This is a genomic window from Spirillospora sp. NPDC052242 (assembly GCF_040679555.1).
Lineage (GTDB): Bacteria > Actinomycetota > Actinomycetes > Streptosporangiales > Streptosporangiaceae > Spirillospora.
The window spans coordinates 168333-219533 of the sequence record NZ_JBFAUZ010000004.1 but is presented as its reverse complement, the minus strand read 5'-3'; the positions used below and the strand labels follow the sequence as shown (position 1 = coordinate 219533).

Genomic DNA, 51201 nt, shown 5'->3' with positions numbered 1-51201 from the left:
GGGGGCGCACGTACGAGAGCTTCGGCGAGGACCCCGAACTCGTCACCCGCATGACCACCGCCGTCGAGGGCTACCAGGGCCGCCGCCCGTCCCGCCTCCCGAGCCCGGCCCGGCCGGGAACGACCTCCTGCCCGCGGCGCCGCCCGCCCGCTCCCCCCAGAGCCCTGGCCGGACGGCGCCCGCGGTCAGACCGACGCCGCCGCGATGATCTTCGAGGCGGTCTGCTTCGCGCTGTCGATCGGGATCGCGAACCCGAGGCCGATGCTGCCCGAGCCGCTGCCCGAGGTGAGGATCGCGGTGTTGATCCCGATGACCTGCCCGGACATGTTCACGAGCGCGCCGCCCGAGTTGCCCGGGTTGATCGGCGCGTCCGTCTGGATCGCGTTCTCGATCACCGTCCGCTCCTCCTGGCTGAGCTCCTGCTGCAGGCCCGGCGGCAGCCAGGGCGCCCGCTGCTCGGGCTGGTCGCTCCCCTCGCTGACCTGCCGGCCGAGCGCGCTCACGATCCCCGAGGTCACCGAGCCGTCCAGGCCGAGCGGGCTGCCGATGGCGAGCACCTGGTCGCCGACGGCGAGCCCCTCGGTGGTGCCGAACGAGGCCGGCTTCAGCCCCGAGACGCCCTGCGCCTTCAGGACGGCGATGTCGTTCGTCCGGTCGCCGCCGACGACCCGCGCCTGCGCCGTCCTGCCGTCGCTGAACTTCACCGCGACCTGCTGCGCCCCGTCGACCACGTGCGCGTTCGTGACGATCGTCCCGTCCGCGCTGAGGATCACGCCCGAGCCGCCGCTGCCGCCCGCCCCCGACTGCGCGGTGATCGACACGACGCTCGGCAGGACGGCCGCCGCGACCGCCGACACCGAACCGCTCGCGTTCGACGCGCCCGTGACGGCGGTCGGCGCGGACCGCGCGGGCTCGTCGGTCAGCGCGAGGGCCGCCGCGGCGCCCCCTGCGCCCGCCCCCACGGCGAGCGCCAGCGCGGCCGCGCCCAGCGCGACCGCCCGCCGGATCCCGCCCGGCCGCCGCGCCCCCCGCCCGGGCCCACCCGGCCCCCCGAACACCCCGGACACACCCCGCGCACCGGCCGCGCCGGTCGTCCCGTACGCCCCGGGCACGCCGAACGCCCCGTAAGCACCGGACGCCCCATACGCGCCGTGGGCACTCGCGCCCTGCGTCCCCGCACTTCCGCGGGCCTCGCCGGGCGCCCCGTACGGGCGCGGAGCGGTCGTGCCGGGGGCCGCCCCCGTCCCGTAGCCGGTGGGCGGGTGCGGGGTGCCGTGGGGCGGGGTCTCGTCGGACGGGCCGGTGGACGGCTCGCGGTGCGGGTCCGCGGGCTCGGCGGGCGTTCCGGGCACGCCTCCGTGCGGGTGGAAGTCGGGTCGTTCTGGCTCCGACGGGTGCGTGCGTTCGCCGCTCATGTCATCCCCCTCGTGGTGTCTCGTCCATGAGCCTGCGTCGCGGATCTGCATCCGGGCTGCATCCGACCTGAAAGGTTCCTGAACGCCCGCCGCACGAAAAAACCGCGGCCGAGGGGGACGTGCGGCGGTTCGTCCCCCGTCGGCCGCGGTGGCGCGAGGCTGGCCAGGGCGCGGGACCCCCGCTCCCCGCCGGGACCGGGCGCGCCCTGTGCCCTCACTCAACCGCACCTACCTGAGCGTTCGCTGAACGCCGGCTCCCGATGTCCCGTGCGTGCCCGCCGCGCCGCGACACCGCGGCCGCGGCGAGGAGGCCGCCCACCGCGACGCCCGCGAACACCGCGAAGGCGAGCGGGTAGCCGTCGTCGGGCGGGGCCGCGTCGAGCAGCGCGGTCGCGGCCTGCGCGCCGATCGCGCCGCCGACCGTGCGGACGATCGTGTTGACGCCGGTCGCCGTGCCGATCCGGGCGGGATCGGCGGCCTGGACGACGAGGTTGCCGATCGCGGCGAACGCGAGCCCGTAGCCGAGGCCGATGAGCGCGCCCGCGGCGTAGAACTGCCAGAGCGCCGCGTGCGCGAGGGCGAGCAGGACGAGCGCGCCGATGGCGCACGCCGTCCCGGCGAGCAGCGCGGCGCGGTGGCCGAGCCGGGCGGCGGCCGGTCCGCCGCCGAGCATCAGCGCGGCGACCGGCAGCATGACGAGCCCGGACGCCGAGCCGGACAGGCCGAAACCCGGGTCGGGCGCCTGGACGAACCGGGGCACGAGGGTGATCGCGCCGAACATCGCCGCGGCGATCAGCAGGGTCGCGGCGTTCGCGGCGAGCGGGGTGCGGGCCCGCAGGCCGCGCAGGTCGACGAGGGGTTCGCGGATCCGCAGTTCGGCGACGGTGAACGCGGCGAGGAGGGCGGCCGCGCCGCCGAACAGCGCGATGATCTGCGGGGGCTCCCAGGCGCGGCTCTGGCCGATGCCGAGCAGCAGGCACACGAGGGTTCCGGAGAGCAGGACGGCCCCGATCGGGTCGATCCGTCCCGGGGTGCCCGCCGGGCCCGCCGGGAGCCGCAGCGCGAGGGCGAGCGCCGCGCCGGCGAGGACGAGCGTCAGCCAGAACGGCCACGCGGTGCCGAGCACGTCCACGACCGGCCCGGCGACGACCATGCCGGCCGAGCCGCCGATGCCGAACATGGTGCTGATCAGCGCGATCGCGCCGGGCGCCCGGTGGCCGGGCACCGCGGACCGGACGATCCCGAACGCGAGCGGGAACACGCCCGCGCTCGTCCCCTGCAGGGCGCGCCCCGCCACCAGCCAGCCGAGCGAGTGCGCCGCCGCGGCCAGCGCCGCGACGAGGGACCCGGCGGCGAACAGCAGCAGGCAGCCGAGGAGGACGCGGCGGTGCCCGTGCAGGTCGCCGAGCCGTCCGGCGATCGGGGTGACGACCGCCCCGGCCAGCATGAACGCCGTCAGCGTCCAGGTGACGCCGCCGGGCGTCGCGTGCAGTTCGGCCCGCAGGGCGGGCAGTGCCGCGATGACGATCGTCTGCGCGAGCGCGGCCGCGAACGCGGCGACCGTCAGCGCGGGGACGGCGTTCCTTGCGGGCCTTCCGGGCATGGCGCCCTCCTCTCGAATTAGGTAAGGCGAACCTAAATCTTGCGGACAGGTGTCCGCAAGATGTTCGGCTACGGTGCTGCGCATGTCGTCGACCACCGGCCGCCGCGCCTGGGGGAGCATCAGCCGGGACGAGATCGTCGCCGCGGCGGTCGGCATCGTCCGCCGCGACGGCGTCGGCGCCCTCACCGTCCGCGGCCTCGCCGCCGACCTCGGCGTCTCCCGCATGGCGATCTACCGGCACGTCGCCGACAAGGACGAACTCGTCGCGGCCGTCCTCGACGCGATCGCCGCGCACGACGTCGTCCCGTCCGACATCGGCACCGGCCCCTGGCCGGACCGGCTCCGCCGCGTCGCCGACGGGATGCGCCGCGAACTCGGCGCCTACCCCGGGATGATCGACGCGCTCGTCGCGCACGGCGGCCACGGACCCGGCGCGCTGCGGCTCGTCGAGACGATCCTGGAGATCCTCGCCGACGCCGGCCTCGACGAGCGCGCCGCCGTCCGCTACTACCTGGTGTTCGTCGACCTCGTCATGGGGCGGCTGCACCGCGAGGTGCACGGCGACCCCGTCGCCCGGCACCGCGACGCCAGCCTCGACCTCCCCGCGGAGGCCCGCGCCGGGCTGCCCCGGCTCCGCGCCGCCGAGCCGCACCTGCGGGCCGTCACGGGCGAGGACGTCCGCCGCGCCGAACTCGACATGTTCGTCCTCGCCGTCGAGACGGAGGCGGCGCGGGGCTGACGCTCACCGCATTCCCCGGGAACGTTCAGGGAGCATTCAGCTTCGGATGGGAACCTCTACCGTGATGGTGGAGGGAGCTGTGTCAGTGGTTGAACGGACGGGCGCGAACGGCGGCCGGACGCCCGAGGCGACCCTGCTCGTCGTCGAGGACGAGCCGAACATCCTCGAGCTGCTCGCCGGGAGCCTGCGGTTCACCGGGTTCGAGGTGGTGACGGCGACGAACGGGGCGGACGCGGTGCAGTCGGCGCGGCGGCACCGGCCCGACCTGATCGTCCTCGACGTGATGCTGCCCGACATCGACGGGTTCGACGTCGCGCGCCGGCTGCGGTCCGGGGGCGACCACACGCCCGTCCTGTTCCTCACGGCCCGCGACGCCGTGCAGGACCGCATCAAGGGACTCACGATCGGCGGCGACGACTACGTCACCAAGCCGTTCAGCCTGGAGGAGGTCATCGCCCGCATCCGGGCGGTGCTGCGGCGGTTCCGCGGCGGGACCGCCGAACCCCCGCCGCGCCTGGTGTTCGCCGACATCGAGCTCGACGAGGACAGCCACGAGGTGTGGCGGAACGGCCGCGCCATCCAGCTCTCGCCGACCGAGTTCAAGCTGCTGCGCTACTTCATGGCGAACGCCGGGCGGGTCGTGTCCAAGGCGCAGATCCTCGACCACGTGTGGAACTACGACTTCCAGGGCGACGCGGGGATCGTCGAGTCGTACGTGTCCGCACTCCGCCGCAAGGTCGACAACGTCGAGCCGCGACTGATCCACACCCTGCGGGGCGTGGGCTACGTGCTGCGCGAGCCCCCGAAGACGGGATGACCGCCGCGCCGCCCGGCGGGCCCGCGCCGCCGGGCCCGTACGGCGCGTACCCGGCGTACCCGCCCGGACGGCGGTCGTTCACCGGGCTCGGGCGCCTCTGGGGACGGACGTCGCTGCGCGTCAAGCTGATCGCGGGGATGATGGTGCTCGTCACCCTCGGGATGACCGTGATGGCCGTCGCGGGCGCGTCCGTCCTGCGGCAGTACCTGGTGAACCGCGCCGACGAGCAGCTGTACAGCTCGGTGGACCGTACCATCGAGCAGATCCGGCCGTACCTGGAGCAGGGCGTGCGGCCCATCGAGCTGCGGATCCCCAGCGAGACGTACGGGGAGATCCGCACGACCGGCAACCGGGTCGTGGACCGCAGCACCGCGCTCGACGAGCGCGGCTACCCGCGGCTGCCCGCCGACCTGTCCGGGCGGCTGGACGAGCCGTTCACCGTGCCGGGCGCGGGCGGTTCGGGCTCGCCGTGGCGGGTGCTCGCGGCCCCGATCCCGGGCGGCGGCACGCTCGTCCTCGGCACCAGCATGGCGCAGATCGAGCAGACCGTCCGGCGGCTCGTCGCGATCGACCTGATCGTCGGGCTGTCCGTGCTCGCGGTGCTCGTGGGCCTCGGGGCGTGGGTCGTCCGGGCGGCGCTGCGGCCGCTGTCGGCGATCGAGGCGACGGCGGGGGCGATCGCCGCCGGGAACCTGTCGCGGCGGGTCCCCGAGGCCGACCGGCGCACCGAGATGGGACGGCTCGGACGGTCGCTGAACAGCATGCTCGCGCAGATCGAGGCGGCGTTCCGGGCCCGCGCCGAGTCGGAGGCGGCGGCCCGCCGGTCCGAGGAGTCGGCGCGCCGGTCGGAGGAGTCCGCGCGCCGCTCGGAGGAGCGGATGCGGCGGTTCATCGCCGACGCCAGCCACGAGCTGCGCACCCCGCTCACCGCCATCCGCGGGTTCGCCGAGTTCTACCGGCAGGGCGCCGCCCGCAGCCCCGAGGAGCTGGGCCGGCTGATCGGCCGCATCGAGGACACCGCCGCCCGCATGGGCCTGCTCGTCGAGGACCTCCTCCTGCTCGCCCGGCTCGACCGGCAGCGCCCCATCGAGCGCCGCCCCGTCGACCTGCTCGCCGTCGCCGCCGACACCGTCCAGGAGACCCGCGTGCTCGCCCCGGACCGGCCCGTCCAGCTGCGGGTCGCCGGCGGCATGGCCTACCAGGTCCGGGGGGACGAGCCGCGGCTGCGGCAGGTGCTCGGGAACCTGCTGACGAACGCGCTCTCGCACACGCCCGAGGGGACGCCCGTCGAGGTGCGGCTGACGTCCGGGACCCTGCACGGCGCGCCCGCGGCCGTCGTCGAGGTCGCCGACGAGGGGCCGGGCCTCTCGCCGGAGGCGCGGGAACGCGTTTTCGAGCGCTTCTACCGGGCGGACGCGTCCCGCTCCCGGGAGGACGGCGGCACCGGCCTCGGCCTCGCGATCGTCGCGGCCCTCGTCGCCGCGCACGACGGCGTCGTCGAGGTCGACTCGACGCCGGGCGAGGGCGCCGTCTTCCGCGTCGTCATCCCGCTGGACACCGACTAGCGCGGCGGGCGGCTCCGCAATCCGTGCGGGTCGAGCAGCGACGCCGTCACGCCCGCGACGACCAGCCCCAGCGACATCAGCACCGCCTCGTGCAGCACCATGCCGGTGACGAGCATCGCGAGCGCCGCCGCCAGCAGCACCCAGAGCAGCGGCCGCCCGCGCCACCACGGGCCGCGCCGCTCCGCCGTCCCGGCCGCCTCGCCGTACTCCGCCATGGCCGCCCTCCGAGGTTCCGCGTGTCCTTTCATTGGACGCGCGGAACCGGGCGGGCGCCATCGGTGCGAGGACCCATTTCCGTGTCCGGCGACCCCCACTTTCGGAGGATGTCGCCGCGCAGGGGCCTGGGGGGTCAGCCGCGCAGGGCGCGGATGGCGCGCATCGCCTCGCGGCGGGCGTCGCCCGACAGGACGTCGATGTAGACGCCCCCGTTCAGGTGCCCGCACTCGTGCTGCAGGCAGCGGGCGAAGTACCCCGTCCCCTCGACGCGGACCGGGGCGCCCTTCACGTCGACGCCCTCGACGACCGCGTGCGAGAACCGGGGGGTGTCGAACCGCAGGTCGGGCACGCTCAGGCAGCCCTCCGACTCGACGAGCGTGTCACCGTCGGCGACCGTCAGGACCGGGTTGACGACGTGCCCGACGTGGCGGCGGCCCCGGTCGTCGTCGCAGTCGTAGACGAACACGCGAAGGCCGACCCCCACCTGGTTGGCCGCCACCCCGGCGCCGTTCTCGGCGTACATGGTGGCGAACATGTCGTCGACGAGGCGTTCGAGGGAGGCGTCGAAGGTCCGCACCGGGTCGCACTCGGTCCGCAGCACCGGATCCCCGAGGAGCCGGATCGGGCGCGGAGTCCCCTTGCGCGTGGTGGTTCGCTTGCTCACCGGAAGATCCTATAAAACGCGCGGCGGTGCGCCCGGCCGCCGCCGGACGCACCGCACGCTCGTCGCCGAGGGGTCTCAGGCGGGGTCGATCGGGCCGCGCGGCGGCACCGGGCCGGGTCCCGCGGCGGACGGGCCGGGCTCCGCGGCCGGACGCGCGTGCTTCGCGACCGGCGGCACCGGGACGTCGGCCGCCTCGGGCCCGAGCTTGTGCACCGCGGGCTGCGGCTTCGCCGGGGAAGGCTGGGCGGACGCCGACGCGGACGGCACGTCGGGCGCGGACGGGCCCCCCGGCGCGGACGGGCTCGCGGGCGTGGACGGGCTCGCGGGTGCGGGCGGCACCGGCTTGGCGGCGGCCGGCGGCGCCTCGGGCGCCGCCGGGGCGGCGGGCGCGGGACGCGGCTTCGGCTCGGCGGCCGGCGCGTCGGCGGGCTTGGCCGCCTTGCCCGCGACGGCGGTCGGGGCCTGCTTGCGCGGCGCGGACGACTGCTTGACGGCGTCCTCGACCATCTTCTCCAGCGGCCCCGCCTCGTTCTCGGCGGTCAGCAGCCGGTGCAGGGTCTCGCTGATCTCGGTGAGCCGCTGCAGCGCCTGCGTGTGGTTCTTGGTCAGCGCGTTGAGCCGCTGCGTGGCGCCCTCGTTGATGACCCCGGCGCGCCGCTCGGCGGTGGTGAGGGTGCGCTCCGCCTCGACCCGCGCGGTCGTCACCGTCTGCTCGGCCTCCTGCTGGGCCGACGACAGCACCCGGTCGGCCTCCTTCTCGGCCGACCCAAGCACCTGCTCGGCCTTCTGCTGCGCGTTCGCGAGGTTCTTCTCGGCGTTCCCGCGAGCGTCGTCGATGATCCGCTTGGACTCGTGCTCGGCGTCCCTGCGGATCTCCTCCCCCTTGGCCTCCGCCTGGGCGATCTTGTCCTGCGCCTCGTCCTCGGCGAGATTGATGATCTGCCGGAGCCGGTCGGACAGGTCGTCCCCGGTCGGCTTGCGCGCCTCGCGCAGCTCGGCCATCTCGCGGCGGATGCGCTCGGCGTCGTCCTGCGCCCGGGCCAGCCGCGCCTCGAGCTCGCGGTGCTTCTGATGGGCGCGGGCGATGTAGTCGTCGACCTGGCGGCGGTTGTAGCCGCGCATGACGATCTCGAATTGCTCGTCTTTGAGGAGATTCGGCAGGATTTCGGCTTCGTTGCTCATGGTGCCTTGGGGGGTCGTTGGCGGGGGTATCACCCCGTCAGGGTCGGATGCATCCTCACCCGCCGGTAGAGCGGGCCCGCGGTGGAAACGTCAGGTTCGACTCTCGTCCGGTACCACGGGTGCGCGCAACCGGAACGCCGCTCTTGCTGCCGTTTCTTCACCCGAGTAGGCCCGACAAACTATCCGATCTCGGGAGAATTCTCGCCTACCGTGAGCCCGTGTCGCGAGGCCCGTCCACAGCCCTGTGGACGGCGCCGCCTAGCATCGGGCCCCATGAACTACGTGGGATCGCTGGGGACGGACCGTCCGGACATCCACCCGGACGCGTGGGTGGCGCCCGGGGCCGTCGTCGTCGGACGGGTGAAGCTGGGGCGCGCGGCGAACGTCTGGTACGGGTCCGTGCTGCGCGGCGACGACGAGGAGATCATCGTCGGCGACGAATGCAACATCCAGGACCTCTGCTGCCTGCACGCCGATCCCGGCATGCCGGCCGTCCTCGAGGACCGGGTCAGCCTCGGCCACAAGGCGATGGTGCACGGCGCCCACGTCGAGACCGGCTCGCTGATCGGCATCGGCGCGATCGTCCTGAACGGCGCCCGCATCGGCGCGGGCACCCTCGTCGCCGCCGGGGCCCTCGTGCCGCCCGGCAAGACGATCCCGTCCGGGGTGCTCGTCGCGGGGACGCCCGGCAAGGTCGTCCGCGAACTCCGCGACGACGACCGGCTCGTCCTCGAACACACGCCCGACATCTACGTCCGCAAGGCGGAGCAGCACCGCACCACCGCCACCTGGACCGAGTGACCCGCCCCCGCCCGGCTGACTACGATGACGGGCGTGGTGTGGGGACCGGGCTATGGCAGTGCTCCGCCGCCCAGCCCCCGGCGGGGGCCTGATCCGTTCGCGGAGGCCGAGCGCGACACGCGGGCGATGGTGGCCGCGGCATGGTGGCCGTCGGCGCCGCCGCAGCAGCGGCAGCACTCGATCGGCGGGCGCATGCTCGTGCTGCCCGACGGGACGTGGTGGCTGTTCGGCGCCTGGGCGCGCTGGTACCGGCTGCACCCGTCCGACGGGCAGTGGTACCTGTGCCCGCCGCCGCGCACCCCCGCCGTCCGGATGGCCGCGCGGCCCGCGCAGCAGGGCGGCGGGCGCGTCCCCGACCTGCCCCCGCACGTCGTCCCCGCCGGGCCCGACTTCTCCTACGACCCGCCCGCCGGGCTCCCGTTCGTCGGCCACGGCTTCGCGACCGACCTGACGTCCCGCGTCGCCGCGACCGTCCAGTCCGCCGCCGCGCTGACCGCGGCCGAGTACCCGCACTGGTGGTCGCAGTTCACGCCCGAGACGCCGTCCACGGTCGTCGCCGCGTGGGGCGTCATGCTGTGGTGCGCGCCCGCGCCCGCCTTCGACTCCCGGCTCGACGCGCAGATGCTCGACCTGTGGAAGCCCTACCGGGCCGTCCCGCTGCCCGACGTCGACGGCCCCCGCTGGCTCACCCCGCCCACCCTCGAAGCCCTCGTCGGCCTGTACGCCGAACGGCTCCGCGCGAGCCGCGTGGACGCCGCCGTCGTCGTCCTGCGCACCATGTGGGCCGTCGCGAACGCCCTGCGCGAGGACGTCCGGTTCCAGACCCGGGCCGACGCGCTGCTCGCGATCCTCGGCACCACCCTCGCGAACCCGACCGTCGACTACGACGCGCTCCCGTACGGCGACCAGGCGATCGCCCAGCAGTGGCTCACCCGCTGCCCGCCGAACCTCGTGCCCGCGCTGCGCAACGAGAGCTCGCCCGGCGACGACCTGCGGCACGCGTTCTACACGCTGTCCGAGGTCATCGCCGACCTCTCCGGCGACCCCGCCGACCCCGCGTACATCGAGCCCCGCCTCGTCGCCGCCGCGCTGCTCGCCGCCGACCTCGCCGTCGTCCGGCGCGACGTCGCGGGCTCGATCGTCCCCTGGCTGGACCCGGAGATCCGCTACACGGTGCAGGCCGTCACCGACCAGCAGGGTCACCCGCTGCGCCGGCTGTGGCCGGACGACATGCGCCTCCCCGAACCCCTCCGGTCCGCCGCCGGATCCGGGCCCGGCGCCGAGACCCTCCTCGCCGCCATGTACGAGGTCGACCTCGCCTGGTGCCGCCTCGGCGGCATGCCCGCCCGTCCCCGCGGCTTCCCCGTCCCCACGGCCGTCGTCGCAGGGATCATCGGCCGCAACCGGGCCCGCGCCACCGCGCAGTCGCCCACCCACACCTCCACCCCGCGCCCCGCGATGCCGCCCCCCGCGTCCGCGATGCAGAGCCAGCCCGGCCTCGCCCCCGGCGCCGCCCCCGTCCCCCCGGCCCCCGCCCAGCCCGACCGCCCGTTCGTCCAGCCCCCGGCCGGACGCGCCTGGGAGGGCCCCGCGGAGGACCGCGACGACGCCGCACCCCCGTACACCGAACTCGGCTTCGGGCCGTCCGCCGTCCCCCCGCCCGGCGCCGGCCCCGCCGCCCCCGGCGGCTGGTCGACCCCGAACGAGAACCCGAACGTCCCACCCCCGCGCGGCGCCCGAACCCCACCCCCCGCCGCCGCTTGGAGCCCGTCCGACGCACCCGCGATGCCGTCCCCCGGCCCGGACGGCCCCGGCGCCGCTTGGGGCCCGGGTGATGCGGCCGCGGCCGCGTCCGGGATGCCGGGTGTTCCGCCGGGCGCCGGGCCGGACGGCCGCGGCACCGGGCGCGGCGCGAGTGGTGGCGGCGCGGCGGCGGCCGTGGCGCCGGGCGTCGGCTCGGACGGGCCTGGGGCCGGTTGGGGCCCGGGTGATGCGGCTGCGGCTTCCGGGATGCCGGGTGTTCCGCCGGGTGCCGGGCCGGACGGGCGCGGTGCGGGTGGTATGGGTGCGGCGGCGGGGGTGTCCGCCGGGGACGTCGAGACCGTGGGGGACGGGCCGGGGGAGTCGGTCGCGCCGCCGTACACCGAGTTGGGCTTCCAGCCGTCCGGTGCGGCGATGCCGGGGGCGCAGCCTCCGCCGCCGGGGCCGGGACGGCCGGGCGGGGCCGCCGGGGGGCCGCAGGGGCCCGGGTGGCCCGGGGAGGACGCGGCCGCGGTGCAGAGTGCTCAGCCCGGATGGGGCTCGGGCGGTGCGGGTGCGGCGCGGGGGCCCGCGTGGCCCGGGGAGGACGCGGGCGGGGACGAGGCGGGCGGGTCGGCCGCGCCGCCGTACACCGAGCTGGGGTTCCGGCCGTCCGGTGCGGCCTCGGGACCGGCGGGGCGGCACCCGTGGCCCGGCGAGGAGCCGGGGGGCGCGCAGCCTCCGCCGCCCGGGACCGGGTGGCCCGGGGAGGACGCGGACGCCCCGCGCGGCGGGCCCGCGGGCCCGGACGCGCCGGGCATCGGGTGGCCCGGGGAGGACGACGCGAACGCCGCGCCGCCGTACGCGCGGCTCGGGCACGGCCCGCCGGTGCCGCCGGTCCCGCAGGGGCAGCCGGGCGGGTTCGACCCGCACTCGACCCGCGTGGAAGGCGGGCCGGGCGCGCCGCCGCGGCCGCCGGGGACCCGGGTGCTCGGGCCCGGCGACATGGACGACGACGCCACGGCGCCCGACGCCGGGGATCCGGGCACGCGGGTCATGTCGGAGACGATGGTCGGGAACTTCGACTTCCTGGACGACACGCCGTCCCCCGAGACGCCGGTGCACGAGATCCCGCCGCCGCGCGATCGGAGCGAGCGGCGCGCGATGGAGCGGTTCGGCATCGGGTACGTGTCGGGCGGCCACGACACGGCGGTGCTGCTCGACGAGCTGCGGCGGCAGGCGGTGGAGCTGACGGCCCCCGCGGGCGCGGGCTTCGAGGAGACCCGGGTGGACGGGGCGCCGAGCTCGATCCGGTCGGGGACGCCGGGCGTCCTGCTGGTGGGGGCTCCGCACTCGGGGCAGCGGCGGCTCGCGCGGTTGATCGCGCTGACGCTGCGGGACGGCGGGCTCGGGGACGGGACGGTCCGGGCGCACGACGCCGAGGACGTGCGGGACGCGCCGGACGAGCGGATCGGGGAGCTCCTCGCGCAGCCGGGGCCGACGATCCTGTTCGAGCGGCTCGGGGCGGCGATCGCCGAGGCGGCGGATCCGCACGCGGCGGCGGGGGCGGTGCGGCGGGCGCGCCGGGACCCGGTGAACACGACGCCGGTGGTGGCGACGTGCGAGCCCCGTGCGTACAAGCGCCTGCTGCAGGATCATCCGAAGCTGGTGCAGGCGTTCCGGGTGCACCGGATGCCGGACTTCGCGGACGTCGACAACCGGCTGACGCTGCTGCACCTGCTGGCGGAGGAGCGGCGGGTGACGGTCGGGGCGGAGGCGCTCGAGCGGGCGCGGGCCGATCTGGAGCGGCTGCGCGGGCCGGGTGACCTCGTGAACGCGCGGCTCGTCGAGGCGTACCTGGACCAGGCGTGCCGCCGCAACATGCAGCGGGCGGGCGCGTCGCACGACCGGCTCGTCCTGACGCCGGACGATCTGGCGGGGGTAGCGGAGGGCATCGAGCCGGCGCTGCGGCCGCCGGGGGACATCGGCGTCCACCTGGCGCGGCTGGACGAGCTGACGGGCCTCGCGGACGTGAAGGCGGCGGTGCGGGAGCTCGCGGAGGAGGCGCAGGTCGCGGCGGACCGGGCGCGGCACGGGGTGCCGACGCCGGCCGCGCGGAACCTGCTGTTCGTGGGGCCGTCCGGGACGGGCAAGACGACGGTCGCGGGCCTGCTCGGCGGCATCTACGCGGCGCTGGGCCGGCTCGGGTCGGGGCACGTGGTCGGGTGCCGTCCGGTGCATCTGGCGGGACGGGACGAGGCGGACGTGCGGCGCCGCGTGACCGGGATGGTGGAGCAGGCGCTCGGGGGCGTGCTGCTGATCCAGGAGTCGCACCTGCTGGGGCGGGTCCCGGCGGTGGTGCGGGAGCTGCTGCGGGAGATGGCGGAGCGGCGGGGCCGGTTCCTGGTGGTGTGCTCGGGGCCGAAGGACGAGACGGAGCGGTTCCTCGCGGGCCATCCGGCGTTCCGCGCGGAGTTCGGCCGGACGCTGGAGTTCACCGGGATGGGCGACCGCGACCTGATGCGGCTGTTCCAGTCGTACGCCGAACGCGACCTGTACATGCTCGACGAGGAGCTGAAGGTCGAGGTGCTGACGCGGCTGGAGCGGATGCGGGACGATCCCGCGTTCGCCTACGCGCGGACGGTGCGGGCGCTGTTCGAGCAGACGGTGGCGCGGCAGGCGGCGCGGCTGGCGGGCGCGGACGTGAACGCGGCGACGGTGTCGCGGCTGACCGCGCGGGACCTGCCGGAGTCGCCGCTGGAGCAGATGATGGGCGATTTCCGGCACGGGTGAACCGGGTGAGCCGGTCGGCCGGCGCGAGCTCGTGGTGCCCGCTGCGCATCATGCGGGGGTCACCCGGGAAGACCACCGGGGGGAGTGGCCCTCGAATGGCCCTCTTGGGTCATGTGCGTCGCGGGGCCGCCCGCGTAGCCTCGAACGCGGGGTGTGGGGAACGAAAACGGGAGGTGGACGCGGTGCGCCGGCACGACCTCGATCTGCGCGTCCACGACCGCGTTGCGCTGGACGAGATCGAACTCTATGCCGAGATGCTGAGCGCGGTGGCGGCGGCGAAGGAGCCGCTGACCAACGCCGAGATCGACATGGTGCTCGGGCTTGGTCCCGGCGACGCCGGTCGTCGCGAGCTGACACCGCAGGATTGACGAACACTACGGTCGGTGACCGGGGACGTCCGCGAGGGACGTCCCCGGTCTCTTTTTTCGGCGGCGACGCGCCCGGCGCGCAGGTCCGCGCGCGCCGCGCCAGCGGGCCGTCCGGGGCGGGCGCCCGGACCGTCGGGCGGGGTGCGGCCCGGGGCGCATGTGGCGGCTGTAACCAATGTCACCTCGGCTTTCGCGGGGTCGTGCCGCGTGCCGCCCCGCGACGCCGGAGCCTCTGCGGGTAAACGCCGTTCGGGGCATCCCGGCGGGTATGCGACGCGCGGTCTAGGGCAGTCTTGTAGGGGAGAGGGTTGGGGAACAACAGCCGAAGCTGGGGCAAAGGTTCTTTTTACGGCTGGTTGCGCCTACGATCCTCTGCGGACTGTTCCGGCACATCAGGAGAACGACGTGCGCTTGCGTCTCACGCCGCGTGAGGACAGCTTCTACGACATGTTCGCCGACTCGGCGAACAACCTGGTCACCGGCGCCAGGCTGCTCGTGGAGCTCATCAGCGACGGCGCCGACCGGCCGGCGATCGCGGAGAAGATGCGCGCATGCGAGCACGCGTGCGACGAATCGACTCACGCGATCATGCGCCGGCTCAACGAAACGTTCATCACCCCGTTCGACCGGGAGGACATCTACCGGCTGGCCTCCACGCTCGACGACGTGATGGACGAGATGGAAGAGGCCGCGGACCTCGTCGTGCTCTACAAGATCGACGAGTTCCCCAAGGAGATCGTCCACATGGTCGAGGTCCTGGAGCGCGCCGCGGAGCTCACCGCCGAGGCGATGCCGCGGCTGCGGTCGATGAAGGAGCTCAACGAGTACTGGATCGAGATCAACCGGCTGGAGAACCAGGGCGACCAGGTCTACCGCAAGCTGCTGGCGCACCTGTTCAACAACGGCGGTCACGACACCCTGATGGTCATGAAGATGAAGCAGGTCATCGACCGGCTCGAGGAGGCCGCGGACGCCTTCGAGCACGTGGCCAACACGGTCGAGACCATCGCGGTCAAGGAATCATGAGCGCTGCGGACGGGCCGCCCGGCCGCGGTGGTCATACCGGCCGGGACGTCGGGGGGAAGGTCGGCGCGGTGCTGACCGAGCCGACGCCGCCGAGCGGCGAGCCGTCGCTGGCGCAGCAGGCGCGGCGGGGGCCGGACCGGTTCTGGCCGCTGCTCGGCATCGGCCTGCTGGCCGTGATCATCTCGGGCGCGGTGGGCCTCCAGTCGGAGGCGCAGACGGCCGTCCTCATCGTGGTCGTGCTGATCGCGCTGGTCTTCGACTACACCAACGGGTTCCACGACGCGGCCAACGCGATCGCCACGTCCGTGTCGACGCGGGCGCTGACGCCCCGCGCGGCGCTGCTGATGGCGGCGGTCATGAACCTGGTCGGCGCGCTGCTCGGCGTCGAGGTCGCCAAGACCGTCAGCGAGGTGATCACGCCGCCGGAGGGCCTGCACGGCCTGACGGTCGTCGCCGCGGGCGTGCTGGGCGCGATCACCTGGAACATGATCACCTGGTACTTCGGGCTGCCGTCGTCGTCCTCGCACGCGCTGATCGGCGGCGTGGTCGGCGCGGGCGTCGCGTCGGCGTCCGCGGTCAGCTGGGGCACGGTCGTGGACAAGGTCGCGCTCCCGATGGTGATCTCCCCGGTGGCCGGGTTCGGGCTGACGTACCTGGTCATGGTCGCGATCCTGTGGATCTTCCGGCGGGCCAACCCGGGACGGATCGGGCGCCGGTTCCGCATCGCGCAGTCGCTGTCGGCGGCGTCCATGGCCCTCGGGCACGGCCTGCAGGACGCGCAGAAGACGATGGGCATCATCGTCCTCGCGCTGGTCACCACCGGGCACTCGGACGGGAACAGCGTGCCGCTGTGGGTCATCCTGGCCTGTGCGGGCGCGCTGTCGCTCGGCACGTACGCGGGCGGCTGGCGGATCATGCGGACGCTGGGCCGCAAGGTGATCGAGCTGGACCCGCCCAAGGGGTTCGCCGCGGAATCGACCGCTTCGGTGATCCTCTACGCGACCGCCTACATCTGGCACGCTCCAATCTCGACGACGCACACGATCACGTCCTGCATCATGGGTGCGGGCGCGACGAAGCGGCTGTCGGCCGTCCGGTGGGGCGTGGCCGGGAACATCGTCACGGCGTGGATCCTGACGATGCCCGCGGCGGCCTTGGTGGCGGCCGTCGTTTACTGGATCGTGCACCTGTTCGGTGCCTGATCTGAGGCCGGCCGTCCGGTGCGATCTCCCGGCCGGTCCGCCGCCCGGTGCGGAGGACGGTGGGCCGGCTCGGGGCGAATAGGGTGAGGACGTGAGTGAACTGCGAGCGCGCGCGACGCTGGGGAAGGACGAGATCGCCGGGGCGCTGGCGGTCGCCGAGGCGGCCGCCGCGGCCGACGGGGTCGGCGCGCTGTCGGAGCACTCGACGCTCGCCCTGAAGGCCGGACGTCCCGGCCTGCTCGCCGTCGCGGACGGCGCGGTCGTCGGCTACGCCCGGCTCGACCCGGCGGACGGCGGCGAGCCCGCGTCCGGCGAGCTCGTCGTGCACCCCGGCCACCGGCGCCGCGGCCACGGGCGGGCGCTGCTGCGCGCCCTGGCGAAGGAGGCGGGCGGCCCGCTGCGCGTGTGGGCGCACGGCGACCTGCCCGCCGCCGCCGCGCTGGCGCGCGCCGAGGGGCTCGACCGCGCCCGCGCCCTGTTCCAGATGCGGCGCCCCGCCGCCGACCCCCTCCCCGCCGTCGCGGCCGCCGAGGGCGTCGCGCTGCGCGCGTTCCGTCCCGGCGAGGACGAGGACGCGTGGCTGCGGGTGAACGCGCGCGCGTTCGCCGACCACCCCGAGCAGGGCGCCTGGACGATCGAGGACGTGCGCGACCGCGAGGCCGAGGCGTGGTTCGACCCTGCGGGCTTCTTCCTCGCCGAGCGCGACGGCCGCCTCGTCGGCTTCCACTGGACGAAGGTGCACCCCGGCGGCATCGGCGAGGTGTACGTCGTGGGCGTCGACCCGGACGCGCAGGGCCTCGGCCTCGGCCGCACGCTGACGCTCGCGGGCCTGCACCACCTGCGCGACCTGGGGCTCGACCAGCTGATGCTGTACGTCGACGAGTCGAACACCGCGGCCGTCCGGCTCTACGACTCGCTCGGCTTCACGAAGTACGCCGTCGACGTCATGTACGCGACCACCGCCTGACCGGCTCTCCGCGGGCGCCCCGGATCCGGAGCGTTTCGTCCGAAGACGGTAGCCATACCCGGTTTGGCGCCGGATGACCCATCTCGTGTGGTCTCCGCAAGGGCGCATGCCCAGGAGTCCTTTACTGGACCGTGGGTGTTCTGAGCAGCGCTGTTAACCGTAAAGCCATCGCAAATCGGGGCATTCTTCGCAACCATGCCCGGCGTCGTTCACCGTCCGTTCACCCGGAGCGGGGTGGCTGGTCACCTCTCCTGCCTACCTTCAATTGCGACGGTGACCCCCCGCCCCTGGCCGACCCAGTGGGACGCCGGCCGGGGAAACCCGCCCTGACGAAGAATCAAGAGGAGACCCTCCGGTGAAGAACGGTTCCCGACTTGCCGCACTGAGCGGCGTGGTCGTCGCGGGGGCGCTTGCCCTGTCCGCCTGTGGCAGCGATGCCAACGAGACCGAGGCCTCGGCCAACGCGCCGGCCGCCGGCTCGATCGAGTGCGCCGAGGGCAGCATCAACGCCGCCGGTTCGAGCGCGCAGAAGAACGCCGTCGAGGAGTGGTCCAAGGCCTTCGCCGCCGCCTGCCCCGGCGCCACCCTGAACTACAACCCGACCGGCTCCGGCGCCGGCATCCAGGCCTTCACCGAGGGCCAGGTGTCCTTCGCGGGCTCCGACTCCGCCCTGGACGAGGAGGAGAAGGCCGCCGCGCAGCAGCGCTGCGAGGGCAGCCCCGCGCTGAACCTGCCGATGGTCGTCGGCCCCGTCGCCGTCACCTACAACCTCGAGGGCGTCGACAACCTCAAGCTCGACTCCGCGACCCTCGCGAAGATCTTCGCGGGCCAGGTCACGAAGTGGAACGCTCCGGAGATCGCCGAGCAGAACGAGGGCGTCAACCTGCCCGACACCGACATCAAGCCGGTGTACCGCTCGGACGAGTCGGGCACCACCGACAACTTCACCGACTACCTGAAGGCCACCGCGGGCGACGTCTGGAAGTGGGAGCCCGCCAAGAAGTGGCCGAACAACACCGGCCAGGGCGCCAACAAGTCCGACGGCGTCACCCAGCTGGTGAAGAGCACGGCCGGGAGCATCTCCTACGTCGAGTACTCCTACGCCAAGAACAACTCGCTCAGCACCGTCTCGGTGAAGAACGGCGCCGGTGAGTACACCGAGCTGACCCCCGACAGCGCCTCCAAGGGCGTCGCGGGCGCCAAGATCGTCGGCACCGGCAACGACGTCGAGCTCGAGATCGACTACACCGCCAAGGAGGCCGGGGCCTACCCGATCGTCCTGGTGACCTACGAGGTCGCCTGCGAGAAGGGCCTGCCGGCCGAGCAGGCCAAGTTCGTCAAGTCCTTCCTGACCTACACGTCCAGCGCGGACGGTCAGAAGATCCTCACCGACATCGGCTACGCGCCGCTTCCGCAGGCCGTGCTGACCAAGGTCCAGGCGTCCGTGAAGGCCCTGTCCTGACGACAGTCCGACCGACCAGCAGCCCCGCCGCCGAGGTACTCGGCGGCGGGGCCGGTCCGCGTTCGGCCGACGACGTGATCTTCAAGGAGGAGTCCCCGTGACCAGCGACACCGGCGTCGAGGCGCACGCCGCCGCGAAAGAGCGCGGCCTCGCCCGCGCGATGAGCACCGGCCGGGCCGGAGACAAGATCTTCGTCTCCGCGGCCCGCGGCTCCGGCCTCGCCGTGCTGGCGATCGTCGCCGCCATCGCCGTCTTCCTCATCTGGAAGGCCATCCCCGCGCTGCAGGACAACGAGGCGAGCTTCCTCACCAGCGAGGAATGGAACCCCAACGCCAGCCCGCCCGAGTTCGGCATCGCGCAGCTGGCCTACGGCACGATCATGTCGTCGCTGATCGCCATGATCATCGCGACGCCGATCGCGATCGGCATCGCGCTGTTCATCTCGTTCTACGCGCCGCGGCGGCTCGCGTCCGGGCTCGGCTACGTGGTCGACCTGCTCGCCGCCGTGCCCAGCATCGTCTACGGACTCTGGGGCCTGATCTTCCTGTCCGAGTACATGGACGACGCCGGCGAGTTCCTCAGCGCCGTGCTCGGCTGGATCCCGCTGTTCTCCACCGACAGCCCCGGCAGGAACTCGATGTTCGCCGCCGGAGTCGTCCTCGCGATCATGATCCTGCCGATCATCTCCTCGATCTCCCGCGAGGTGTTCCTGCAGGTCCCGCAGGCGCACGTGGAGGCGTCCCTCGCGCTCGGCGCCACCCGCTGGGAGATGATCCGCATGTCGGTGCTGCCCTACGGGCGCTCCGGCATGATCGGCGCCTCCATGCTCGGGCTCGGCCGCGCGCTCGGCGAGACGATCGCCGTCGCGATGGTGCTGACCTTCGTGCCCGGCATCAACTGGAGCATCCTCGAGAACGGCGGCAACACCTTCGCCGCCAACATCGCCAACAGCTTCGCCGAGGCGTCCGAGACCGGCCGCGGCGCCCTCGTCGCCTCCGGCCTCGTCCTGTTCGTGATCACGCTGCTCGTCAACATGGCCGCCCGCGCGGTCGTCGCGCGCCGCAAGGAGTTCGTGTGACCTCGCCCTCCCTCACCAAGCCGTCCGGCCCGACCGGCCCGAGCCTCACGTCGGTGTCGACGTCCCGGAAGATCAAGGACCGGGTCGTCCAGGGGCTCGTCTACCTGGCGTTCGCGCTCGCGGTCATCCCGCTGGTGTCGGTCCTGTGGACGGTCGTCGTCAACGGCCTCGAGCGGCTCGACCCGACGTTCTTCCAGTACTCGATGAACGCGGTCAGCGGCATCGACGAGGGCGGCGGCGCGTACCACGCCATCATCGGCACTCTCATGCAGGTCGGCATCACCACCCTGATCGCCGTGCCGATCTCCGTGCTCACCGCCATCTACCTGGTGGAGTACGCCGGCAACGGCCGCCTCGGCAAGGTGATCAGCTTCTTCGTCGACGTCATGATCGGCATCCCGTCGATCGTCGCGGGCCTGTTCGTCCTCGCGCTCTGGCTGCTGACCTTCGGCTTCGAGTACTCCGGCTTCGCCGGATCCCTCGCCCTGGTGATCCTCATGATCCCGACCGTCACACGGTCCGCCGAGGAGATGCTCAAGCTCGTCCCGAACGACCTGCGCGAGGCGTCCTTCGCCCTCGGCGTCCCGCGGTGGCGCACGATCCTGTTCGTCGTCCTGCCCACCGCCATGAACGGCATCGTCACCGGCATCATGCTCGCCGTCGCCCGCGTCATGGGCGAGACCGCGCCGCTCCTCCTCACGATCTTCTTCACGAAGGCGATCAACAACAACCCGTTCGACGGCCCCCAGGGCTCGCTGCCCACCTTCATCTGGGAGCAGGCCGGCGACCCGAACCAGAACTCGCTGGACCGCGCCTGGACCGGCGCGCTCGTCCTGATCGCCCTGATCATGCTGCTGAACCTGGTGGCACGGCTGATCGCCCGGCGCCGTTCCCCCGCCGACCGCTGACCCCGACCTCCGGCACGACCCCGATAGGAGCACCTGACCCATGGCCAAGCGGATCGAAGTCTCCGGGCTGCACGCCTACTACGGCGGCGTCCACGCCATCGAGGACATCTCGATGACGGTCGAGCCGCGCTCGGTGACCGCGTTCATCGGGCCGTCGGGCTGCGGCAAGTCCACCTTCCTGCGCACCCTCAACCGGATGCACGAGGTCATCCCCGGCGCCCGCGTCGAGGGCAAGGTCATGCTGGACGACGAGGACCTCTACGACTCGTCCGTCGACCCCGTCGCCGTCCGCCGCGTCGTCGGCATGGTGTTCCAGCGGCCCAACCCGTTCCCCACCATGTCGATCTACGACAACGTCGCCGCGGGCCTGAAGCTGAACGGCGTCCGCCGCAAGAGCCGCCTCGACGAGATCGTCGAGGAGTCCTTGAAGGGCGCCAACCTGTGGAACGAGGTCAAGGACCGGCTGAGCAAGCCCGGCGCCGGCCTCTCCGGCGGCCAGCAGCAGCGCCTGTGCATCGCCCGCGCCATCGCCGTGCAGCCGCAGGTCCTGCTGATGGACGAGCCCTGCTCGGCCCTCGACCCCATCTCGACCCTCGCGATCGAGGACCTCATCGCCAAGCTGAAGTCCCAGTACACGATCGTGATCGTCACCCACAACATGCAGCAGGCCGCCCGCGTCAGCGACCGCACGGCGTTCTTCAACATCGCCGGCACCGGCCAGCCCGGCAAGCTCATCGAGATCGACGACACCAGCAAGATCTTCACGAACCCGGAGCAGAAGGCCACCGAGGACTACATCACCGGCCGCTTCGGCTGACCCCCCGGTCGGCCTCCGGGCGCTGCGCGCCCTACGGCCGCCCGTGGGGCGCCCCTCGGGCCCGGCGCGGCGGCTCGCCCGTCCTCCGGGCGCTGCGCGCCCTGCGGCCGTCCGTGGGCGGCGCCGGTGGTCTCACGGGGGCGTCGCCCGGCCGCAACAGGCCACGCGCCCGCGCACCTCGCCTTGCGCGTGGTCTCGCGGGGCCATCCCGGCTGCGACGCTCCACGCGGTCACACGCCGGGGCGCGGGCGGGGCTGCTGGCTCGGTCCGTCGCCCGGCCTCCGGGCCCCGCGCGGCCTCCGGCCGTGTGCGCGGGGTCGGCGGTGGGTGGGATTGACCGCGTCTGCGGGGCGGAGTACAGAGGACGGGTGAGCGACGGCGATCCGCACGTGCATGTCGAGGTGAACCTTCACGCCGATGCGGCCGTGCGCGACCTCATGGCGTCCACGTTCGGTCTCGCGGGTGACCTGCCGAGTCGGGTGACCACGGGGTGCGGGCTGCGGGTGCCGTACGCGATGACCTCGCCGCGGCCGGAGAGCGTCACCTGCCCGGCCTGCCGCCGGCACGCGCACCGCAGGCACCTCCGCCTGGCCGACGAGGCCGAACGGATCGGGCGCATGCCCGGGATGAGCGCCGGGGACGGTGCGGGCGCGGTCGGGGCGGCGCGACGGCACCGTGAGATCGCCGAGAGGTTCCTCGGCGCGGAAAGCTGAAGTCAGGTCCTTGCGGGGGACTTTTCTTCGGTCTCGCCGCTGGGGCGGTCGTCGGGGACGAAGCGGTAGCCGACGTTGCGGACGGTGCCGATGAGGGCCTCGTACTCGGCGCCGAGCTTCGCGCGGAGGCGGCGGACGTGGACGTCGACCGTGCGGGTGCCGCCGAAGTAGTCGTAGCCCCAGACTTCCTGGAGGAGCTGGGCGCGGGTGAAGACGCGGCCCGGGTGCTGGGCGAGGTACTTCAGGAGCTCGAACTCCTTGAAGGTGAGGTCGAGGACGCGGCCGCGGAGGCGGGCCGTGTAGGTGGCCTCGTCGATCGTGAGGTCGCCGTTGCGGATCTCGCCGGGGTCCTCCTCGGCGTCGGCGGCCGCGGCGGCGCGGCCGACGGCGAGGCGGAGCCGGGCCTCGACCTCGGCGGGGCCGGCGGTCTGCAGGAGCAGGTCGTCCAGGCCCCATTCGGGGCTGAGGGCGGCGAGCCCTCCTTCGGTGACGATGCCCAGCAGGGGGCTGTCGAGGCCGGTGGTGCGCAGCAGGCGGCACAGGCTCTTGGCCTGCGCGAGGTCGCGGCGCGCGTCCACCAGGACGACGTCGGCGGGCGGCGCGTCGATGAGCGCGGACGCCTCGGCGGGCGCGACCCGGACCGAGTGCAGCAGCAGGCCCAGTGCGGGCAGCACCTCGTCGGACGGTTCGAGCGCGTTGGTCAGCAAGAGCAAACTGCTCAATGCCGCCTCCTCGTCTTGAAACAGACGTGGGACCCAGGCTGCTCACGCTCGTCCGCCCCGGTCATGGCCGGTGCGCGCGAGACGAGGCCATGCAGGGTGTTCGGGTGAACTCCCCGGCCTCGTTGCCCGGATCCCTGCCTTGAGCATATCCGAGCCCGCCGCGCCCGTCCCGGGTCGGGGGAGGCGGGTGAGATCCTGGGGGCATGGCGACAGGGACGATCCGGTACTGGGCGGCGGCGAAGGCGGCGGCGGGACGCGCGGAGGAGCCGTACGACGCCGGGACGCTCGCGGAGGCGCTCGCGGCCGCGTCCGCCGGGCGGGACGGGGAGTTCGCGCGGGTGGTCGCGCGGAGTTCGTTCCTCGTGAACGGCGACCCCGTCGGGACGCGGGAGCACGGGGCCGTGGAGTTGCCGGAGGGCGGGGTCGTCGAGGTCCTGCCGCCGTTCGCCGGGGGCTGATCTCACTCCGTGGTGCGACTCGGGCGGTTCGCCCGGGCGGTTAAGGTGTGGCGATCACGCGGGCCGTCCGGAGGAGAGACATGCGCAAGGCACTCGTGGTTCTGCTCGTCCTGGTGGTGGGCGGGCTGATCGCCGCCGACCGCATCGGGGTGCGCGTCGCGCAGGACGAGATCGCGCGGCAGGTCGCGGCGCAGGAGGGGCTCGGGCGGCAGCCGGACGTGACGATCCACGGGTTCCCGTTCCTGACGCAGGCGGTCGGCGGCGAGTACGACCACATCGAGGTGCTGATCGGGGAGTACACCGAGCAGGACGTGACGCTGTCGGGCGTCCGGGTGGACATGCGGGGCGTGCGGGCGCCGCTGTCGGAGATCGCGAACGGCAACACCGCGAACGTGACGGCGCGGACGGCGACGGCGTCGGCGGTCGTGCCGTACTCGGTGATCGAGGAGCGGGCGCCGAAGGAGGTCGAGGGGATCGCGCCGAAGGGCGAGAACCTGGAGGTCGACCTCGCGGGCGCGGTGATGGGGGTCCGGCTGTCGGGCAAGGCGGTCGTGTCGCTGGAGGCGACGGACGAGGGCATCGCGGTGACGCCGGTGTCGGTCGCGCCGGACGGCGGCCCGCAGATCCCGCTGGCGCTCGTGAAGCGGCAGCTGACCTGGTCGGTTCCGATCACCGACCTGCCGGTCGGGTCGCGGATCAGCCGGATCGAGCCGACGGCCGACGGGCTCCGCGTGTCGGCGACCGCGCAGAACGTCCAGTTGAGCGACCTGGAGAACGTGCGCTGACGGTGAACCGTTCCGGCCCGGCGTACGTGTGAGTGGCGTGGGCCCCACTGCGGACGAGGGACTGTTGCGCGCCCTCTACAGCGAGCACGGCGGACCCCTGCTCGGTTACGTGCTGCGGCTGACGGGCGGGGACCGGACGCAGGCCGAGGACGTCGTGCAGGAGACGCTGCTGCGGGCGTGGCGGCATCCCGAGGCGCTCGCGGGGCGGCCCGTCCGCCCGTGGCTGTTCACCGTCGCCCGGAACCTGGTGGTGGACGCGCACCGGGCCAGGCGCGCGCGGCCGCAGGAGACGGACATGGACGAGCAGGCCATGACGGCCGGGACGGACGACATCGACCGGGCGCTCGAGTCGTGGACGGTCGCGGAGGCGCTCGCGCAGCTCAGCCCGAGCCATCGGGCGGTGCTCGTCGAGACGTACTACCGGGGGCGGTCGGTGGCGGAGGCCGCCGAGGTGCTCGGCATTCCGCCCGGAACGGTGAAGTCCCGGACGTTCTACGCGTTGCGGGCGCTCAAGTTGGCGCTGGAGGAGAGGGGGCTGGCGCCATGAACGATCCCTGCACGGACGTGCGCGCCGCCCTCGGCGTGTACGTGGTCGGCGCCATCGACCCCGCGGAGCGGGCGCGGGTGGACGCGCACCTGGCCGGGTGCCCGGCCTGCCGGGACGAGCTGGCCGGGCTCGCCGGCCTGCCCGCGCTGCTCGGCCGGGTCGACGAGGAGCAGCTCACGCGGGTCGCGGGGCCGCCGCCGGAACTGCTGGACGCGCTGCTGGCGCGGGCGGCGCAGCGGCGGCGGGGGCCGCTGCGCGGCCCGCGCGTGCGGCGGTGGGCGCCGGTCGCGGCGGCGGCCTGCCTGACGCTCGCGGTCGGGGGGCTCGCCGGGGGCCTGATCGCCGCGGCGGGCGACGGGCCCGGGACGGCCGCCGCGCCGCCCGCGACGTCCGCGCCGCCCTCGCCCACCCAGGTGGTCACCGCGGAGCGCATCGCGGCGGCGAACGACGCGACGGGCGTCCGGGGCTACGTGCTGCTGTACGAGCGCACATGGGGCACCGAGGTCGAACTGCACCTGTCGGGGCTCGAGCGGGGCGCGCGCTGCCGCCTCCAGGTGATCGCCCGGGACGGCCGCAAGGACGCGCTCGGCAGCTGGTACGTGCCCTACGACGACGGGTACGGCGAGTACCGCGGCTCGACGATGTTCCCGCGCGGCGAGCTGTCGTCGTTCGAGATCGTCGGCCTCGACGGCGTGTCGGTGCTGACCATCCCGATGTGACGGCGCCCGCGCGGCGGCCGCAGGAAGACGCGGCCGTCCGGCGCGGTTGTACCGGACGGCGGCGATGGGAGGGATCACGTGGCGGACGTGCTCGGACCGGACGATCTGGGCGGCGACCTCGGCGAGCGCGCGACGCTCGTCCAGTTCTCCAGCGCCTTCTGCGCGCCGTGCCGCGCCACCCGGCGGGTCCTCGCCGACGTCGCGCGCATGGTGGACGGCGTCGCGCACGTCGAGATCGACGCGGAGGCGAACCTCGCGCTCGTCCGCAGGCTGGACGTCACCGGCACGCCGACCGTGCTCGTGCTGGACGCCGCCGGACGGGTCGTGCGGCGGGCCGCCGGGGCGCCCCGCAGGGCCGATGTGATCGCGGCTCTCGGCGCGGCCGTCCGCTGAAGGGACACTCCGGTGACCAGCCCTAAGACGAATGTCACTGTCTCGCAACGCGAGACGGATGTGACACCGCGTGGATTGTCGGCTTACCATCGTGTCCGTGCGTGACCGAACAGAGCAGATGCTCACGAAGCGCCGCGCGGTCGACTTCTGCCGCGTGGCCGCCTCGCTCTGTCGCATGGCCTGAGGCATCGAGCCCGACCGTTCCGAGCACTTTCCCTCTACTCAGCTCGTACGCACGCCTCACCGCCTGGAGCACCCCGATGCAGGTCGACCCGTGTGGGCCGCGCCCCGGCGCGTCCGTCCCGGAGTCCCGCCTCGTTTCCCGCTCCGTTCCGGCGGGCCCGGCCGGTCGCGCGACGGGGACCATCCGGCTCAAGAACATCCGGCTCGGTATCGATGCCGCCGCCCGTGCGATGCACGAGCACCCGCCCGCGCCGCGTCGCGGGGGCTGCGCGAAGTATCCGCTGATCCGACAATTCACCGCGAAGATTCGCTCCGACAGGGAGGTTCCCGCATGAGCCGCGCCGACGTTCTGGTGGACGCCAGCTGGGTCGAAGAGCACCTGGACGACCCCGGCCTCGTTCTGGTCGAGGTCGACGAGGACGTGTCCGCCTACGACAAGGGCCACATCCGTGGCGCCGTGAAGATCGACTGGAAGACCGAGCTGCAGGACCCGGTCCGCCGCGACTTCGTCGACAAGACCGGCTTCGAGGAGCTGCTCTCGTCCAAGGGCATCGCCAACGACGACCTGGTCATCCTGTACGGCGGCAACAACAACTGGTTCGCCGCCTACGCCTACTGGTACTTCAAGCTGTACGGCCACCAGAAGGTGCAGCTGCTCGACGGCGGCCGCAAGAAGTGGGAGCTGGACTCCCGCGAGCTGGTCACCGACGTGCCGTCCCGCCCGAAGACCGACTACAAGGCGCAGGACCAGGACCTGTCGATCCGCGCGTTCCGCGACGAGGTCGTCGACGCCATCGGCACCAAGAACCTGATCGACGTCCGTTCGCCGGACGAGTTCAGCGGCAAGCTGCTCGCCCCGGCGCACCTTCCGCAGGAGCAGGCGCAGCGCGCCGGGCACGTCCCGACCGCCCGCAGCATCCCGTGGTCGAAGGCCGCCAACGACGACGGCACGTTCAAGTCCGACGAGGAGCTCCGCGAGCTCTACACCGAGGCCGGCGTCGACCTGAACAAGGACACCATCGCCTACTGCCGCATCGGTGAGCGCTCGTCGCACACCTGGTTCGCCCTGCGCGAGCTGCTCGGCCTGGAGAACGTCAAGAACTACGACGGCTCCTGGACCGAGTACGGCTCGCTCGTCGGCGTCCCGGTCGAGCTGGGCGAGCCCAAGTAACCGTCCGCCGTCCGCCGCCCGGCGGAGCAGATTTTTCCGTGCACACGGAGATGGAGGAACAATGACCCAGGGTTGCGCAGCGCCCGCTCAGACGGCGCATCTGCCCGCGACCGTCGACCTGACCAACGAGGCCGTCATCCAGGGCACCGTCACGCGTGACGGCGCGCCCGTGTCCAGCGCCTACGCCCGCCTGCTCGACTCCACCGGCGAGTTCACCGCCGAGGTCGTCACCGGCGACGAGGGCGTGTTCCGCTTCTTCGCGGCCGACGGCGACTGGACGGTCCGCGTCCTCGCCGCGGGCGGCGTGAGCGTCGACAACGCCGTCACCGCCAAGACCGGTGAGGTCGCCGCGCTCGAGGTCGCCATCTGACCCGAGCGGACGCGACGTCCGCACGGACCCCGCCGTCCCGCCTGGCGCGGACGGCGGGGTCCGTCGTTTCCGGGCCCCGGTCCGGCGGCGTCGGCCCTCCCCGGTGTCGGCGCGGGTCGGTACGATCGGCGCGATGCTCCGACTCTCCCCCAAATCCCCGCTGATCCTGCCGTGGGCCACGCTCAAGCTGGCGGGCCGCTTCGTGCTGCCCCTCACGCTGTGGTTCACGGTCGGGGAACTGCTGCGGTACGGGGTGATGTACGGCGGCTACCGGCTCGGCAAGATGGACGGGACGGCCGCGACCGTCGCGCCGCTGCTCACCATCGGCCTGCTCGTCGTCATCACGCTGGCGACGACCGCCCTGATGATCCACTGCGTGCGCGAGGGACTCGACGTCGTGCACGCCCGGTCGGCCGGCGGCGACCTGACGTCCTGGGCCGTCGGCAACGAGGACGAGTCGGCGCTCAGCGCGATGGGCCGCGCCGCGCTCCCGTTCGTCATCTTCTACCTCGCGTGGGGGCAGCAGGCCGAGGACGCCCGCGAGTTCGCCGACATGGCCGCGAGCCGCGGCTTCACCGAAGGCGGCATCCAGGGCCAGATCGAGGGCATCGGGCTGCTGCTGTCCCTCGAGAAGCACGTGCGGCTCGCGATCGTCCTCACCGCCGCGTTCTTCGTGGTGAAGGTCCTCGTCGAATGGCTGCTGGAGGACCGGCTGCCCCGCACCGTCGGCCCGCTCGCCGGCTTCCTCGAGATCAACTTCGCGCTGTTCGGCATCTTCACCATCGACCAGCTCCGCGACAAGGGCGAGGAGTGGTTCACCGACCGGCAGGCGTGGGAGTGGTTCAGCGGCGCCGCCGGGCCCCTCCTGGACGTGTGGCCGCCGTTCAAGCACGCCGTCCTCGGCGCCCTCATCTGGATCGTCATCGCCGGCGTCATCCTCGGCCTCGACACCGGTGACGAGCGGCTCGTCCTCGGTGAGTCCCGCACCGCCCGGCGCATCGCCGCCGCCGGCGCCATCGACCGGGTGAACAGCCCCCGCGAGGTCCTCACCCGCGGCCTCCGCGACATGCTGCTGCCCGCGTGGTACGGGCTCCGCCTCGTCCGCCGGTCCGGGATGATGCCGTTCGCCACGTTCTGCCTGCTGTTCTCCGCCCTGCACGTCGGCGAGGAGGCCGCCCGCCGGCAGGCGTACGAGCTGATCGGCGCCCACGACGTCGCCTGGTGGCTGCCCCGGATGCCGTTCGTCGGCTACGGCGCCGGGCTCGTCTTCGAGATCCTGCGCATCTGCCTGCTCGCCGCCGCGTTCAACCTCATGGTCACGCGCGTCACGGCTCGAACCGCAGCGAAGGCAGTGGATCCCCACCCCGACGCTCCGTCTCCGGCGGCCGCACCACCAGCGCCAGCGACTCCGCCCTGGCACGGGGCACCGTCCCCCGGACCGTGATCGGGAACGCCTGCCCCGGCGTCACCTGCGCGGGCTTCGACGCGTTCGCCGTCCACTCCCGCCCCGCGCGGTCGACGAACCGGAACTCCATCCCGTAGCCGCCGATCGTCTTCGCGCTCTTCGCGTCCTGCGCCTTCACCGCGAGGACCACCTGCAGCTGGACGGCGTCCTGCCCGCCGGACGTTCCGGACGCGGCGGGTGCCCCGGGGGTCCCGGTCGCCCCGGGCGTTCCGGGTTGGGGCGTCGACTGCCGCTTGTAGACCGTCCACCGGGCGCCCACCAGCTCGCCGATCTTCCCGCGCGCGACGGACGACACCTTCACCGGCGGCTCGAGGCTCTCCGCGCGTCCCGTCTCGTCCACCCAGTACAGGCCGAGCAACCCGGGCAGCAGGACCGCGAGCGCGCACACCTCCACGACACGGCGCGCCCGGGGGCCGAGCCACGTGCGCCGAGGCTCCGGCGACTCCCCGTCCCCGTCCCCGCTCGCCTCGCCGTCGTCCCGTCCGTCTGGTTGGCCGCCGGGCGGTTGCTGGGCGAACGGGTACGCGGGCTGCTGCTGCCCGTGCGCCTGCGGGCCGCCGGGCGGGGGATACGGCGGCGGAGGCTGGAACTGCGGCGGCTGCGCGTGCGCGTGCCGATGCTGCTCGTGCGTGTACGGCCCGGTCTGGTGGGGCGGCGGCGCGGCCGGCTGCGCCTGCCGCGCATGCCGCCCACGCGGCTGCTGCTGCCAACCTGTGGGCTGCTGCGCCCCGGCCGGGTGTTCGTATCCACCCGTGGGCTGCTGCTGCCACCCGGTCGACTGCTGCTGCCACCCGGGTGGCTGCGCGTGCCCGCCTGTGGGCTCCTGACGTCCGCCCTCCGGCTGCTGCCAACCGCCCGACCGGTCCTGCGGTCCGCCGGGCCCGGGGTGTGGCGGGGGAGATGCGGGCGGGCCGTACTGGTCGCCCGGCCGGCCCGGCGCCTGCTCGGCCGGGGGACCGAACGCCCCCTGCCAGGGCGGCGCGGCCGGAGGAGGCTCGTTCGGGACGAACGGGGGCGGCGGCGGTGGCGGGGGCTGCTCGTCGGCGGGCGGCCCCTGCCGTCCGTACCGTCCCCGCGGCGGCCGCTCCGGCGGCCGGTGGTGCGGATCGTTCATGAACCCACCTGCACCTTGTACCGTTCGGGGGCCTTCCGGACGAGATCGTCCGCGCGGGACCCGGTGATGCCGAGGTCGATGTCGGCGGCGGACGACAGCTGCGGCAGGAGCCCGCCCGTCCCGACCACCAGGTGGGCGCCCGCGAGGCGGCTCTTCGGGAGTTCGAAGACGAACGCGGTGCTCGTCCACAGCATCGGCTGGAACGTCGCCCCGGGGACCTGCCCGCCGCCGGGGCGCGGCGCCGCCTCGTACGTGTAGCCGCCGGGCGTCTCCAGGACGGCCGACCGCAGCTCCACGGGTTCGTCGCGGCTCATCGCGCGCGCCCGCACGACGACGTAGACGCCGTCCGTGCCGATGGCGGGCTTGTCGCCGAGGAACGCGTCGGACGCGAGCGACCGGGCGGCGACCACGCCGTCGACGCGGAGCGTGAACGCGGGCGTGACGACCTCCTCGCCGACGTCGCCGTCCGTCCGGATCGGGTCGAGCATGCGCGCCTCGACCTTCGGCTGGTAGGCGTGGAGCCACATCGCTCCCGCGAGCAGGATCGTCCCCCCGATGCCCGCGCCGCCCTGCAGGGCGAGCTTGCGCACGTTCACGGCGTCCCCGTCCCGACGGGCAGGGTGTAGCGCGCGGCCAGCTCGCCGCCCTCCGCCTGCACCCGCCACGTGTACTCGCTGTCGGTGAACCCGTGGTCGTACTCCCAGCCGCGCAGCCCGACCGTGAACGTCGGGGGCGGCTGCGCCGGGCCGAGCTTCCACATCACCGACGCCTCCACGGGCAGGCCCGGCTGGACGGCCGAGGTCTCGGCGCCCGCGGCGACGCCCGTCACCTCGTCCGGCTTCACCCACTTGCCGTCCTTGGTGCGGGCGACGACGCCGTCCTGCAGTCCGGTGGCTCCGAGCCCCACGGTCTCCCGGCCCTTGTTCTCGACCCGCATCCGGACGATGAGGAACCGTTCGCTCTCGCCCAGTCCGGTGTCGACCACCCCGGCCCGCACGTCGTGCACCGTCAGCGAGAACAGCCCGACGTCGACGGCCTTCCCGGGCGACTTCACCGGCTGCTTCGCCTTCTGCTCCAGCCCGCCGGTCGCCCACAGGACGGCGGCCAGCACGACCACCGCGCCCACGACGGCCGACGCCCACACCAGACGGCGGCGCCCGCCGGCGGCGTTCCGTTGGGGGACTGGAGCGGTGTACTGCACCCGGCGATGGTAATACGCGGCTAGCCTCCCCACATGCCGAAGATCGTGGACTATGCCCGCTTCGCGGATCGTCTCGCCGCGCCGCGCGACCGCTGGGACCTGCTCCGGGAGTTCCAGGAGGAGTGGGGGTACGAGCCGCCCGCCGGCGGATCGGCCTGGGTCAAATGGGACGAGACCGACCACGCCGCCTACATGCGCCACCTCCGCGGCGAGCTCACCGGGGAGGACGCCGACCGCTTCGCGGGCGTCGATCCGGCGCTGCCGATCCCGAAGGCGATCGAGGAATGGTGGGAGCTGCCGTTCAACTCCTTCACCCGCAGCCCGCGCCTCTACTGGACGAACCCCGAATACCCGCCGACCGTCCGTCCCGACCCGTCCGGGTACGGCGTCGCCGGCGCCCTGCCCGCCGACAACCCGTTCGTCGGTCCCGGGGACGACCTCCGCGTCTGCGTGTTCATGGCCGAGTACCAGTACTGCAACGAGTGGGGCTACCTCGCCGCCGAGGCCGGCCAGGAGGACCCCCGCGTCCTGGTCAGCGTCGAGGACGACACCTGGGTGCCGCAGGCCCGTTCGATCTCGGAGTTCTTCGTGCAGCTCGCCGTGGAGCGCGTCCCGTACCACCACGGCTGGCTGCTGCAGGCGAACGAGGACGACTTCGGGGGAGAAGAGCCGTTCGCCGAGCGGCTGCGGGCGTCGTACCGTCCGATGGGATTCGAGCCGTGGCGGGAGCTGGGCGCCCGCACCACCGCGTACGGCGGGCCGGACGTCATCGTCCTGCACGACACCGGCGAGCGCGACTTCGCGGTGGAGATCGTCGCCCGCACGCGCGACGCGCTCGTCCGCGCCGCCGCCGTCCTCGGCCGGGAGGTCGCCGACGGGGAGATCCGGCCGCCGGAGGGCGACCCCGCGTCCTGACGCGCCGGGACGGCCGCGCCTACGCGGACTCGCCCTCGCCGGTCGGCTCCACGGGGCCCGGGCGCCAGCCGCGGCGGCGTCCCGCCGGGATCAGCAGCCCGCCCGCGACGACCAGCGCCGCCGCCCCGAGCGCGCCGCCCGCCACGCCGAGCGCCACGGCCCGGGTCGTCGCGTCGGGGCGGTCGGGCATCGCGATGCTCACCGGTCCGCCGGGGCCGCCCGCGCCGCCCGCGCCCGCACCGGGGCTCACCGCGGTCAGCGCCTCGAACGGGTTGATCATCCCGCTGCCGCTGCCCGCGCCCTTGCTGCCCTCGGCCGTCCCCTCGATCCGCTGCTTGACCTCGGCGGGCGTCGCCTGCGGGTACGCCTCCAGGACCAGCGCGGCCAGCCCCGCGACGAACGGCGTCGCGAAGCTCGTGCCCTTCTGCACCGCGTAGTGGCCGTCCGGGGAGGTGGTCACGATGTCGTTGCCGGGCGCGATGACCGACACGGGCGTGTTCGGGTTCGAGAACTCGGTGATCTTGCCGTCCAGTCCGACCGCGCCGACCGCGATGACGCCCGGGTACGCCGACGGGTACATCAGCGCGGGCACCTTGCCGTTCTGCCGGTCGATGTTCCCCGCGGCGGCCACCACCACGACGCCCTTGGCGAGCGCGTTCTGGACGGCCTGGCGCAGCCGCGGGTCGTCCCCGATCGACTGCGTCGAGACGTTGATGACGTCCGCGCCGAGCTTCACGGCCTCGTCGACGCCCTTGGCGGCGAGCCCGCTGTCGATGTTCTGCGCCTGCGCGGCGAACTTGATCGGGATGATCTTCGCGTCGGGCGCGACGCCGACGAACGGGGAGACCCCCGCCTTGGCCGCGATGATGCCCGCGACGTAGGTGCCGTGGCCGAGGCAGTCCTCCGCGCCCGTCTTCGTCAGGTCGACGCCGTCGACCACCTGCCCGGCGAGCTGCGGGTTCCGCGCGCTCACCCCGCTGTCGACGACCGCCACCTTGACGCCCTTGCCGGTCGCCTTCTCGTGCGCCGCCTCGATGTTGAGCATCTGCTGCGCCCACGGCTCGCCGCCCTGGTTGAGCGCCTGCAGGCTCATCGACCCGGCGGGCGGGTTGCAGTTCGCGGGGGCCCGCGGGGCGGCGTGCGCGGGCGACGCCGCGTACAGGGGGAGCAGGCATCCGGCCAGCACGGCGACCGCGGACCATCTCATCCCGAAAGCCTCCCATCCAACGCCGTACACGCCAAAGGAGACTTTAGAGGACGCGCGGTGCCGAACGCCGACCGTCGTCGCGTCCCGCCCGGCCGTCCGTCGTGGGCCGCACGGACACCGGACGGCCGCGGGCGGGGGCGTCCGGTCGTCGCGTTTCCGGTCGGCGGGCGCCGGGCGGCTTCGGCGGCCCGGGCGGGCGCGGCCGCTTCACCAGCCGTAATGACGGGGTGGAACGTTCTCGTTTCAACTGGTATGCCCCGCCGGTGTCCCCTAGTATCTTGGCCGACCCCGGCCACACGTCCCCCGGGACACAATCGGCGAAGGACAGACGTGACCCAGAAGTCCGCCGACCCCCAGCGGATCGCGCTCCACGGCAAGGACATCACCGACCAGGTCGTCCCCCGCCTGCAGAAGGCCGGCGACACCCTCAACAAGGACGGCACCTTCAACCTCGAGGGCGGCGACTTCAGCGTGACGTGCGTCGGCGCGTCCACCGCCTACCCCATCGCGGTCCAGTTCGGCTTCGAGGACATCAAGCTGCTGATGGACACCGCCCAGAGCATGGCCGAGAAGATCAACACCGCGGCGAAGACGTACGGCGCCGCCGAACAGGCCAACACGCAGAAGTAGAGCGGCGCGCCGACGGGCGACCACGAGGAAGGGCGAGACAGGTGACCACACCGGGTAACGGGGGCTCCGGAAACAGCGGCGGCACCACCAACTCCGGCGGGACGACCAACAGCGGTGGCACGACCAACTCGGGCGGCACCAACAACGGCACGACCGGCAACGGCACCACCGGGAACGGCACCACCGGCAACGGCACCACCGGGAACGGCACCACCGGGAACGGCACCACGGGCAACGGCACCACGGGCAACGGCACGACGAACAACAACAACGGCTCGACGACCTCGCCGACGACCGGTGCCCGCAACAGCGGCCTCGCGGCGGGCGGCCTCGCGGCGGGCGGCGCGGCGATCACCGCGCTGACCGGCGGTTCGGCGCTCGGCGCGGCCGAGTCGATGATGTCGATCGCCGTCACCACGGCGAGCGCCGCCGTCATCCTGCCCCCGGCCATCATGGTCGCGCTGCAGTTCAAGCTCTCGTCGGGCAAGCCCGCGAACCTGGAGAAGGCCGCCGCCGACTGGAGCACGGCCGCCGCCGAACTGCAGCAGGCGTCCCAGGACCTGCAGAACCTCGCGAAGGGCATCCCGCAGCAGGCGTGGAACATGGACGACCGCGCCGCCTACGAGGGCAAGGTCGGCGAGTACTGCCTGCAGCTCGACGCGCTGCACAACTACCTGATGGCCGTCTCGATCGCGCTGACCGTCCTCGCGTGGGCGATGTTCACCTACGCGATCTTCGCCGTGGGCATGGCCGTCTACCTGGGCGCCCTCGCCGTCCTCGCGGTCGCCGCGCTCGCGTCCGTCGTCGGCTCGGTCAGCTACCCGGCGCTCGTCGGCCTCGCCTCCACCGGCCTCACCATCACCACCGTCTCGACCGGCATCCTCGCCGCGGCCGGGGTGATGGCGGGCGCCACCATGTTCGGCGGCGCCGCCATCACCGCCGACTACCAGGGCGACCACGGCAACGCGGGCGCGGGCGCCGCGTTCGGCGAGGCGTTCAAGAACGGTGCCGCGGGCGCCGCCGCGAACCTCGTCCAGAGCGGCGCGAACGCGGGCCTGGCGTTCCTCACCCGCAACCCGGTCGCGAACAACTTCGGGCTCGCCGAGGTCGACCTGGACGCCGACCGCGACATCACCGAGACCTGGACGTACGGGGCGGGCGCCAAGGTGAACAGCCCGCTCGGCGAGACCGAGGTCGCCGGCAACATCAAGCACAACGACCAGGGCTGGGCCGGCGGCGAGTTCGGCGTCAACCACAAGTACGAGGACCCGAGCGGCACCGTCAACGGCACCGTGGGCGGCAAGGTCACCTGGGACGAGAACGAGAACGTCGGCGGCGGCTTCAAGGCGGGCGTCGGCCACACCCCGAGCGGCAGCCAGGCCGAGTACGAGGGCAACTGGAACCACGAGGGCGACTACTCGGACAAGTACAAGGTCAACACCCCCGTCTACAACACCGAGGGATCGTGGGCCGAAGGGCCCAAGGACGAAACCCCGCCCTGGGACAAGTAACACCTCCCGAACGAACGCCGCCCCCGGCCGGGGGCGGCGTTCGTCATTTCGGTGAAACCGTTCCAACGCGGCCCGCGTCGAACGGTGGAACCGCGTGCCCGGAGACCGTGAGCCGTGCCTGAATGAGCTCCCGAGAAGGCAAAGCCATAACGGGGGCCGGGACGCACCCGGCATTCCTCAGGAGGCCATTTTGGGCACTCAGCTCAATGTCAACCCGGCGCGGATCATGCAGCACGCGCGGGAGATCACGAACACGATCCGTCCCGAACTGGACAAGGGGCTCCAGGAACTCAACGGCAACGGCACCATCGAGGGCGGCGACTTCAGCCTCACCGGCACCGCCGCCGCGATGGCGTACCCGATGGCCCTCCAGTGGGCCTTCGAGGACCTGCAGACCCACCTCGAAATGCTCGACGGCTACGCGTCCAATCTGGAGACCACCGCGCAGACCTACGGAAACGCCGAGACCGCCAGCACGATCCAGCAGGTCTGAGGGAGTCCTCCATGAGCCTGTTCAACTCCTACGACGTCCTCATGGGAACGGCCGAGACCCAGACGAGCATCGCGTCCGTCCCGCTGCCCCCGGTCATCGCGGTCGCCTTCATGTTCAAGGCGTCCAAGGGCGCCCCGGCGAACCTCGAGACCGCCGCGAAAGCGTGGGAAACCGCCACGAAGAGCATCGAGCAGACGAAGACGATGCTGCAGGAACGGCTCGGCGCCATCTCCCAGCGCGACTGGGACGCCGCCGACCGCCGCGCCTACCAGGCGAAGGTCCAGGAATTCGTCTCCCAGCTCGACGCGATGCAGGCGTTCTGCCAGGCCGTCCACATCGCCCTCCTCGTCTTCGCGTGGGCCCTCATGACCTACGCGATCTTCGCGATCGCGCTCGGCACGTTCCTGTCGGTCCTCGCCGGCATCGCCCTCGCCGCGCTCCTCAGCGTCGTGGGCGCACCCCTCTACGCGTCCTGCGTGAGCCTCGCGACCACGACCATCGCCATCACGGGCGTCGCCACGGGCATCCTCGCCGCCGCCGGGACGATCGCCGCCGTCGTCTTCCAGGGCGGCTCGATGCTCGCCGCGTTCACGTCCCACCAGCGCGGCAACGAGGCGGCCCTCACCGACTTCACGCAGGCCCAGATGAACGGCTCGGCGACGGCCCTCACGAACCTCGCGCAGAACGCCGTCAACGCACCCCTCGCCTTCATCGACGCCCGCGGCGGCAGCACGTCGGTCGAGGTCGACCTCGACGCCGACCGCGACGCCGACGGCATCTGGACGGCCGGCGGCGGCGCGACCGTCGGCACCGCCGGCGGAGCCGAGTTCACCGGCGGCGGGCACGTCCAGTGGGGCGACGACGAGGGCTTCGTCGGCGGCGACCTGTCCGGCGGCGTCACCACCCAGGGCGGCTGGAGCGCGGAGGGCGAGGTCGGCTACACCGACTCCGACGGCGTCGGCCAGGGGGACGCGGGCACGCTCTCCTACAGCGCCTCCGGCGGCTACGAGGCCGAGGGCGGCAACGGCCACAGCTACGGCGGCAGCGTCGGCGTCGAGGGCGAGCACGACTTCGAGACGGGCGACGGCAACACGTCCGTCTCGGCGTCCGGCACCTACAACGGCGGCGACGTCGCCGGCTACACGCAGAACTACCAGTACACGGGCGACGGCCAGTCCCACTGGAACGGCACCGTGAACACCCCCGTCGCCGACATCCCCGTAGGCGACGAAACCCCACCCTGGGACCAGTAGCAGCAGCCCTCGCGAACGCCGCCCGGACGAGCCCCCCGACTCGCCCAGGCGGCGTTCGTCATGTGCGCTCACCTGCGGTTTTGTGGCACGAGCTGCCGGATGGCCTCGATCGTCCCGTCCGAAATCCTTCGAGTGAACTGCCCGAAACGGCCTCTCCGCGTCAATGGAACAGGACGTCCACTAGCGTGCCCTCGCGCGTAGGCGACTCAACGAAGGCGGGGACCGTGGCACCGGGGCAGAAAGACGTCAACCCAGAACGCATCAACAAACATGGCCAAGACCTCTCCTCGACGGTCATTCCCAAGATCGACAACGCCGGGAAGGTGCTGAGCGAACCGGGCGTCTACGACCTCGAAGGCGGCGACTTCAGCATCATCTGCCTGCATGCCTCCGTCGCCTACCCGATGGCCGTCCAATTCGCCTTCGAGGACCTGAAGGCGCAGAAGCGCGTCGCCGAGTCGTACGTCGAACGACTGGCCAAGACCGCATCGACCTACGGAACGGCCGAGGAAAAGAGCACGCTCCGGCGTTCGTGACATCGCGGCAACGAAGAGGGACGAGAGATGGCTCCACCAACCGAGGACGCCGCAGGCGGCACCGAAACCTCCGGGAACGAAACCCCACCCGGCGAGACAACACCGCCCGCCGAGACAGCGGGGCCCGGCGAAACAACACCGCCCGGTGAGACGGCACCACCTGGCGAAACAACACCGCAAGGCCAAAACCAAGGCCCGACCGCGCGTGAAGCCTGGCAAAGCCTCGACTCCGGAACCCAGAGGAAGGCGGCAGGGGCCGGTGCCGGGGCAGGCGCCGGTGCGGCAGGAGCCGCCGCGGTAGGCGCGTTCATCCCCGGAAACTCCGTGGTCGGCGCCGCGGAAGGCCTGATGAACGGGGCGGTCGCCATGGCGGCGGCCGCCGGAGTTCTCCCTCCCGCCCTGGTCATCGCCTTCCAGTTCAAGCTCGCGTCCGGAAAGCCGCAGAACCTGGAGAAAGCGGCGAACAAGTGGGCCCAGTCGGCCGAAGAAGTCCGGACGGCGATCGAGCAGTGGAAGAGCTTCGTCAGCGGCATCCCGCACGCGGACTGGAACGCCGACGACCGCGAGAAGTACCAGCAGACGGTGGACGACTACTGCCTGCAGATGGAGTACCTCCATAACTACTGCATGGCGGTCCACTACGCGCTCATCTCCCTGGCCTGGGCGCTCTTCGTCTACGCGGTAGCCGCCATCGCGATCGCGGCCTTCCTCGCGGCGCTGGCGGCCGCCGCCGTGGCCAGCCTCGGGACCATGTACCCGGCATGCGTTTCCCTAGCGGGTACAACTCTCACCGTTGTGTACGTGATGACGGGGATCCTCGCCATGGCTGGTGAAATGTGCGCTGGCGTCCTGATGGGCGGTGCGGCCATCACCGCGAACAAGCAGGCCGAACACGGAAGTAAGGAGGCCGCGACCGCCTTCAAGCAGGCCCTCCTCACCGGTTCGGCAGGCGCCGGCGCGAACCTCCTGGAGGGCGCCGCCAACGCCGGCCTCGCCTGGCTGAACCGCGCGAACGGCGAATCCGGAACCGTCCCAGGAACGAACGAGAAGTGGGGAAACCCCATCGGATTTCCTATCCACTCCATCGATCTTGACGCTGATCGATCCTACGATACAACTTGGAAAATTGGAGGTGGGGCCAAGGTCAAGTACCCAGGTGCCTTTGGAACGGAGGCAGAACTGAGCGGTCATCGAAATTACGGTCCAGAGGGTTACGCTGGCGCCGATGTCGAACTGAAGGCCAAACAGCCCGGCATTTTTGTGGACGGCGCCGGTGGCGTCAAACGGGAGTGGGATGGTGAGGGCAACCACAAGACGACATACAGTGGCGGCCTGGAGCAGCCCCAAAGCGGCGCAAAGGGGGGCGTAGAGGTGACGACGGACTCGCAGGGCGGATCGGAAGGGAAGGGGACTTGGATTACTCCTATGGGAAGTCAGGAGAGAAATTTCGACCCCCCGTGGGATACGGGAAAGTGAGTGCAATGACCTCATTCGTGGAAGGAGTGGTATGGCGAACTTTCCAATGATATCCCGAGTTCGATTCGTAAACCGTTACCAGCGTAGGTACGAGTTTTTTGATGAGTCGAATAACGTCCTGATGTCCGTTGAGCAGGCGGCGGGAGGGGTTGCCCGAGGGCGCCTGGGACGGATGTTCGCCGGCGAGCGAGATTACTCGCCGGTGCTTCTCCGTTTCCAGGATTCAGCGAGGGTGGTCACTTTCACGCTGGAGAGGCGGCTCAGTGAGCGGCATGGAGGGCCGGGTGTGGCTCCCATTTTGCGCACGGCGAATGGTGAGGTCGTCGGAACGGTCTTCGCCAACCCGCGTTTGAGCAGGGACGACCCGATGAGCGGGGAGGCATTCAAGAACATCGTGCAGGAAAGGTGGCGGTTGCTGGACGATCGGAGTGCTGTCCTTTGCGAGGCTGAACAGAGGGTCGTCGGTTCTCCTCGTTGGATGGGCGTGCAGACGAAGAAGGTAGATTACAGCGATCCGGAGGGAAATCCCGTCGCCCGGTTCGACGGGAAGTGGATCGAGTTCGTGCGCGAGGTTCCGGTAAATCTGCGAATGCTGGTGATCGCCTCACCGGTCGCTTTCGATCTGCTCGACGGGGCCTGATGCCCGGATGACGGTTGGATTTCTTGGCAGTGCCGCGCTACGGCTCGAATACCGTGAACGCTTCGAGACGGTCGACGCGGGGTCGGGTACCCGGCTGGCCGCACTCGACGAAGTGGCACGGGTGCGGTCTCCACGTGGCAGCATTATCAAGGTCGATCCTGTCGCGACGCCTCGGCTCACCTTCGCGCTGACGGGGTTCGACGGGACGCCGCTGCTATACCTGGACCGCGCCGAGCATCTGAAGCTGTACCCCCTCCCGCCGCAGACGGTGCTGGTCGGTCCGGACGGGACGACGCTGTGCCGCTTCGACTACGAGCATCACTCGCCCCTGAACGGCGGAGGACGCCTGCGGCATGACGAGGCAGGGGCAGCCTTCGTGCCGGCCGTTCGCATGCTGGACGCGGGGGGCCGCCCCTTGGGCGATGTGCTCCTCTCCCAAACTTCGTGGGACAACGAGAAACCCCAACTGGCCGACGGCCAGGACGCTCGCCTGGCCCGATGGGTCGACATGGACGGGGGCGTTCTCGCGGAACGCCGTGACGGCGTGCTCTCCTTCACGGAGGGACTTTCAGAAGCCCGGAGAGCGATGGTGGTCGGCTCCTTCCTGTCGCTGACCATCGAATACCACCATCCGTACGAGAAAGGGAAGGCGTCGGAAAGTGTCCCGAAGGTGTTCCCCGGATATGCTGGCCTGCAAGCCGCATACGATGAATACCAGCTCAAGAGAGTCGGTCTCCGGAAACAACGCGTAAAGGGCGCCGGTCGCGAGTTCCCGGTTTTCCGGGAGGGTGTCAGGTCGTACCGGCTGGAACAGGCGATGAGAATTTCCGCACCCATTTTCGCATTGATCGTCATCGTCAACCTGGTCATGTGGTTCGTGACGTGAACCGACGTCCGCTGATTGACGTTCGTAATGTTCGGGCGTGGTCGGCGGGCTCGTGATGGCCGGTCGCGTTTGATTTGCTTGACGGGGCCTGACATGCGAGCGCCCCGGCTCTGGGGGTGGGGAGCCGGGGCGTTCGGGGGGTGTGGGGGTTAGCGGCGGTCGCCGGGGTGGTTGCCCTTGTAGTTGTTCATCGCTTCCTGGGCGCGCTGCTGCTGGACGCCCAGTTCGCGTGCGAGGTCGCGCATCTGGCCCGCGAAGCCGTTCGCGAGTTTGTCGAGGGACGCGAGGGCCTTCGAGGGGTCGAGGGGCTTGTCGGGGTCGCCGAAGACGGACGAGCTGGCCTCGCGGACCTTCGTCTGGAAGTCCTGGGCGGCCGCGTTGACGGCGGCGCGGATCTCGGCGCTGAGTTCGGCGGAGCCGAGGCGCATGGCTCGGGGGTCGATGTCGAGGCGGGTCAGGCCGCCTTCGGCGCGGTACTCGGCGATGATGCGGCCCTCGGCGGCCTCGCCCGTCCCGACGGCCTCCTGGACGGACTCCTGGATCTTGGTGAAGTCGCCCATCTGCGCCTGCATGTCGCGCTGGAAACGTTCGAAGCCTTCTCCGAGGCTGAAGTCGGCCATGTGTGCTTACTCCTGGTGTGCGGTCTGGATGAGGCGGGTCCCCTTGCGGCGGTCGATGTAGTAGCCGCGGCCGGGGGGAAGGGGGTGGCCCTTGATGTTCCCGAGCACGACGCCCTCGTCCTTGTTACCCGACATGAGCAGGCTGGGCGATCCCATTTCCTTGATGCGCTGCAGGATCGGGTCGTACATCGCGCGGCCCGCGCCGCCGTAGGCGCGGGAGACGATGACGTGCAGGCCGATGTCGCGGGCCTGGGGGAGCAGTTCGGCGAGCTGGGTGACAGGGTTGTTCGAGGTCGCGACGAGGTCGTAGTCGTCGATGATCAGGAACAGGTCGGCACCCGTCCACCAGGAGCGGTCGCGGAGCTGCTCGGGCGTCAGGTCGGCCGGGGGGAGCCGGGCCTGCAGGGCGCCGACGATGTCCTTGACCAGGCCGGACGCGGCGGCGGACGAGGCCGCGTAGCCGATGCGGTGCTCGGTCTCCGCGGCGTCGAGGAGGGCCCGCCGGTAGTCCAGGAAGATCATCCGCGCCTGCTGCGGCGTGTACCGCTCGATGATCGCCTTGGTGATGATCCGCATCAGGTTCGACTTCCCGCACTCGGTGTCGCCGAGGACCATGAAGTGCGATTCCTGCTGGAAGTCGAGGAACACCGGCTGCAGGGACTCCTCGTCGATGCCGATCGGGATGCGCGACCCGGTCTCGGCGGACGACGGCAGCGAGGCCAGCGGCAGGACGGCCGGCAGCATCCGGACCTGCGGGGCCTTCGGGCCGTCCCAGTTCGACGCGACGGCGGCGACGAGCTGCTTGACGCCGTCGGCGAGCGTGGAGTCGTCGGAGTTGCCGTCGAGGCGGGGGAGCGCGGTGAGGCAGTGGTGGCCCTCGCGGGTGAGGCCGCGGCCCGGCTTGCCCTCGGGGACGTTGTCGGCGAGCCGGCGGTCGATCTCCGAGTCGTACGGGTCGCCGAGGCGGAGCTCCAGCTTGGTACCGAACAGGTCCCGAATGTTCATCCGGAATTCAGACCACTTGTTCACCGTCGCGATGACGTGGATGCCGTAACCGAGACCGCGGGCGGTCAGGTCGGTGATGGTGCCCTCGAGGTTCTCGTAGTCCTGCCGGAGGGTCATCCAGCCGTCGACGACGAGGAACACGTCGCCGTACCCGTCGCCGCTGAGCTCCCCGGACGCCCGCATCCGCCGGTACGTCGCCATCGAGTCGATGCCGCGCTCGGCGAACTCGCGCTCGCGGGTCTCCAGCAGCGCGGTGACCTCCGCGACGGTGCGCCGCACGCGGTCGGCGTCGAGGCGGTTCGCGACGCCGCCGATGTGCGGGAGGTCGCTGAGGGCGCCGAGGGTGCCGCCGCCGAAGTCGAGGCAGTAGAACTGCACCTGCTGCGGCGTGTGGGTGAGCGCGAGGGACGCGATGAGCGTGCGGAGCGTCGTCGACTTGCCGGTCTGCGGCGACCCGGCGATGCCGGCGTTGCCCGCGGCGCCCGACAGGTCGACGTACATCGGGTCGCGGCGCTGCTCGAACGGCTTGTCGATGATGCCGGTGATGGCGTGCAGCCGGTTCCGCCAGCCTTCGTGCTGGGTGGTGAGCCCGTGCCCGGGGACGACCGCGAGCGTCGGCAGCAGCTCGTCCAGGGTGGGGGACGCCTCCAGCGGCGGCAGCCAGATCTGGTGCGCGGGCGGGCCCTGGTTCTCGAGCTGCTTGACGATGACGTCGAACAGCGTGCCGACCGACTCGCGCTCCTCCTGCTGCTCCTCCTGCTGCGGCTGCTCGATGACGCGCGGCCGGATGTAGTCCGGGATGTACGGGACGATCTGCTTGACGACCTGCGGCCCGGCCTGCTCGCGCGGCGCGAGGTCCTCGTCGGCCGGTCCGGAGACGTACCCGGCGCGGAACCGGGTCATCGCCTCGGTGCCGAACTTCATGTAGCCGTGACCGGGCGCGGACGGCAGCTCGTAGGCGTCCGGGACGCCCAGCACGACGCGGGACTCCTGCGCGGAGAACGTCCGCAGGCCGATCCGGTACGACAGGTGCGTGTCGAGGCCGCGGAGCTTGCCCTCCTCGAGCCGCTGCGACGCGAGCAGGATGTGCACGCCGAGCGAACGGCCGAGGCGTCCGATCATGACGAACAGGTCGGCGAACTCGGGCTTGGCCGACAGCAGCTCGGAGAACTCGTCCAGGACGAGGAACAGCGTCGGCATCGGCTGGAGGTCGGCGCCCTGCTCGCGGGCCTTCTCGTAGTCGCGCAGCGAGGCGTAGTTGCCCTGGGCCCGCAGGTACTCCTGCCGCCGCACCATCTCGCCGTGCAGCGCGTCGTACATGCGGTCGACGAGCGGGAGCTCGTCCTCCAGGTTGGTGATGATCGCGGAGACGTGCCGGAGGTTCTCCATCCCCAGGAACGTCGCACCGCCCTTGAAGTCGACGAGGACGAAGTTCAGCACCTCGGGCGAGTGCGTCATCGCGAGCCCGAGGACGAGCGTCCGCAGCGCCTCCGACTTACCGGAACCGGTCGCGCCGATGCACAGGCCGTGGGGGCCCATGCCGCCCTGCGCCGACTCCTTGATGTCGAGGTGGACGGGCCGTCCCTCGGGGTCGATGCCGATCGGCACCCGCAGCCGGTTCCGCGGCGCGCGGGGACGCCACATCTCCGCGGCGTTCACGTTGAACGGGTTCTCGATGCCGAGCAGCGACGTCACCGTGGTCGCGCCGGACAGCGCGTCCTCCTCCGGCCCGGCGGCGGCGCTGGCGCGCAGCGGCGCGAGCTGGCGGGCGAGGGCCTCCGCCTGCTGCAGGGTGATGGAGTCGGGCTTGCCGATGCGGTTGGGGACGTCCTTGCCGGTGCGGTCCTTCGTGAGCCGCGCGACCTGCTCCTTGGTGACGGCGACGCGCAGCATCGCCTGCTCCATGACGGGCGCGGTGGAGCCGGTGAGGTCGATGACGCAGACGCCTTCGACGCCGTCGGCGGCGAGCTGCGAGTCGTAGGACGCCTGGCCGCCGTCCATGATGATGATGTGGTACGGCAGGTCGTCCTGCGACAGTCCCGGCTGGAACCGCGGACGGTCCTTCACCTCCTGCCCGAACATCGCCTCGAGCGTCGACATGCTCTCGGCCATGAGCCGGACGGGCCCGGCCGCGTCGGTCTCGGTGGGGTGCAGGTTGTGCGGCAGCCACTTGATCCACTGCCACCACGGCATCCGCTGCTTGGACGCGCACACCGCGATGCGCACGTCGTCGGGGGAGTGGAACGTCGCGATCTGCACGATCAGCGCCCGGATCAGCCCGTACACGGCCTCCGGGTCACCGGACGGGACGAGCCGCGCGAACGACCGCAGCGACACCGAGATCGGCAGGTTCGGGACGTTGGAGTGGGCGCGCACGAACCGCCGCAGGGCGCCCGCGGTCATCGGCTCGAGGTCCTCGATCGGCTTCGTCTCCGGCGGGATCAGCTGCACCGCGAGTTTCTGCGCGCCCGTCCCGATCCGGACCTGGATGAAGTCGTCGTCGGACGGCCGGCGCTCCCACAGCCGGGCGCTCATCGCCAGCCACCACAGCGACGCCGGGTCGGGGCTGCCCCATTCCATCGCCTCCCGCTGCTGCTTCGCGGCGGCGCGGACCTTCTTGCGGACCTGCCCGAGGTAGCGCAGGTAGTCGCGGCGGTCGTTGTTCAGCTTGACCTTGCGTTCGCCGCTGCTGCGGCCGACCTGGCCGAGCATCATGCCGAACATCGAGATCGCGAACATGCCGCCCGCGACGTACTGGAGCGGGCCCCCGCCACGGCCCACCAGCATGAAGACCATGGCGCCGGAACCGGCCAGCATCGGCAGGTACGTCAGCACTCCCTGGAATCCCTGCGGGATCAGCTCGGGAAGTTCGGGGGGAGACTCAAGCAGGATCTCTCCACGCGGCGGCGCGGGGGGTTTCCGCCGCTCCCTGCGTCGGACGATCACCGTGCTCACGCTGCTGTTCCTCCCTCGCACCGGAGAGCGGCCCGCCGACCCCGGGGAGATCGCCCGCCCGTCGGATCGTCGGCGGCATGCGCCCACTTGACCGGATTGATGGTAGAGGTCTCGCCGGACGCCGACTACACGGTGGGAGTGTCCGGATACTAGGGTTAGCCCGATTCGCACTACTGAGGAGGCACGGGTCCCGGCACACCTGACCGTAACCGCAGGTGTCACGCCCCCCGTTTCAACCGGACAACTTGCGAGGACATCGTGAGCGCTCCCCCTGGGGCCGATCTCTGCCGCGTCACGGTCGTCGGGCCGAGCCGACGGGTCGACATCGCCCTGCCCGCGGACTCCACGTTCGCGGAGCTGTACCCGACGATCCTGCGGTACGCGGGCCAGAACCTGGCGGACGCCGGGCTGGCGCACGGCGGCTGGGTCCTGCAGAAGCTCGACGAGGCGCCGTTCGACCCGTCGAGCACGCCGTCCCACGCGGGACTGCGCGACGGTGACCTCATCTACCTGCGGCCGCGCATGTCGCAGATCCCCGACCTCGCGTTCGACGACGTCCCCGACGTCGTCGCGACCGCCGTCAACGAGCGGCCCGGACGCTGGCGGCAGGACTCCACCCGCAGGTTCGCGCTGGGCTGGGGCGTCGCCGGGCTCATCGTCGGCGGCCTCACGCTGCTGCTGTCCGGGCCGTCCTGGCTGGTCCCCGCGATCGTCGCGGGCGCCATCGCGATCGTCCTGCTCGCGGGCGGCGTCGCGCTGTCGCGGGCGCTGGGCGACGCGGGCGCCGGCGCGGCGCTCGGCTACGCCGCCCTCCCGTACGCGTTCCTCGCCGGGATGCTCGCCCCCGCCGGGGACGACGCCCTGCTGGACCTCGACGCCCTGCATCTGGTCGCGGGCTTCGGCGCGGTCGTCCTGGCCGCGACGATCGCCGGGTTCGGCATCGCGCAGGGACTCCCCGTCTTCTACGGCATCGCGATCGCCGCGCTGTTCGGGACGATCGACTGCGCGATCCCGATGGTGTTCGACATGGACGCCGCGGGCGTCGCGGCCGTCACCGTCACGATCGTCCTCGCGCTGACGCCGCTGCTGCCGGGCATCGCGTTCAAGTTCGCGCGCGTCCGGCTCCCACCGGTGCCGAGCAGCGCCGAGGACCTGCGCCGCGACACCCTCTCGGTGGACGGCCAGGAGCTGCTGGAGCGCACGGCCCTCGCCGACCGGTACGTCACCGGCGGCGTCTCGGCGATCGGCCTGACGGTCCTCGGCGGCGCGATCCCGCTGTCGTTCGACGACGGCTGGGTGTCGCCCGTCATGTGCCTGGTCATCGCGTTCGCGGTGCTGCTGCGGGCCCGGCTGTTCCGCGGCCGGAACCAGAAGCTGTGGATGCTGGTCCCGGGCGTCGCCGCGCTGGCGCTGCTCGCCGTCGGCACCGCGCTGAGCATGGACTCGCAGGCGATGCTGCTCGTCGCCGTGCTGGTGCCGACCCTGGTGGTGTCGGGCATCGCGGTCGGCGTCGGGATGTGGCTGCCGGGCAACCGGCCGACCCCGTTCTGGGGACGCGCCGGCGACATCCTCGAGATCATGCTGGTGGTCGCGATGATCCCGCTGGCGCTCGGCGTCGCGGGCGTCCTCGAGTACGTCCACACCCTGGCGAGCTGACCGGCGAGGAGGACGTTCGATGCAGACGAAGAGGGATCTCCTCCAGGCGCACCGCCTGATGACGCACCGCGCGTCGCAGGCGCTCATCCTGGCCGAGCCCGACTTCCCGGAGCAGCCGCTGCGCAAGCTCAACGTCGGGCTGTTCGCCGGCATCATGGTGGGGGTCCTGGCGGCGGCGGTGTTCGGCATCGTCGGCCTCCTGTTCGGGGGCGGCAACAAGGGCCTGGACGCGAAGGGCATCGTCCTCATCGAGGAGGAGACCGGCGCGCACTACGTGTGGTGCACCCCGCAGGGCTCCCAGGAGGACGTGCTCTGCCCCGTCGCGAACTACGCGTCGGCGAAGCTGGCCGCGTCCCTGGCGGGGGGCTCGCCGCAGCAGAAGACGGTGTCGGCGGAGTCCCTCCAGGACTTCCCCCGCGGCCCCCGCATCGGCATCGCCGACGCCCCCGACTCCGTCCCGACGGCGGACCGGCTCGTCGGCGGCCCGTGGTCGGTGTGCGTCCGGCAGCGGCAGCAGGGCGGCGTCGGCCAGTCGGTCGTGTCGCTCGTCGCGGGCCAGAAGGTCGGCGGCGAGAAGGTCGACCCGAACAGCGGCGTCGTCGTCAGCACCGGCCAGAACGCCAACTGGCTGATCTGGAAGAACCAGCGGATGAAGCTGTCGCCCGCGGGCCTCACCGTGCTCGGCGCGTCCGCGCCCGCGCAGGTCTCGCCCGGCTTCGTCAACGCGCTGCCCGCCGGCCCGGACTTCGCGCCGCCGCAGATCCAGGGCGCGGGCGGCAACCCGTCCTTCGAGGGCGCCACCGGCAAGGTCGGGCAGGTCTTCGTGGTCAAGGGCGTCGGCGCCGGCGACCAGCACTACGTGCTCCTCGCCGACGGCTACGCGCCCGTCACCGCCCTGCAGGCCGCGCTCATCCAGAACTCGGCGTCCTACGCGCTGCCGAAGAACAGCCCGCTGGACGGCAGCGCCGTCACCACGCACCGCTCGGCGCAGAAGCTCACCGACGAGCGCCTGCCGCAGGCCGCGATCCGGCTCCGCTCGTACGACCCCGCCGAGTCGCTCTGCGTCGTCTACCCGGACACCGCGAAGGGCTCGCAGACGGCCGAGCTGACGATCGGCGGCGGCCAGGACCTGCCGATGCCCGCGCAGGCGTCCGGATCGGGCGTCGACAATGTCGTGCTGCCCCCGGGCAGTGCAATTCTCGCGGGCGTCCTGCCGAACTCCGGATCGGTCGAGGCGATCAACACCTACCAGCTCGTCACCGATTCCGGACGCCGCTACTCGCTCGCGTCCGCGGAGACGGCGAGCGCACTGGGATACCAGATCTCGGCGGACAAAAACGATTCGGTGCCCGTCCCCGCCAACCTGCTGAACCTCATCCCGCAGGGGCCCGCGCTGGACCCGCAGAAGGCCGTCCTGCCCGTCACCTCGGGCGGTGCAACGGGATGACCGACAGCTACCGGAAGATCAGGTTCGTGTCACTTCGGCTTGATACGCTCCTGATCGTCGCGCATGCCACGGAGGAGTCGTTGTGAGTCAGGCCTTCAGTACGGACTACGCCACGATGAAGCAGGCCGAGGCCATGTTCAAGAGCACGCACACCCAGATGGTGCAGGCCCTGGACGACCTCGAGGCCGACGTCGAGGCGCGCCTCGCCGTGTGGGAGGACGACTCGCGCGACGCCTACTTCGAGGCGAAGGCCAAGTGGGACAAGGCCGCCCGCGAGATGGCCGACCTGGTCAAGGAGTTCGGGCAGGGCATTGGCACCGCCCAGCAGAACTACCAGTCCGCGGAGCAGTCCAACACCTCACTGTGGGGCTGACCGGCGCACTCGACAAGTCGGCTTCGCATTTTCGCAGTTCACGCCGGGGTCGACAGATATCTGTTCGCTCACCTACGGTGGTGGGCTTTACCGTAAGGGCGATGTGCCGCACGATGGGGTGAAACTCGTGGCAATCGGGTCGAACCGATCAGGCGCACGCCGCGTCCAACACGATGCAAGTGGCTACTGGAAGGGATGACTGATGGGTCAGAGGTCAACGGTCGACAGAGCAGAAATGGCCCAGGCCGCCCAGCGGGTGGAGGCCGCGGCTCAGGACCTGCGCAAGATGCAGGGCGACCTCGGCCAGGAGCAGGCACAGCTCCAGGGCCGCTGGATCGGTGAGGCGGGCAACGCCTTCACCCGCGTCTACAACGAGTTCAACTCCGAGCTGGGCAACGTGCTCCAGGTCCTCGACGGTCTGCACGAGAAGCTCGTCCAGGTCAAGATCAACTACGAGGCGAGCGAGCAGCAGCAGGCGGAGGAAGTCAACCGCGTCGCCGGCCTGCTCAACGGCTGACCGTAACGAAGAGACCCGAAGGCACGAAGGAGAACGATGTCCTTTCAGTCAATGGACTTCGGCGCGATGCAGCAGGCGTACGCGTCGTTCCAGCAGAAGCACAACCAGATGCGCCAGGAGCTCGACGACCTCGCGCGCAACGTCGAGAGCAAGCTCGGCCAGTGGGAGGACGGCGCTCGCGAGGCGTACTTCCAGGCCAAGGCCGAGTGGGAGAAGTCGGCCGACGACATCTCCCGCATCCTGAACCAGCTCGGTGTGGTCATCAACTCGTCCTCGGAGACGGGCCAGGCCACCGTCAAGAACAACGTCTCCATCATCGGAGGCTGACGTCGCCCGCCGTCGATCGGCCGCCGGAACCGTCCGGCGGCCGATCGATGGCGACCGTCAGGATCCGTCTCCCGCGGCAGACCTGACGTATCCGTAATCGCCAGAGCGGCAGTAGTGGATTCGGTGCGGGCTCTTCCGGCCCGCCGGGGGAGGCTCTCATGGGTCAGAAGAGTGAAATCGACAAGGACGAAGTCAGGAACATCCTGCGCGTCCTCAAGAGCAACCTGGCGTCGTTCGAGAGCGGCAGCGGCACGCGCAACGACATCTCGATGAACGCCAACATCACGAACGCGGAACTCGGCCAGTACCCGGCCGTGGCGGCCCTCAACGCCTCGACGCAGTCGGCGTACGGCCAGATCAAGGGCCAGTACGACGGGTTCATCTCTAGCTACGAAGGCATCATTCAGGCGCTGGAGACGATGGTCGGCAACCACGAGGAGACCGACCGGGGCAACGCCGCCAACGCGAACCAGGTCAACGCGAACCTCAACAACACTTCTGCGTACTGAGACCGGCTGACTAGGTGGGATTGAGAAATGGGTAACACTCCGCACCAGGAGCCGATCCGCTCGAACATGGACAGTCCTGTCGAGTGGGACGGTGGCATCGATGAGATGAACCAGATCCTCGACGCGATGGACCCCGGCCGTGTCGAGGGTGCCGGCAACGCCTACAACGGCGCGGCCGCGAAGTTCGAGAGCGCGGCGAGGGTTCTGCGCAACCAGATGTCCGCGTTGGCCAACGTCTGGAAGGGCGACGACGCCGACGCCACCGTCCAGCAGATGGAGCGTCTCCAGACCAGCGCCGAGAACATGCGCCAGGTCTCCGACGAGGCCGGCCGTGCGCTGGTGAACCACGCGGCAGTCATTCGCCAGTTCCAGCAGAACCGTCCGGGCAAGGGTTTCTTCGGCAACCTGTCCTGGGACGACGCGGGCGTCGTGGCGGCCGGAACGGTCGTCGCGGGCCCGGCGGGCGGCATGATCGCCCTCGGCGGCAAGAAGATCGGTGAGGCGCTCGGCATCCTCGACAGCGCCGAGGACGAGGCCGCGCAGAACCACATGCGCCAACTCGGCGAGGCGACCAACAACTCGAACACGCAGATGCCCGCCAGCATCTCCACCAACCTGCCGACGACCGACCGCTTCACGCAGACGCCTCCGAACAACCCGAACCTCGACGGTGGCGGCGGCAGCATCCCCGGTGGCGGCGGCATGGGCGGCGGCCTCCCCGGCGGTGGCAGCATGCCGGGCGGCGGGAGCATGCCCGGCGGCGGCGGCCTTCCGGGCGGCGGAAACCTCCCCGGTGGTGGCAGCATCCCCGGTGGCGGCGGAAACCTGCCCGGCGGCGGCGGCAGCATCCCCGGCGGTGGCGGTATCGGCGGCGGTGGCGGCAGCATTCCGGGTGGCGGCATCGGCGGCGGCAGCTCCGACCTGGCCGGTCTCCCCGGTGGCGGTGGCGGCCTGTCGGGCGGCGGCGGCGGCCTCGGCGGTGCGGACCCGTTCGGTCGCGGCGGCCTCGGCGGCGGCGGTGGCGGCATGCCCGGCGGCGGC

At 72.1% G+C, this 51201-nt stretch carries 51 protein-coding genes (1 of these 51 cut by a window edge); 39 read left to right on the top strand and 12 right to left on the bottom strand.

The features are described 5' to 3' along the window. Positions 1 to 185 precede the first annotated feature (185 nt). Both AB0L25_RS05410 and AB0L25_RS05405 read right to left on the bottom strand, forming a co-directional pair. Positions 186 to 1352, bottom strand: a complete 1167-nt coding sequence (locus tag AB0L25_RS05410) for a S1C family serine protease (protein WP_500168892.1) — start codon at positions 1350 to 1352, stop codon at positions 186 to 188. Between the two features lie 277 nt (positions 1353 to 1629). Next, positions 1630 to 3018: an MFS transporter gene (locus AB0L25_RS05405; protein ID WP_500168890.1), complete on the bottom strand. Its 1389-nt coding sequence runs from the start codon at positions 3016 to 3018 to the stop codon at positions 1630 to 1632. Positions 3019 to 3100: 82 nt separating this feature from the next. Here AB0L25_RS05405 and AB0L25_RS05400 point away from each other — a divergent pair, with 82 nt between their 5' ends. From AB0L25_RS05400 to AB0L25_RS05390, 3 genes are all read left to right on the top strand, one after another. Beyond that, on the top strand, positions 3101 to 3757 hold the full coding sequence (locus tag AB0L25_RS05400; RefSeq protein WP_500168887.1) for a TetR/AcrR family transcriptional regulator: 657 nt from the start codon (positions 3101 to 3103) through the stop codon (positions 3755 to 3757). Positions 3758 to 3842: 85 nt separating this feature from the next. Then, positions 3843 to 4574 (top strand): response regulator transcription factor, encoded by a 732-nt coding sequence (locus AB0L25_RS05395; RefSeq protein ID WP_051301204.1) that lies wholly within the window; start codon positions 3843 to 3845, stop codon positions 4572 to 4574. After that, the gene (locus AB0L25_RS05390; RefSeq protein ID WP_500168885.1) at positions 4571 to 6139 is read left to right on the top strand and encodes a sensor histidine kinase; all 1569 of its coding nucleotides are present in this window, start codon (positions 4571 to 4573) and stop codon (positions 6137 to 6139) included. Before AB0L25_RS05395 ends, AB0L25_RS05390 begins: the two co-directional genes overlap by 4 nt. Here AB0L25_RS05390 and AB0L25_RS05385 read toward each other — a convergent pair. The 3 genes from AB0L25_RS05385 to AB0L25_RS05375 all read right to left on the bottom strand — a co-directional run bounded on the left by AB0L25_RS05385 (position 6136) and on the right by AB0L25_RS05375 (position 8201). Then, positions 6136 to 6354, bottom strand: a complete 219-nt coding sequence (locus AB0L25_RS05385; protein WP_500168881.1) for a hypothetical protein — start codon at positions 6352 to 6354, stop codon at positions 6136 to 6138. The genes AB0L25_RS05390 and AB0L25_RS05385 overlap by 4 nt on opposite strands. A gap of 134 nt (positions 6355 to 6488) precedes the next feature. Further along, on the bottom strand, positions 6489 to 7019 hold the full coding sequence (def, locus tag AB0L25_RS05380; protein ID WP_500168879.1) for a peptide deformylase: 531 nt from the start codon (positions 7017 to 7019) through the stop codon (positions 6489 to 6491). Positions 7020 to 7094: 75 nt separating this feature from the next. Further along, entirely contained in the window at positions 7095 to 8201 is a 1107-nt protein-coding gene (locus tag AB0L25_RS05375) for a hypothetical protein (protein ID WP_500168877.1), read from the bottom strand. Positions 8202 to 8474: 273 nt separating this feature from the next. On the opposite strand from AB0L25_RS05375, the gene AB0L25_RS05370 reads away from it, so the two are divergent. From AB0L25_RS05370 to AB0L25_RS05320, 11 genes are all read left to right on the top strand, one after another. Continuing rightward, positions 8475 to 9002, top strand: coding sequence for a gamma carbonic anhydrase family protein (locus AB0L25_RS05370; RefSeq protein ID WP_500168875.1), 528 nt, complete (start codon positions 8475 to 8477; stop codon positions 9000 to 9002). A 33-nt stretch (positions 9003 to 9035) separates the two neighbouring features. Next, entirely contained in the window at positions 9036 to 13535 is a 4500-nt protein-coding gene (locus tag AB0L25_RS05365; RefSeq protein WP_500168873.1) for an AAA family ATPase, read from the top strand. Positions 13536 to 13708: 173 nt separating this feature from the next. Next, complete coding sequence (locus AB0L25_RS05360; RefSeq protein ID WP_325052979.1) at positions 13709 to 13903, top strand: hypothetical protein; 195 nt, start codon at positions 13709 to 13711, stop codon at positions 13901 to 13903. A gap of 405 nt (positions 13904 to 14308) precedes the next feature. Then, a complete protein-coding gene (locus AB0L25_RS05355; protein WP_026404434.1) occupies positions 14309 to 14929 on the top strand; it encodes a DUF47 domain-containing protein in 621 nt (206 codons plus the stop codon). Beyond that, the gene (locus AB0L25_RS05350; RefSeq protein WP_500168870.1) at positions 14926 to 16131 is read left to right on the top strand and encodes an inorganic phosphate transporter; all 1206 of its coding nucleotides are present in this window, start codon (positions 14926 to 14928) and stop codon (positions 16129 to 16131) included. Before AB0L25_RS05355 ends, AB0L25_RS05350 begins: the two co-directional genes overlap by 4 nt. Positions 16132 to 16222: 91 nt before the next feature. Further along, positions 16223 to 17098: a mycothiol synthase gene (gene mshD, locus AB0L25_RS05345; protein ID WP_500168869.1), complete on the top strand. Its 876-nt coding sequence runs from the start codon at positions 16223 to 16225 to the stop codon at positions 17096 to 17098. 355 nt (positions 17099 to 17453) lie between these two features. Then, positions 17454 to 18560 (top strand): phosphate ABC transporter substrate-binding protein PstS, encoded by a 1107-nt coding sequence (pstS, locus tag AB0L25_RS05340; RefSeq protein WP_500168867.1) that lies wholly within the window; start codon positions 17454 to 17456, stop codon positions 18558 to 18560. Between the two features lie 160 nt (positions 18561 to 18720). Beyond that, positions 18721 to 19638, top strand: a complete 918-nt coding sequence (gene pstC / locus AB0L25_RS05335) for a phosphate ABC transporter permease subunit PstC (RefSeq protein ID WP_500168902.1) — start codon at positions 18721 to 18723, stop codon at positions 19636 to 19638. Then, the gene (gene pstA / locus AB0L25_RS05330) at positions 19635 to 20546 is read left to right on the top strand and encodes a phosphate ABC transporter permease PstA (protein ID WP_500168865.1); all 912 of its coding nucleotides are present in this window, start codon (positions 19635 to 19637) and stop codon (positions 20544 to 20546) included. The genes pstC and pstA overlap by 4 nt, the downstream gene beginning before the upstream one ends. 40 nt (positions 20547 to 20586) lie before the next feature. Beyond that, entirely contained in the window at positions 20587 to 21363 is a 777-nt protein-coding gene (pstB, locus tag AB0L25_RS05325; protein ID WP_500168863.1) for a phosphate ABC transporter ATP-binding protein PstB, read from the top strand. Positions 21364 to 21731: 368 nt separating this feature from the next. Then, a complete protein-coding gene (locus tag AB0L25_RS05320; protein WP_500168861.1) occupies positions 21732 to 22076 on the top strand; it encodes a hypothetical protein in 345 nt (114 codons plus the stop codon). 2 nt (positions 22077 to 22078) lie between these two features. Here the strand turns inward: AB0L25_RS05320 and AB0L25_RS05315 are convergent, their stop codons facing one another. Further along, positions 22079 to 22798 carry a winged helix-turn-helix transcriptional regulator gene (locus AB0L25_RS05315; protein ID WP_500168860.1) on the bottom strand — a complete coding sequence of 240 codons (720 nt, stop codon included), beginning with the start codon at positions 22796 to 22798 and terminating at the stop codon, positions 22079 to 22081. Between the two features lie 203 nt (positions 22799 to 23001). Here AB0L25_RS05315 and AB0L25_RS05310 point away from each other — a divergent pair, with 203 nt between their 5' ends. The 9 genes from AB0L25_RS05310 (at position 23002) to AB0L25_RS05270 (ending at position 28868) form a co-directional block, all read left to right on the top strand. After that, on the top strand, positions 23002 to 23256 hold the full coding sequence (locus AB0L25_RS05310; RefSeq protein WP_500168858.1) for a MoaD/ThiS family protein: 255 nt from the start codon (positions 23002 to 23004) through the stop codon (positions 23254 to 23256). Between the two features lie 80 nt (positions 23257 to 23336). Continuing rightward, the gene (locus tag AB0L25_RS05305; protein WP_500168856.1) at positions 23337 to 24041 is read left to right on the top strand and encodes an LmeA family phospholipid-binding protein; all 705 of its coding nucleotides are present in this window, start codon (positions 23337 to 23339) and stop codon (positions 24039 to 24041) included. Between the two features lie 28 nt (positions 24042 to 24069). Further along, entirely contained in the window at positions 24070 to 24588 is a 519-nt protein-coding gene (locus AB0L25_RS05300; RefSeq protein WP_500168854.1) for a sigma-70 family RNA polymerase sigma factor, read from the top strand. Further along, the gene (locus AB0L25_RS05295; protein ID WP_500168852.1) at positions 24585 to 25307 is read left to right on the top strand and encodes an anti-sigma factor family protein; all 723 of its coding nucleotides are present in this window, start codon (positions 24585 to 24587) and stop codon (positions 25305 to 25307) included. The genes AB0L25_RS05300 and AB0L25_RS05295 overlap by 4 nt, the downstream gene beginning before the upstream one ends. A 78-nt stretch (positions 25308 to 25385) precedes the next feature. Further along, positions 25386 to 25700 (top strand): thioredoxin family protein, encoded by a 315-nt coding sequence (locus tag AB0L25_RS05290; RefSeq protein WP_500168850.1) that lies wholly within the window; start codon positions 25386 to 25388, stop codon positions 25698 to 25700. A 118-nt stretch (positions 25701 to 25818) separates the two neighbouring features. Then, positions 25819 to 25884 (top strand): putative leader peptide, encoded by a 66-nt coding sequence (locus AB0L25_RS05285; RefSeq protein WP_353819285.1) that lies wholly within the window; start codon positions 25819 to 25821, stop codon positions 25882 to 25884. A 330-nt stretch (positions 25885 to 26214) separates the two neighbouring features. Next, on the top strand, positions 26215 to 27054 hold the full coding sequence (locus tag AB0L25_RS05280) for a sulfurtransferase (protein ID WP_500168848.1): 840 nt from the start codon (positions 26215 to 26217) through the stop codon (positions 27052 to 27054). 61 nt (positions 27055 to 27115) lie between these two features. Further along, entirely contained in the window at positions 27116 to 27424 is a 309-nt protein-coding gene (locus tag AB0L25_RS05275) for a DUF1416 domain-containing protein (protein ID WP_500168846.1), read from the top strand. Between the two features lie 133 nt (positions 27425 to 27557). Beyond that, positions 27558 to 28868 carry a hypothetical protein gene (locus AB0L25_RS05270; protein WP_500168844.1) on the top strand — a complete coding sequence of 437 codons (1311 nt, stop codon included), beginning with the start codon at positions 27558 to 27560 and terminating at the stop codon, positions 28866 to 28868. Here AB0L25_RS05270 and AB0L25_RS05265 read toward each other — a convergent pair. Genes AB0L25_RS05265 through AB0L25_RS05255 form a run of 3 tightly spaced genes read right to left on the bottom strand, consistent with a single transcriptional unit; the run spans position 28750 to position 31204 of the window. Then, the gene (locus AB0L25_RS05265; RefSeq protein ID WP_500168842.1) at positions 28750 to 30003 is read right to left on the bottom strand and encodes a hypothetical protein; all 1254 of its coding nucleotides are present in this window, start codon (positions 30001 to 30003) and stop codon (positions 28750 to 28752) included. The two genes, AB0L25_RS05270 and AB0L25_RS05265, sit on opposite strands and share 119 nt — an antisense overlap. After that, the gene (locus AB0L25_RS05260) at positions 30000 to 30599 is read right to left on the bottom strand and encodes a hypothetical protein (RefSeq protein ID WP_500168840.1); all 600 of its coding nucleotides are present in this window, start codon (positions 30597 to 30599) and stop codon (positions 30000 to 30002) included. Before AB0L25_RS05260 ends, AB0L25_RS05265 begins: the two co-directional genes overlap by 4 nt. Further along, a complete protein-coding gene (locus tag AB0L25_RS05255) occupies positions 30596 to 31204 on the bottom strand; it encodes a DUF4352 domain-containing protein (protein ID WP_500168838.1) in 609 nt (202 codons plus the stop codon). The genes AB0L25_RS05260 and AB0L25_RS05255 overlap by 4 nt, the downstream gene beginning before the upstream one ends. 33 nt (positions 31205 to 31237) lie before the next feature. Between AB0L25_RS05255 and AB0L25_RS05250 the strand changes: the two genes are divergently transcribed. Beyond that, a complete protein-coding gene (locus AB0L25_RS05250) occupies positions 31238 to 32119 on the top strand; it encodes a hypothetical protein (protein ID WP_500168836.1) in 882 nt (293 codons plus the stop codon). A gap of 19 nt (positions 32120 to 32138) precedes the next feature. Here AB0L25_RS05250 and AB0L25_RS05245 read toward each other — a convergent pair whose 3' ends face one another. After that, on the bottom strand, positions 32139 to 33326 hold the full coding sequence (locus AB0L25_RS05245; RefSeq protein WP_500168834.1) for a S8 family serine peptidase: 1188 nt from the start codon (positions 33324 to 33326) through the stop codon (positions 32139 to 32141). Between the two features lie 330 nt (positions 33327 to 33656). Between AB0L25_RS05245 and AB0L25_RS05240 the strand changes: the two genes are divergently transcribed. The 8 genes from AB0L25_RS05240 (at position 33657) to AB0L25_RS05205 (ending at position 40751) form a co-directional block, all read left to right on the top strand. Then, on the top strand, positions 33657 to 33956 hold the full coding sequence (locus AB0L25_RS05240; RefSeq protein ID WP_500168832.1) for a hypothetical protein: 300 nt from the start codon (positions 33657 to 33659) through the stop codon (positions 33954 to 33956). A 41-nt stretch (positions 33957 to 33997) separates the two neighbouring features. Then, positions 33998 to 35467: a hypothetical protein gene (locus AB0L25_RS05235; RefSeq protein WP_500168830.1), complete on the top strand. Its 1470-nt coding sequence runs from the start codon at positions 33998 to 34000 to the stop codon at positions 35465 to 35467. A gap of 190 nt (positions 35468 to 35657) precedes the next feature. Further along, complete coding sequence (locus AB0L25_RS05230; protein ID WP_500168828.1) at positions 35658 to 35960, top strand: hypothetical protein; 303 nt, start codon at positions 35658 to 35660, stop codon at positions 35958 to 35960. A gap of 11 nt (positions 35961 to 35971) precedes the next feature. Further along, positions 35972 to 37213: a hypothetical protein gene (locus tag AB0L25_RS05225; protein ID WP_500168826.1), complete on the top strand. Its 1242-nt coding sequence runs from the start codon at positions 35972 to 35974 to the stop codon at positions 37211 to 37213. A gap of 224 nt (positions 37214 to 37437) precedes the next feature. Continuing rightward, positions 37438 to 37749, top strand: coding sequence for a hypothetical protein (locus tag AB0L25_RS05220; protein WP_500168824.1), 312 nt, complete (start codon positions 37438 to 37440; stop codon positions 37747 to 37749). A 348-nt stretch (positions 37750 to 38097) separates the two neighbouring features. Further along, the gene (locus tag AB0L25_RS05215; protein ID WP_500168822.1) at positions 38098 to 39225 is read left to right on the top strand and encodes a hypothetical protein; all 1128 of its coding nucleotides are present in this window, start codon (positions 38098 to 38100) and stop codon (positions 39223 to 39225) included. A gap of 31 nt (positions 39226 to 39256) precedes the next feature. Next, the gene (locus AB0L25_RS05210; RefSeq protein ID WP_500168820.1) at positions 39257 to 39865 is read left to right on the top strand and encodes a hypothetical protein; all 609 of its coding nucleotides are present in this window, start codon (positions 39257 to 39259) and stop codon (positions 39863 to 39865) included. A gap of 7 nt (positions 39866 to 39872) precedes the next feature. Further along, entirely contained in the window at positions 39873 to 40751 is an 879-nt protein-coding gene (locus tag AB0L25_RS05205) for a hypothetical protein (protein WP_500168818.1), read from the top strand. A 149-nt stretch (positions 40752 to 40900) separates the two neighbouring features. Here AB0L25_RS05205 and AB0L25_RS05200 read toward each other — a convergent pair whose 3' ends face one another. Together AB0L25_RS05200 and eccCa are read right to left on the bottom strand one after the other, a co-directional pair. After that, on the bottom strand, positions 40901 to 41371 hold the full coding sequence (locus AB0L25_RS05200) for a YbaB/EbfC family nucleoid-associated protein (protein ID WP_500168816.1): 471 nt from the start codon (positions 41369 to 41371) through the stop codon (positions 40901 to 40903). A gap of 6 nt (positions 41372 to 41377) precedes the next feature. After that, a complete protein-coding gene (gene eccCa, locus AB0L25_RS05195; protein WP_500168814.1) occupies positions 41378 to 45331 on the bottom strand; it encodes a type VII secretion protein EccCa in 3954 nt (1317 codons plus the stop codon). 258 nt (positions 45332 to 45589) lie between these two features. On the opposite strand from eccCa, the gene eccD reads away from it, so the two are divergent. The 7 genes from eccD to AB0L25_RS05160 all read left to right on the top strand — a co-directional run. Continuing rightward, positions 45590 to 46987 carry a type VII secretion integral membrane protein EccD gene (gene eccD, locus AB0L25_RS05190; RefSeq protein WP_500168812.1) on the top strand — a complete coding sequence of 466 codons (1398 nt, stop codon included), beginning with the start codon at positions 45590 to 45592 and terminating at the stop codon, positions 46985 to 46987. A 19-nt stretch (positions 46988 to 47006) separates the two neighbouring features. Next, positions 47007 to 48434: a type VII secretion protein EccB gene (gene eccB / locus AB0L25_RS05185; protein WP_500168811.1), complete on the top strand. Its 1428-nt coding sequence runs from the start codon at positions 47007 to 47009 to the stop codon at positions 48432 to 48434. 82 nt (positions 48435 to 48516) lie between these two features. Beyond that, entirely contained in the window at positions 48517 to 48807 is a 291-nt protein-coding gene (locus AB0L25_RS05180; protein WP_500168809.1) for a WXG100 family type VII secretion target, read from the top strand. 202 nt (positions 48808 to 49009) lie between these two features. Then, entirely contained in the window at positions 49010 to 49324 is a 315-nt protein-coding gene (locus tag AB0L25_RS05175) for a WXG100 family type VII secretion target (RefSeq protein ID WP_084550858.1), read from the top strand. 36 nt (positions 49325 to 49360) lie between these two features. Continuing rightward, positions 49361 to 49651, top strand: coding sequence for a WXG100 family type VII secretion target (locus tag AB0L25_RS05170; protein WP_500168807.1), 291 nt, complete (start codon positions 49361 to 49363; stop codon positions 49649 to 49651). Positions 49652 to 49809: 158 nt separating this feature from the next. Continuing rightward, the gene (locus AB0L25_RS05165) at positions 49810 to 50160 is read left to right on the top strand and encodes a hypothetical protein (protein ID WP_500168805.1); all 351 of its coding nucleotides are present in this window, start codon (positions 49810 to 49812) and stop codon (positions 50158 to 50160) included. Positions 50161 to 50187: 27 nt separating this feature from the next. After that, a protein-coding gene (locus AB0L25_RS05160) for a WXG100 family type VII secretion target (protein WP_500168803.1) crosses the window boundary here: on the top strand, positions 50188 to 51201 show its 5' portion. 285 nt of this gene lie beyond the right edge of the window; only the first 1014 of its 1299 coding nucleotides appear in the window; the start codon lies at positions 50188 to 50190; the stop codon falls past the right edge of the window.

Excerpts from the sequence above, each read along its gene's own strand:
- AB0L25_RS05245 (WP_500168834.1), bottom strand. The coding sequence starts at position 33,326 with ATGAGATGGTCCGCGGTCGCCGTGCTGGCCGGATGCCTGCTCCCCCTG.
- AB0L25_RS05210 (WP_500168820.1), top strand. The coding sequence starts at position 39,257 with ATGGCGAACTTTCCAATGATATCCCGAGTTCGATTCGTAAACCGTTAC.
- AB0L25_RS05200 (WP_500168816.1), bottom strand. The coding sequence starts at position 41,371 with ATGGCCGACTTCAGCCTCGGAGAAGGCTTCGAACGTTTCCAGCGCGAC.
- AB0L25_RS05250 (WP_500168836.1), top strand. The coding sequence starts at position 31,238 with ATGCCGAAGATCGTGGACTATGCCCGCTTCGCGGATCGTCTCGCCGCG.
- AB0L25_RS05215 (WP_500168822.1), top strand. The coding sequence starts at position 38,098 with ATGAACGGGGCGGTCGCCATGGCGGCGGCCGCCGGAGTTCTCCCTCCC.
- AB0L25_RS05295 (WP_500168852.1), top strand. The coding sequence starts at position 24,585 with ATGAACGATCCCTGCACGGACGTGCGCGCCGCCCTCGGCGTGTACGTG.
- AB0L25_RS05390 (WP_500168885.1), top strand. The coding sequence starts at position 4,571 with ATGACCGCCGCGCCGCCCGGCGGGCCCGCGCCGCCGGGCCCGTACGGC.
- AB0L25_RS05375 (WP_500168877.1), bottom strand. The coding sequence starts at position 8,201 with ATGAGCAACGAAGCCGAAATCCTGCCGAATCTCCTCAAAGACGAGCAA.
- pstB (WP_500168863.1), top strand. The coding sequence starts at position 20,587 with ATGGCCAAGCGGATCGAAGTCTCCGGGCTGCACGCCTACTACGGCGGC.
- AB0L25_RS05280 (WP_500168848.1), top strand. The coding sequence starts at position 26,215 with ATGAGCCGCGCCGACGTTCTGGTGGACGCCAGCTGGGTCGAAGAGCAC.
- AB0L25_RS05385 (WP_500168881.1), bottom strand. The coding sequence starts at position 6,354 with ATGGCGGAGTACGGCGAGGCGGCCGGGACGGCGGAGCGGCGCGGCCCG.
- AB0L25_RS05205 (WP_500168818.1), top strand. The coding sequence starts at position 39,873 with ATGACGGTTGGATTTCTTGGCAGTGCCGCGCTACGGCTCGAATACCGT.
- AB0L25_RS05265 (WP_500168842.1), bottom strand. The coding sequence starts at position 30,003 with ATGAACGATCCGCACCACCGGCCGCCGGAGCGGCCGCCGCGGGGACGG.
- pstC (WP_500168902.1), top strand. The coding sequence starts at position 18,721 with ATGAGCACCGGCCGGGCCGGAGACAAGATCTTCGTCTCCGCGGCCCGC.
- AB0L25_RS05370 (WP_500168875.1), top strand. The coding sequence starts at position 8,475 with ATGAACTACGTGGGATCGCTGGGGACGGACCGTCCGGACATCCACCCG.
- AB0L25_RS05305 (WP_500168856.1), top strand. The coding sequence starts at position 23,337 with ATGCGCAAGGCACTCGTGGTTCTGCTCGTCCTGGTGGTGGGCGGGCTG.
- AB0L25_RS05225 (WP_500168826.1), top strand. The coding sequence starts at position 35,972 with ATGAGCCTGTTCAACTCCTACGACGTCCTCATGGGAACGGCCGAGACC.
- AB0L25_RS05270 (WP_500168844.1), top strand. The coding sequence starts at position 27,558 with ATGCTCCGACTCTCCCCCAAATCCCCGCTGATCCTGCCGTGGGCCACG.
- AB0L25_RS05170 (WP_500168807.1), top strand. The coding sequence starts at position 49,361 with ATGTCCTTTCAGTCAATGGACTTCGGCGCGATGCAGCAGGCGTACGCG.
- AB0L25_RS05350 (WP_500168870.1), top strand. The coding sequence starts at position 14,926 with ATGAGCGCTGCGGACGGGCCGCCCGGCCGCGGTGGTCATACCGGCCGG.
- AB0L25_RS05175 (WP_084550858.1), top strand. The coding sequence starts at position 49,010 with ATGGGTCAGAGGTCAACGGTCGACAGAGCAGAAATGGCCCAGGCCGCC.
- AB0L25_RS05275 (WP_500168846.1), top strand. The coding sequence starts at position 27,116 with ATGACCCAGGGTTGCGCAGCGCCCGCTCAGACGGCGCATCTGCCCGCG.
- AB0L25_RS05165 (WP_500168805.1), top strand. The coding sequence starts at position 49,810 with ATGGGTCAGAAGAGTGAAATCGACAAGGACGAAGTCAGGAACATCCTG.
- eccB (WP_500168811.1), top strand. The coding sequence starts at position 47,007 with ATGCAGACGAAGAGGGATCTCCTCCAGGCGCACCGCCTGATGACGCAC.
- AB0L25_RS05400 (WP_500168887.1), top strand. The coding sequence starts at position 3,101 with ATGTCGTCGACCACCGGCCGCCGCGCCTGGGGGAGCATCAGCCGGGAC.
- AB0L25_RS05310 (WP_500168858.1), top strand. The coding sequence starts at position 23,002 with ATGGCGACAGGGACGATCCGGTACTGGGCGGCGGCGAAGGCGGCGGCG.
- AB0L25_RS05405 (WP_500168890.1), bottom strand. The coding sequence starts at position 3,018 with ATGCCCGGAAGGCCCGCAAGGAACGCCGTCCCCGCGCTGACGGTCGCC.